This window comes from Actibacterium sp. (assembly GCF_055134745.1).
Map to the genome: position 1 here is coordinate 1 of NZ_JBSRVX010000047.1, position 52,532 is coordinate 52,532.

General features: G+C 61.1%; 48 protein-coding genes, 2 tRNA genes and 1 pseudogene. 28 read left to right on the forward strand and 23 right to left on the reverse strand.

The genetic code is table 11. From position 1 onward, the window contains the following. A partial coding sequence (locus tag ACTCHC_RS09845) for an FAD-dependent oxidoreductase (RefSeq protein ID WP_463022317.1) occupies positions 1–548 on the forward strand: 548 nt, incomplete at its 5' end. A gap of 67 nt (positions 549–615) precedes the next feature. Here ACTCHC_RS09845 and ACTCHC_RS09850 read toward each other — a convergent pair. Both ACTCHC_RS09850 and ACTCHC_RS09855 read right to left on the reverse strand, forming a co-directional pair. After that, positions 616–1,266 carry a GntR family transcriptional regulator gene (locus tag ACTCHC_RS09850; RefSeq protein WP_463022318.1) on the reverse strand — a complete coding sequence of 217 codons (651 nt, stop codon included), beginning with the start codon at positions 1,264–1,266 and terminating at the stop codon, positions 616–618. 31 nt (positions 1,267–1,297) lie between these two features. Then, the gene (locus tag ACTCHC_RS09855; RefSeq protein WP_463022319.1) at positions 1,298–1,999 is read right to left on the reverse strand and encodes a M48 family metallopeptidase; all 702 of its coding nucleotides are present in this window, start codon (positions 1,997–1,999) and stop codon (positions 1,298–1,300) included. A gap of 154 nt (positions 2,000–2,153) precedes the next feature. Between ACTCHC_RS09855 and ACTCHC_RS09860 the strand changes: the two genes are divergently transcribed. Further along, positions 2,154–2,480, forward strand: a complete 327-nt coding sequence (locus ACTCHC_RS09860) for a TIGR02300 family protein (protein ID WP_463022320.1) — start codon at positions 2,154–2,156, stop codon at positions 2,478–2,480. 86 nt (positions 2,481–2,566) lie between these two features. Continuing rightward, positions 2,567–2,642: transfer RNA gene (locus tag ACTCHC_RS09865), tRNA-Ala, on the forward strand. A gap of 142 nt (positions 2,643–2,784) precedes the next feature. Here ACTCHC_RS09865 and ACTCHC_RS09870 read toward each other — a convergent pair. The 6 genes from ACTCHC_RS09870 to ACTCHC_RS09895 all read right to left on the reverse strand — a co-directional run bounded on the left by ACTCHC_RS09870 (position 2,785) and on the right by ACTCHC_RS09895 (position 8,101). Then, complete coding sequence (locus tag ACTCHC_RS09870) at positions 2,785–3,351, reverse strand: PqiC family protein (protein WP_463022321.1); 567 nt, start codon at positions 3,349–3,351, stop codon at positions 2,785–2,787. Beyond that, positions 3,352–5,436, reverse strand: coding sequence for an MlaD family protein (locus ACTCHC_RS09875; protein ID WP_463022322.1), 2,085 nt, complete (start codon positions 5,434–5,436; stop codon positions 3,352–3,354). Further along, entirely contained in the window at positions 5,417–6,034 is a 618-nt protein-coding gene (locus tag ACTCHC_RS09880) for a paraquat-inducible protein A (protein WP_463022360.1), read from the reverse strand. The genes ACTCHC_RS09875 and ACTCHC_RS09880 overlap by 20 nt, the downstream gene beginning before the upstream one ends. A gap of 11 nt (positions 6,035–6,045) precedes the next feature. Beyond that, positions 6,046–6,531 (reverse strand): paraquat-inducible protein A, encoded by a 486-nt coding sequence (locus tag ACTCHC_RS09885; RefSeq protein ID WP_463022323.1) that lies wholly within the window; start codon positions 6,529–6,531, stop codon positions 6,046–6,048. A gap of 354 nt (positions 6,532–6,885) precedes the next feature. Then, positions 6,886–7,521: a ChrR family anti-sigma-E factor gene (locus ACTCHC_RS09890; protein ID WP_463022324.1), complete on the reverse strand. Its 636-nt coding sequence runs from the start codon at positions 7,519–7,521 to the stop codon at positions 6,886–6,888. A gap of 1 nt (position 7,522) precedes the next feature. Then, the gene (locus ACTCHC_RS09895; RefSeq protein WP_463022361.1) at positions 7,523–8,101 is read right to left on the reverse strand and encodes a sigma-70 family RNA polymerase sigma factor; all 579 of its coding nucleotides are present in this window, start codon (positions 8,099–8,101) and stop codon (positions 7,523–7,525) included. A gap of 147 nt (positions 8,102–8,248) precedes the next feature. Between ACTCHC_RS09895 and ACTCHC_RS09900 the strand changes: the two genes are divergently transcribed. The 5 genes from ACTCHC_RS09900 to ACTCHC_RS09920 all read left to right on the forward strand — a co-directional run bounded on the left by ACTCHC_RS09900 (position 8,249) and on the right by ACTCHC_RS09920 (position 12,642). After that, positions 8,249–9,529 (forward strand): NAD(P)/FAD-dependent oxidoreductase, encoded by a 1,281-nt coding sequence (locus ACTCHC_RS09900; protein ID WP_463022325.1) that lies wholly within the window; start codon positions 8,249–8,251, stop codon positions 9,527–9,529. After that, positions 9,526–10,281 (forward strand): DUF1365 domain-containing protein, encoded by a 756-nt coding sequence (locus ACTCHC_RS09905; RefSeq protein WP_463022326.1) that lies wholly within the window; start codon positions 9,526–9,528, stop codon positions 10,279–10,281. Before ACTCHC_RS09900 ends, ACTCHC_RS09905 begins: the two co-directional genes overlap by 4 nt. Further along, entirely contained in the window at positions 10,281–11,438 is a 1,158-nt protein-coding gene (locus ACTCHC_RS09910; protein ID WP_463022327.1) for a class I SAM-dependent methyltransferase, read from the forward strand. Before ACTCHC_RS09905 ends, ACTCHC_RS09910 begins: the two co-directional genes overlap by 1 nt. Further along, on the forward strand, positions 11,431–12,168 hold the full coding sequence (locus ACTCHC_RS09915; RefSeq protein ID WP_463022328.1) for an SDR family NAD(P)-dependent oxidoreductase: 738 nt from the start codon (positions 11,431–11,433) through the stop codon (positions 12,166–12,168). Before ACTCHC_RS09910 ends, ACTCHC_RS09915 begins: the two co-directional genes overlap by 8 nt. 75 nt (positions 12,169–12,243) lie before the next feature. Next, positions 12,244–12,642, forward strand: a complete 399-nt coding sequence (locus ACTCHC_RS09920; RefSeq protein ID WP_463022329.1) for a DUF2177 family protein — start codon at positions 12,244–12,246, stop codon at positions 12,640–12,642. Here ACTCHC_RS09920 and gltX read toward each other — a convergent pair. Next, entirely contained in the window at positions 12,639–13,964 is a 1,326-nt protein-coding gene (gene gltX / locus ACTCHC_RS09925; protein ID WP_463022330.1) for a glutamate--tRNA ligase, read from the reverse strand. The genes ACTCHC_RS09920 and gltX overlap by 4 nt on opposite strands. Positions 13,965–14,103: 139 nt before the next feature. Here gltX and ACTCHC_RS09930 point away from each other — a divergent pair, with 139 nt between their 5' ends. Both ACTCHC_RS09930 and ACTCHC_RS09935 read left to right on the forward strand, forming a co-directional pair. Next, positions 14,104–15,039, forward strand: a complete 936-nt coding sequence (locus ACTCHC_RS09930; protein WP_463022331.1) for an MBL fold metallo-hydrolase — start codon at positions 14,104–14,106, stop codon at positions 15,037–15,039. 145 nt (positions 15,040–15,184) lie between these two features. After that, positions 15,185–16,144 carry a 1-phosphofructokinase family hexose kinase gene (locus ACTCHC_RS09935; RefSeq protein WP_463022332.1) on the forward strand — a complete coding sequence of 320 codons (960 nt, stop codon included), beginning with the start codon at positions 15,185–15,187 and terminating at the stop codon, positions 16,142–16,144. A gap of 4 nt (positions 16,145–16,148) precedes the next feature. Here ACTCHC_RS09935 and ACTCHC_RS09940 read toward each other — a convergent pair whose 3' ends face one another. After that, entirely contained in the window at positions 16,149–17,807 is a 1,659-nt protein-coding gene (locus ACTCHC_RS09940; protein WP_463022333.1) for an NAD+ synthase, read from the reverse strand. Between the two features lie 182 nt (positions 17,808–17,989). On the opposite strand from ACTCHC_RS09940, the gene ACTCHC_RS09945 reads away from it, so the two are divergent. From ACTCHC_RS09945 to ACTCHC_RS09955, 3 genes are all read left to right on the forward strand, one after another. Next, complete coding sequence (locus ACTCHC_RS09945; protein ID WP_463022362.1) at positions 17,990–19,417, forward strand: MORN repeat-containing protein; 1,428 nt, start codon at positions 17,990–17,992, stop codon at positions 19,415–19,417. Between the two features lie 235 nt (positions 19,418–19,652). Further along, on the forward strand, positions 19,653–20,915 hold the full coding sequence (locus ACTCHC_RS09950; RefSeq protein WP_463022334.1) for a CaiB/BaiF CoA transferase family protein: 1,263 nt from the start codon (positions 19,653–19,655) through the stop codon (positions 20,913–20,915). Positions 20,916–20,925: 10 nt separating this feature from the next. Further along, positions 20,926–22,071 (forward strand): CaiB/BaiF CoA transferase family protein, encoded by a 1,146-nt coding sequence (locus tag ACTCHC_RS09955; protein ID WP_463022335.1) that lies wholly within the window; start codon positions 20,926–20,928, stop codon positions 22,069–22,071. Between the two features lie 36 nt (positions 22,072–22,107). Here the strand turns inward: ACTCHC_RS09955 and ACTCHC_RS09960 are convergent, their stop codons facing one another. Beyond that, complete coding sequence (locus ACTCHC_RS09960; protein WP_463022336.1) at positions 22,108–23,379, reverse strand: NAD(P)/FAD-dependent oxidoreductase; 1,272 nt, start codon at positions 23,377–23,379, stop codon at positions 22,108–22,110. A gap of 418 nt (positions 23,380–23,797) precedes the next feature. Here ACTCHC_RS09960 and ACTCHC_RS09965 point away from each other — a divergent pair, with 418 nt between their 5' ends. From ACTCHC_RS09965 to rodA, 6 genes are all read left to right on the forward strand, one after another. Next, positions 23,798–25,357 carry a 2-isopropylmalate synthase gene (locus ACTCHC_RS09965; protein WP_463022337.1) on the forward strand — a complete coding sequence of 520 codons (1,560 nt, stop codon included), beginning with the start codon at positions 23,798–23,800 and terminating at the stop codon, positions 25,355–25,357. Between the two features lie 147 nt (positions 25,358–25,504). Then, positions 25,505–26,542: a rod shape-determining protein gene (locus ACTCHC_RS09970; RefSeq protein ID WP_463022338.1), complete on the forward strand. Its 1,038-nt coding sequence runs from the start codon at positions 25,505–25,507 to the stop codon at positions 26,540–26,542. A 40-nt stretch (positions 26,543–26,582) separates the two neighbouring features. Next, positions 26,583–27,491: a rod shape-determining protein MreC gene (mreC, locus tag ACTCHC_RS09975; protein ID WP_463022339.1), complete on the forward strand. Its 909-nt coding sequence runs from the start codon at positions 26,583–26,585 to the stop codon at positions 27,489–27,491. Further along, a complete protein-coding gene (locus ACTCHC_RS09980) occupies positions 27,488–28,027 on the forward strand; it encodes a rod shape-determining protein MreD (RefSeq protein ID WP_463022340.1) in 540 nt (179 codons plus the stop codon). The genes mreC and ACTCHC_RS09980 overlap by 4 nt, the downstream gene beginning before the upstream one ends. Then, positions 28,024–29,967 (forward strand): penicillin-binding protein 2, encoded by a 1,944-nt coding sequence (mrdA, locus tag ACTCHC_RS09985; protein ID WP_463022341.1) that lies wholly within the window; start codon positions 28,024–28,026, stop codon positions 29,965–29,967. Before ACTCHC_RS09980 ends, mrdA begins: the two co-directional genes overlap by 4 nt. Beyond that, positions 29,964–31,109, forward strand: coding sequence for a rod shape-determining protein RodA (gene rodA / locus ACTCHC_RS09990; protein WP_463022342.1), 1,146 nt, complete (start codon positions 29,964–29,966; stop codon positions 31,107–31,109). Before mrdA ends, rodA begins: the two co-directional genes overlap by 4 nt. 4 nt (positions 31,110–31,113) lie before the next feature. Here rodA and ACTCHC_RS09995 read toward each other — a convergent pair whose 3' ends face one another. Next, positions 31,114–31,905 (reverse strand): SseB family protein, encoded by a 792-nt coding sequence (locus tag ACTCHC_RS09995; protein WP_463022343.1) that lies wholly within the window; start codon positions 31,903–31,905, stop codon positions 31,114–31,116. Then, positions 31,898–32,494 (reverse strand): uracil-DNA glycosylase family protein, encoded by a 597-nt coding sequence (locus ACTCHC_RS10000; protein ID WP_463022344.1) that lies wholly within the window; start codon positions 32,492–32,494, stop codon positions 31,898–31,900. Before ACTCHC_RS10000 ends, ACTCHC_RS09995 begins: the two co-directional genes overlap by 8 nt. Before the next feature lie 302 nt (positions 32,495–32,796). Here ACTCHC_RS10000 and ACTCHC_RS10005 point away from each other — a divergent pair, with 302 nt between their 5' ends. The 6 genes from ACTCHC_RS10005 to ACTCHC_RS10030 all read left to right on the forward strand — a co-directional run bounded on the left by ACTCHC_RS10005 (position 32,797) and on the right by ACTCHC_RS10030 (position 39,048). Continuing rightward, positions 32,797–34,113 carry a Na+/H+ antiporter NhaA gene (locus tag ACTCHC_RS10005; protein ID WP_463022345.1) on the forward strand — a complete coding sequence of 439 codons (1,317 nt, stop codon included), beginning with the start codon at positions 32,797–32,799 and terminating at the stop codon, positions 34,111–34,113. Between the two features lie 154 nt (positions 34,114–34,267). Then, complete coding sequence (locus ACTCHC_RS10010; protein ID WP_463022346.1) at positions 34,268–34,927, forward strand: ABC transporter ATP-binding protein; 660 nt, start codon at positions 34,268–34,270, stop codon at positions 34,925–34,927. Continuing rightward, positions 34,905–36,527, forward strand: a complete 1,623-nt coding sequence (locus tag ACTCHC_RS10015) for a capsule biosynthesis protein (protein ID WP_463022347.1) — start codon at positions 34,905–34,907, stop codon at positions 36,525–36,527. The genes ACTCHC_RS10010 and ACTCHC_RS10015 overlap by 23 nt, the downstream gene beginning before the upstream one ends. Further along, complete coding sequence (gene kdsA / locus ACTCHC_RS10020; RefSeq protein WP_463022348.1) at positions 36,527–37,360, forward strand: 3-deoxy-8-phosphooctulonate synthase; 834 nt, start codon at positions 36,527–36,529, stop codon at positions 37,358–37,360. Before ACTCHC_RS10015 ends, kdsA begins: the two co-directional genes overlap by 1 nt. A 21-nt stretch (positions 37,361–37,381) precedes the next feature. Next, the gene (locus ACTCHC_RS10025; protein ID WP_463022349.1) at positions 37,382–38,878 is read left to right on the forward strand and encodes a phosphomannomutase/phosphoglucomutase; all 1,497 of its coding nucleotides are present in this window, start codon (positions 37,382–37,384) and stop codon (positions 38,876–38,878) included. Positions 38,879–38,973: 95 nt separating this feature from the next. Next, positions 38,974–39,048 (forward strand) — tRNA-Gln (locus ACTCHC_RS10030). A 316-nt stretch (positions 39,049–39,364) separates the two neighbouring features. Here ACTCHC_RS10030 and ACTCHC_RS10035 read toward each other — a convergent pair. The 5 genes and pseudogenes from ACTCHC_RS10035 to ACTCHC_RS10055 all read right to left on the reverse strand — a co-directional run. After that, positions 39,365–39,496 (reverse strand): annotated as a pseudogene (locus ACTCHC_RS10035) (IS3 family transposase); the annotation flags it as partial. 371 nt (positions 39,497–39,867) lie between these two features. Next, entirely contained in the window at positions 39,868–40,836 is a 969-nt protein-coding gene (locus ACTCHC_RS10040) for an SDR family NAD(P)-dependent oxidoreductase (RefSeq protein ID WP_463022350.1), read from the reverse strand. Continuing rightward, positions 40,745–41,911 (reverse strand): acetyl-CoA C-acetyltransferase, encoded by a 1,167-nt coding sequence (locus tag ACTCHC_RS10045; protein ID WP_463022351.1) that lies wholly within the window; start codon positions 41,909–41,911, stop codon positions 40,745–40,747. The genes ACTCHC_RS10040 and ACTCHC_RS10045 overlap by 92 nt, the downstream gene beginning before the upstream one ends. 186 nt (positions 41,912–42,097) lie before the next feature. Beyond that, positions 42,098–42,688: a TetR/AcrR family transcriptional regulator gene (locus tag ACTCHC_RS10050; RefSeq protein ID WP_463022352.1), complete on the reverse strand. Its 591-nt coding sequence runs from the start codon at positions 42,686–42,688 to the stop codon at positions 42,098–42,100. 477 nt (positions 42,689–43,165) lie between these two features. Further along, positions 43,166–44,170 (reverse strand): TRAP transporter substrate-binding protein, encoded by a 1,005-nt coding sequence (locus ACTCHC_RS10055; protein WP_463022363.1) that lies wholly within the window; start codon positions 44,168–44,170, stop codon positions 43,166–43,168. A gap of 533 nt (positions 44,171–44,703) precedes the next feature. Between ACTCHC_RS10055 and ACTCHC_RS10060 the strand changes: the two genes are divergently transcribed. Both ACTCHC_RS10060 and ACTCHC_RS10065 read left to right on the forward strand, forming a co-directional pair. Beyond that, a complete protein-coding gene (locus ACTCHC_RS10060; RefSeq protein ID WP_463022353.1) occupies positions 44,704–45,195 on the forward strand; it encodes a TRAP transporter small permease in 492 nt (163 codons plus the stop codon). Between the two features lie 2 nt (positions 45,196–45,197). Beyond that, on the forward strand, positions 45,198–46,493 hold the full coding sequence (locus tag ACTCHC_RS10065) for a TRAP transporter large permease (protein ID WP_463022364.1): 1,296 nt from the start codon (positions 45,198–45,200) through the stop codon (positions 46,491–46,493). Between the two features lie 98 nt (positions 46,494–46,591). Here the strand turns inward: ACTCHC_RS10065 and ACTCHC_RS10070 are convergent, their stop codons facing one another. The 5 genes from ACTCHC_RS10070 to ACTCHC_RS10090 form a co-directional block, all read right to left on the reverse strand. Beyond that, entirely contained in the window at positions 46,592–47,404 is an 813-nt protein-coding gene (locus ACTCHC_RS10070) for an SDR family oxidoreductase (RefSeq protein WP_463022354.1), read from the reverse strand. Continuing rightward, on the reverse strand, positions 47,404–48,930 hold the full coding sequence (locus ACTCHC_RS10075; RefSeq protein ID WP_463022355.1) for a class I adenylate-forming enzyme family protein: 1,527 nt from the start codon (positions 48,928–48,930) through the stop codon (positions 47,404–47,406). Before ACTCHC_RS10075 ends, ACTCHC_RS10070 begins: the two co-directional genes overlap by 1 nt. Before the next feature lie 104 nt (positions 48,931–49,034). Beyond that, positions 49,035–50,207, reverse strand: coding sequence for an acyl-CoA dehydrogenase family protein (locus ACTCHC_RS10080; RefSeq protein ID WP_463022356.1), 1,173 nt, complete (start codon positions 50,205–50,207; stop codon positions 49,035–49,037). A 35-nt stretch (positions 50,208–50,242) separates the two neighbouring features. After that, on the reverse strand, positions 50,243–51,013 hold the full coding sequence (locus ACTCHC_RS10085) for an aspartate/glutamate racemase family protein (protein ID WP_463022357.1): 771 nt from the start codon (positions 51,011–51,013) through the stop codon (positions 50,243–50,245). Positions 51,014–51,057: 44 nt separating this feature from the next. Beyond that, positions 51,058–51,834: an enoyl-CoA hydratase/isomerase family protein gene (locus tag ACTCHC_RS10090; protein WP_463022358.1), complete on the reverse strand. Its 777-nt coding sequence runs from the start codon at positions 51,832–51,834 to the stop codon at positions 51,058–51,060. A gap of 199 nt (positions 51,835–52,033) precedes the next feature. Here ACTCHC_RS10090 and ACTCHC_RS10095 point away from each other — a divergent pair. Beyond that, positions 52,034–52,532, forward strand: a 499-nt coding sequence (locus ACTCHC_RS10095; protein ID WP_463022359.1) for an SDR family NAD(P)-dependent oxidoreductase, incomplete at its 3' end; no start/stop codon positions are given.

Here is a 52,532-nt window from a genome sequence, read left to right on the forward strand (position 1 = left end):
TGGGGGTCGAAATGCACCCGCGCGGCCAGATCAAGACCGATGACCACTGGGCCACGAACATCCCCGGCCTATATGCCATCGGCGATGCCATCCAGGGCCCGATGCTGGCCCACAAGGCCGAAGACGAAGGCATGGCCGTCGCCGAGGTTCTGGCCGGCAAATCCGGTCATGTGAATTACGGCGTCATCCCCGGCGTGGTCTATACCCACCCCGAGGTCGCCAGCGTCGGCATGACCGAAGAACAACTCAAGGACTCCGGTCGCGCCTACAAGGCCGGCAAATTTTCCTTCATGGCCAATGCGCGCGCCAAGGCGGTCTTCGCTGGCGACGGTTTCGTGAAACTGCTGGCCGACAAGGAAACCGACCGCATCCTGGGCTGCCATATCATCGGGCCGGGCGCGGGCGATCTTATCCATGAGATTTGCGTGGCAATGGAATTCGGTGCCTCGGCCCAGGACATCGCGCTGACCTGCCACGCGCATCCCACCTTCTCCGAAGCCGTGCGTGAAGCCGCCCTTGCCTGTGGTGACGGCGCCATCCACGCCTGACCCGCCTCAGGGCTTCTTTTTCGCTAAAATATCCTCGGGGGTCCGGGGGCAGACAGCCCCCGGCCTTCTAGACCGCCAGCAACCGCAACCCCTGCGTCACATCCGTGCGCACCGACAGGCGCAGCCCCGGCTCATCCCCCGCGCGCAGCGCCGCCAGGATCGACACATGGTGGCGCGGGGGTTCGGTCCGCCCCAGCCGCCCGTACAGCGCCCGCATGGTCGGCCCCAGCTGCAGCCAAACCGTTTCGGCCATCGCCAGCATCGCGGGCGCCTGGGCACGCAGATACAGCGTGCGGTGAAATTCCAGATTGGCGCGGATATAGCCCACGGCATCCTGGCGCGACACCACCTCGGCCACGGTGCCGTTGATCGTGTGCAGCCGGTCGATCAGGGCCAGATGCGCCCTGGGCAGCGCGCGCGCCGCCAGTTCCGGTTCCAGCAGGGCCCGCAGCGCCGCCAGTTCCTCGATCCGCTCGTTGCTCAGCTCCGGCGTCGTCACCCGGCCCGACGATGACACGGTCAGCGCCCCTTCGGCGGCCAGTCGGCGCACCGCCTCGCGCGCGGGCGTCATCGACACGCCGAATTGTTTGCCAATACCCCGCAGGGTCAGCGCGGCCCCCGGCATCAGTTCGCCGTGCATGATCCGCGTGCGCAGGACGCGATACAAACGGTCATGGGCGGCCGTGCCGGCATCAGTGGGGCGGATCGGGCTTTGCATGGCCAGACTGTGATCACAAAAACCCGCCGCGTCAATCGCGGAAATTGATCCGGTGCAGCCCGGCCCCGTTGGCCCGCAGCCAGGCCCGCTGACGCGCATGATCCGGATACAGGCGCGACACCACTGCCCAGAAGGCTGGCGAATGATTCATCTGCTCCAGATGCGCGACCTCATGCGCCGCGACATAGTCGAGCACCGCTGCAGGCGCCATGATCAGCCGCCACGAATACATCAGATCGCCCTGCGCCGAACACGACCCCCAGCGCGAGCGTGTATCGCGCAGCGTCAGGCGGCCATAGGGCCGCCCCAGGCTGGCGGCATGACGGTCAGAGGCTGCCGCCAGACGGTCGCGCGCGGCATGCTTCAGAAAACCCACAACCCGCGCGGCGATCCGATCGCCTGCACGGGGCACCAGCAGCCCGCCATCGCCCAGCCGCGGCGACCGCACCGGTGCCTCGATCAGCGGCAACAGGCGGCCTTCGAAGGGAACTGTCCCGCCCGGACGCACCAGATGCGGATCGGGCTGGGTCTGCAGATGCGCACGAATCCAGTCTTCCCGGTCGCGCAGGAAGGCCAGCCCTTCGCGTTGCGGGGCCCCGACCGGCAAGGTCAGCGTCACACGCCCGTCCAGTTGCGATATCCGCAAGGAATACCGCCGCGCCCGCGCCGAGCGGCGCAGGGTCACGTGAATCACGGGTTCCCCCGGCAAAACGGCTGATGTTGGATCCTGCATCTTCATCGCCGCCACATTATCAAGTCGGGCGTGCGCGCATAGCCGCAAAATCCATGCTTTGCACGAATGCGGGGAAAAGGGCTTTGACACCCCTGTGCACTTGTGGCAGTTGGCTTCGACTCTGACCTGACACCTACGATTGAAGGGGGTTTTCATGCCCAAGGAAGAATGGGGCGTAAAGCGAATCTGTCCAAGTTGCGCAGTCCGCTTTTATGACCTTCAGCGCGATCCGATGATCTGCCCGTCCTGCGGGCACAGCGTCAGCATCGCAAGCCTGACCAGCGGAAAAGGCCGGACCCTGGTGGCCGACAAGTCGGATGCCAAAAGCGCGCCGGTGGATGATGACGATGATGTTGTCATCGACGATGATGATACGCTGGACGATGACGACGATCTGGATGTCGTTCTGGATGATGACGATGATGACGACGTCTCATTGGACGATCTCACAGATGTCGCTGCGGATGACGACGAACTGTAATTGCTGGCGGCGCGTTTTTTGCCTTGATCTTGGAAACGCGCTTCCATAGATACACGCGGGCAGGCGGCAGCGCCTGCCGCAAATTCGGGGCCATAGCTCAGTTGGGAGAGCGCTTGCATGGCATGCAAGAGGTCAGGGGTTCGACTCCCCTTGGCTCCACCATTACTCCTATTTATGATGAAGACTGTTCAACACCCTGAATAACAGGGTGTTTTTGATGTTCCTGCAGCCACGTCCATGATTGCATGGTAATTTGCCAACGGTGAATTCAAACAAGCCGCTGCGCATCAGATCACGCGCAGGGTTAGTTCAACCCCTTGCGCGCTATCTGATCGGCCAGTGTCAGGGTCGCGCGCGCGCGGGCGGCGGCAATCGCTGTGGGATGGGCGGGCTGAGCGATCGGAACGGCGATCTTGAAGATCTCGGACCGCTCGACCCCGCTTTCCGTTCCGGTCACAAAATACTGACCGGAAATGTTAAAGGATCCATCCTGGCGGGCGACCATTTCGGTCAGCAGGATATCGATCTGGGCTTGTGGAAAGGTCGCAAAGGGCCAAGGCCCCGGCGCAACGCGGGCTCCGGTCAATTCGGCAAGATACCCGACCAGTTCCAGTTTAAGGCTGCGGGCGGGGTCATCGGCCCATTGTGTCGTGGCAGAGCTTTTCAGCGCCCTGTCCGGACCCTCCTGAAATATTTCGGAAGACGCGGCATAGGTGGGCAGCGACACCTCGCGCAATTCGATGCTGCGATATCTGACCGCGATGCGATCCGACACCGGCGCCGAGGGGACAGCGTAATAGGAAACCGGACCGCTGCAGGCAGACAACAACAGCACAAGCAGGCCATTACGTATAAAAGCGGAATATTTCATTCAACGTCCTAACAACAAAGAGTTGGGCCTGCGTTCAATCGCTCGCGCCAGTGACGACACCGCATCGGCAGCCGCCTGAATATCGCGCAGCGCCTGTATCGCGTTCTGGTTCAAAGGCGAGCGACCGTCATAGGTTTTGACCGTCGCGCTGGCCTGATCCAGCAAGGCAGTCAGACGATCCACCAGCGCGGGCAGGTCTTCGGTGGATACAGCCAGACTGTCGGCTGCCTTTCGGGCCGAGGCAAGGGTTTCGTTGGCATTCTCAATCAGCCCACCCTGGCGCATCGTTGCCAGGGTCGTGCGGATTTCGTCCAGCGCGCCGGTCAACGCGGCGGGCAGTTCTTCTGCCCCTTCAGCGCCCGCTACGGCATTGGCGCTGTCCAGCAAGGCCGTCAGTTCCGTTGTCAGGTCGTTCAGCGGCATGTCGTTTATTTTGGCCACCACGGCATCCAGATGTTCGATCAGTTGCGGCACCCCCTTGATCGACGCGTCGATCCCGTCGGCCGTCGTCCGGGCGGCGTCAACGGCGGCGACCAGTTTCTGCACCGCCTGGGCCTCTTGCAACTGGGCAACCATCGCATCGATCCGGGCCAGGGTCTCGCTCAGCTGGACGGGAACATTCTGCGTTGCATCAGAACCGACCAACCCCCGGATATCACCGATCAGACCACGCACATCCTGAGGGGTTTTGCGCATGTCCTCGCTGGCGATCAACGATCTTGCCGCCTCGAGAAAATCAATTGCGCTGGTCATCAGATCCTCGACAGGCAAGTTGTTGATCCGGTTGAACATCCCTTCCGCAGTCGCGGTGACATCCGAAATTTCGCTGTCCGTGCTGGGCAGGACCGGGAATGGATCGCCCGAAAGATCAAGCGTTGCGGGCAAGGCCGCGGGAACGGTCAACAGTTCCACCTTCAATCCACCGGTCAGGATGCTGTTGGTGGCCAAACGCGCCCGCAGGCCGCCGTCAACCTGCGCGGCCAGAAATTCCAGCGCCGCCTGTGGCGAAGGTTCGCCCGGCAGGCCAAGGCGGGCCGGTTGCAACGACAAGGTTGTATTCAGCCGCACCCGTGTATCGCCGAACCGGCTTTTGTCCACGATGCCGGTCAGATTGCTGACCTCGCCGATTTTCAAGCCGCCCAGTTCCACCGGGGCACCGACGGCCAAGCCGGGAACATTGTCATCAAAGATGACGCTCAGTTGTAGCGGATCGACATCGCTTTGGGTAAAGATATTGGCCCGTGCGGCGGCCTCGTCGGGAAAAATTTCGAACACGGCCCCATCTGCAACGGCCACGCCGCCAGACACGGCCGTGTCAAAGGTGATGCCCCCACCTATCAACGTGGCCAGGGACGAGAAATCAACAGCCGCCCCCGAGGGGCCAAGCGTAAAACTGAACCCTGACGCATCCCAGAAACGGGTCGTGCTTGTAATCAGGCGGTCATAGGGATGAAAGATCACCGCATCGACAGTTGCAAAACTTCCGTCACGCGAAATGTCTGCCTTGCCCACCAGCCCCACCTCGACGCCACGATAGATGATCGGAACATCGCCGCTCAGACTGGTATTGGCGGCCGTGCGCAGTGTAATGCGCAGCCCGTCCTGACCGGGCTGTATCAGTGGCGGCATTGGCAGTCCCTGGAACCGGGTCATCGCCGGGGCGTCCTTGTCGCCCCAGAAGCCTTCAATGAACACCCCGCTTAAAACGGTATCCAGCCCCGAAACGCCGCGGGTGGTTACGCGCGGGCGCACGATCCAGAATTTCGATCCTTCGGTGACATAGGGGGCCACATCCTTGTCGACCCGCACGGATACAAGAACTTTCTGCAACCCTGCGGTAAAAGCTACCTTTTCGACCAGACCCACGGTGACATTGCGATATCGCAATTCGGTCTGGCGCGACGCTATCCCGGCCCCATCCTCGAACTCGATCTCGATCAGCGGGCCGCGATCGGCATAGCTGTGCCAGGCCACGCCCAGGGCAATGATCAGCGCGCCAAGCGGGATCAGCCAGACGATCGACGCCCGCTCCAGCAGCGATCTGCGTGCTGTTTCGATCTGAAGGTCAGGTGGGGTGTCGGTCATCAGGCGAAGCTTTCTGTGGATTGGGTGCGATATCCCAGATCAGCCTGGAATCGAAATTTTGCGCCGACAGCATCATGAAGACGACCGAAAGCGCGAAAAACAGACTGGCCGGGCCGGGATTGATCGAGGCCAGTGTCTTTAGTTGCACCAGCGATGACAGGATCGCAACGACGAACACGTCGATCATCGACCAGCGCCCGATATATTCGACGACCCAGTAAAGATCGTGGCGACGGCGGTTTGAAATGCTGTCGGTGCGGCGCACGCTGACAGCAAGAAAGGCGATCGCCAGGAATTTCGCGACCGGGATCAAAACACTGGCAGTCAATATAACGACAGCAATTCCGAACGAGCCGTGCATAAGCAACTCGACCGCGCCGCCGACGATGGTGTTTTCCTGCGTTGTAAACAGCGTGCGCGTGCGCAGCATCGGAAATATATTGGCAGGCACATAGCATATCAGCGCGACCGTCCACCACGCCCAGACCCTTTGAAGGCTTCGGGGATCGCGCGACACCAGATGTTTGCGGCACCGCCCGCAGATAGCAGTCTGCACCGGCCACACCGCCCCACAGCGATGACAGCCAACCAGACCCATCTGCCGGGCGCTCAGGATTTTCTCTGGGGGTCCAGCGAGTTCCAAATCGTCCACCTACACATCATGTTGTCTTGCACCACGATCAGCACCACCAGAATCGCAAACATCCAGAATGCCGCGCCCAGTTCTACTTGTGCCAGTGCTGAAATCTTGATCAACGCCACCGCACATCCCAATGCGAACACTTCCGCCATGGACCAGGGACGCAGATCTTCGGACAGACCAAAAGCCCGGACCGCGCCAGGGGCCGCAGGGCGATCGAACACGATCGGGACCAGCACATAAAGCACCAGCAAGACACGGGCCAGCGGGATGAAAACAATAAGGGCTACGCTCGCCAGCGACAGGATTACGAGCGGCCCGCCATGAAATGCAAGTGCCGCATCAAGAAGGGAAACCGCGTTTTTCGCGCCACTGGCATCAATGGTCAGAAAGGGAAACAAGGCGGCGCTGATGATAAGTATGGTTGTGGCAGCGGCCAGCGCTATGATTTGCATACCGGCCCGCGCACGCGGGGCAATCAGCACGGTCTTGCAGCGACTGCAGACCGCGCGCTGCCCATGGGCAGGCTTTGCCATGCGATAAACGGCATCGCAATGCGGGCAGTTAATGAGATCACACAATACTTGCTTCATTTTTTCGACATAGGTTTCCGTATCTGCTTCGTATCATCAATTCTGCAGAAAGCGCGAGCCCGTGGCTTGCCTGTGCGATCGACAGCAGCCAACCTGATGCCCACTGTCACAAGCTAGCTCTTTTCAGCTATTTGCCCACCCCCTGATATGGGCCGTTCAGCGACGAAAACCGTTTATGGTTCTTATATTTGCGTCCGGCAAGCTGCGCGGGCGGGCTCAGATACGAAACAGCGGCTGCAACAGGCGCGGAACCAGTGAATTGAAACGCAGTGGCGCATCTGTCGCCGCCAGACAAATGCAGGGCGCCCCCGGATCGGCCACCGGCGTATGTTCCAGCATCTGGTCCGCGACCTCCAGGTCGCCGGTGCCGAACCGGCCGGTATCGTCGCTGAAACTGCCCTGCAGGACCAGGGTCAGTTCCAGCCCGTTATGGCCATGATCGGGAACCGCCTGCCCCGGCGGGATATATAACAGCCGCACAGACCCCTGGGCAGATTCCGACAGGATGCATTGGCGCACCCCCAGCCCCAGTGATTTCCACCGGGGCGGCCCGCCTTTCAGCGCCTGCATGACGGGGCCCGGATACACCCCTGCGCGCCGAAAGACCGGCTCGTTCCTGGCTGGCGCATCAAGCAGGGCCAGCGTTTCGGACTTCAAGCCTGCCGACACATGACAGGCCACGGCACTTTCCAGAACGACACCACCGACGGCCTGATGCGCCTCAAGCGCGGTGCGGCATTCAAGGCAAAGGGAAATATGGGCCGCCGCCACCAGCGCATAGGCCTGCGGCAGGTTGCCCGCGGCATAGGCGATCATGAGGTTTTCGGGTATGTGATGCGTGATTGCGGTCATCCTAGCGCATATCCTTCAACTCGTGGCGCAGACGTTCCAGCCCAAGGCGGATTCGCGATTTGATCGTGCCCAGCGGCAATCCGGTCTGGGCCTGTATTTGCTGATGGCTCAATTCGCCCAGATAGGCCTTTTCCAGCATTTCGCGCTGCGCGGGCTTCAGCCGCGAAAGCGCGTCCTTCAATCGCGCGGCCTCTTGCTCCAGGGCGACGGCCTGGCTTGCATCGGTGTCAGTATCCGCAGCTTCAGCCAGATCTTCGGGCAAGGGCCTGCGTTCCTTGCGCAGCGTGTCGATCTGACAGTTGCGCGCGATCTGATAGATCCATGCCGATACCTGTGCGCGGTGGGGGTCGAACTGATCCGCCTTGCGCCAGACGGTCAGCATGACCTCTTGCACGATCTCTTCGGCCTGCCCCGCCGCAATACCCGATCGCATGACAAAACCCTTGAGCCGGGGCGCGAAATAGTCGAACAGCAACCCGAACGCCTCGCGGTCGCGCTGGTCGCGCACCGACAGCATCCAAGATGTCTGCAACGTGACCTGCGCAGAGACTGAGGTCTTCAGATCGGTGTCCTTTCGCATCCGCGCACGGGGGCACAGGCGGGGTGGGTCGATATCAAGGCTTGCGATCATCATACGACCAATACGCGGGCCCAGAAAAGTCGGATCATTTTTGATCCGCTTTTTATTTCTGTCCGTATTTCCCTCTATTGACCGACCGGAGCCAGAATGTCCCTAGATATCCTTCCCATCCGCCCACAGCGCATCGCGATCATCGGCGGTGGTATTTCCGGTCTGGCGGCGGCTTATCTGCTGGCGCCGCACCACGCCGTGACCCTTTTCGAAGCAGCGCCGCGGCTTGGCGGGCATGCGCGCACCGTGATGGCCGGGCGGCGCGGCGACCAGCCGGTCGATACCGGGTTTATCGTTTTTAACTATGCCAACTATCCGCACCTGACGCGCATGTTCCAAGATCTCGACGTGCCGGTTGCCAAAAGCGATATGAGCTTTGGCGCCTCGATCAATGGCGGGGTGATCGAATACGGGCTGGGCGATCTGCGTGCGCTGACCGCCCAGCGGCGCAATCTGCTGCGGCCCGGGTTTGCCCGCATGATACGTGACATCCTGCGTTTCAATTCCCGCGCCGAGGCGCTGGCCTTGGATGACAACGCCACGATCGGCGAGTTGATGCAGGATTTGCGATTGGGGGACTGGTTCCAGCGCTATTACCTGTTGCCGCTGTGCGGGGCGATCTGGTCGACACCGCCCGCGCAAATTCGCGCCTTTCCGGCCCGCGCCTTGGTGCAGTTCTTCCGCAATCACGCGCTGCTGGACACCGCTGGCCAGCATCAATGGTGGACGGTGGACGGCGGCAGCATCGAATATGTGCGCAGGCTGGAGCATTACCTGCGCGGGCGCGGTGTGGCCATTCGCACCGGCACGCCCGTGCAAAGCGTGACCCGCGATGGCGCGCATTGTGTGGTGCACAGCGGTGCCGGGCCGCTTGCGCCGTTCGATCAGGTTGTCTTTGCCTGCCATTCCGATCAGGCCCTGCGCCTGCTGGCGCAACCCACCCCGCAGGAACATGCCGCGCTGTCGGCGGTTCGTTTTCAGGACAATCAGATGATCCTGCACCGCGACACAAACCAGATGCCACGCCGAAAGGCGGTTTGGTCCAGCTGGGTCTACAAGGCCGACACCACGCGGCCAGAACCCGCCATCGGCGTGACATACTGGATGAACCGGCTGCAAAACATCCCCGCCGATGATCCGCTTTTCGTGTCGCTGAACCCCGCCGACCCGGTGCCCGATCACCTGATCTATGACCAGAAAACATTTCGCCATCCTGTTTTCGACGCGCCCGCCCTGGCCGCGCAGCGCCAGTTGACCGCGATTCAGGGGCACAACAACACCTGGTTCGCCGGGGCCTATACCCGGCACGGGTTTCACGAAGACGGGTTCGCCAGCGCGGTGCGCATCGCGCGCCTCATGGATCGGCAGACCGTATGACATTTGCCCCCGAACATATCGCCGGTGTAACCGCGCATGCGCGGCTGGGTGCGATCCGGCACGGGTTTCGCTATGGCGTGGATTATGTGCTGATCGACCCCGAAGCGATGCAAACAGGCCCGCGCCTGTTTTCACGAAACCGGTTCAACCTGGCATCGGTGCATGATCGTGATCATGGTGGCCCGTTGCGGGCCGGGCGCGGCGCGCCCTGGGCCCGGCAGGTTCTGGCGCAGCGGGGGCTGATCGCCCCGCAGGTGCGGCTGGGATTGCTGACGCAGCCCCGGTTTCTGGGCCATGTCTTCAACCCTGTCAGCTTTTGGCTGGCGATGGAGGGCGATGCGCTGCGGGCCGTGATCGCCGAGGTTTCAACCCCTTTCGGTGACCGGCATTCCTATCTGTGCCACCTGCCGGATTTTGCGCCCATCACCAGGGGCACGCAGATCAGCACGCCGAAATCCCTGCATGTATCGCCTTTTCAGCAGGTCGCGGGGACATATGAATTCACCTTTGACATCCGCGCCGACCGCATCGCCATTCGCATCCTGCACCGCAACGGGGCCGATGGCGTGGTGGCCACGCTGTCGGGCGCGCGTTCCCCGATGACCAATGCGCGGCTTGTCCGGGCCAGCCTGCGCCGCCCGATGGGGGGACTTCGCACGCTTTTTCTGATCTATTGGCAGGCGCTGCGGCTGCGGTTGAAGGGGGCAAAATACCGCACCCGCCCCGCGCGCCCCCAAAACGAGGTGACCTGATGCTGTTCCTGACCAAGCGCGTAAAGCACGACTTTCTGGACACCTGCGCCCAGATCAGCGCCGGCAGCCTGCGCCTGCACACCCCCGAAGGCGAAATTTTCGATTTCGGGCAGGGCAGTCCGGCGGCTGAAATGCAGATCCATGACTGGTCGGTGATCACGGCCATTGCCGCGCGGGGCGATATCGGGCTGGGCGAAACCTATGTGGCGGGCCTGTGGGACAGCCCCTCGATCGCGGATCTGGCGCAGGTGGCGCTGAAGAACCTCGATCAGTTCCGCGGCTATGCCTATGCGGGGGTCTGGAACAACATGAAATTCCGCGTCGTGAACCGGCTGATGCGCGCCAATTCCCCGCAAGGGGCCGCGCGCAACATTCGCGCCCATTACGATGTGGGCAATGAATTTTATCAGCTGTGGCTGGACGAGGGCATGACCTATTCATCAGCCATGTTCACGCCCGGCGACAGCGATCTGCTGCGCGCGCAGAACCGCAAATACGACCGTATCCTTGGCCGGCTGGACGGGGCCGAGCATGTGCTGGAAATCGGCTGCGGTTGGGGTGGGTTTGCGGAACGCGCCGCCGATACGGGCCGCCATGTGACCGGGCTGACCATTTCACCCAGTCAGAAAGGCTATGCCGATGCCCGGCTGGACGGGCGCGCTGAAATCCGGCTGCAAGATTATCGCGACAGCCGCGGGCAATTCGACGCCATCGTGTCGATCGAAATGATCGAGGCCGTGGGGCAGGATTACTGGCCGACCTATTTCGCCACGCTCAAGGCGCGTCTGGCCCAGGGCGGGCGGGCGATGATTCAGGCGATCACCGTGCCCGATGGCTATTTCGATACCTATCGGCGCACATCGGATTACATCCGCCATTATACCTTTCCGGGTGGCATGCTGCTGTCAGATGCCGTGATCCGCGCGCAGGCACGCCGCGCCGGGCTGGCGGTGGTGGATAGCCATGCCTTTGGCGCCGACTATGCCCGCACCTGCGCAATCTGGAACGAACGCCTGAACGAACAGGCCAGCCGGATCATGAGGCTGGGCCATGACGAGGGCTTTTTGCGCAACTGGCGGTTTTACCTGAGCATCTGCGCCGCTTCATTTGCCACCGGTCAGACCGATGTCGTTCAGATGGAGCTGACCCATGCCTGAACCCGAAACGATCTGGATCATCGGCGCATCAGACGGGATCGGTGCCGCCTTGGCGCAGGAATGGGCGGCGCGCGGGGCGAAACTGGTGCTGTCGGCCCGATCCGCAGTTCGGCTGAACGCGCTGGCCGCCAGCCTTGGACCCGGCCATATCGCGCTACCGCTGGATGTCGGTGATCGCGCCAGCCTGGATGCCGCCGCAGGACAAATCGCGGATATCGGACCGATAGACAGGATTGTGCATCTGGCCGCATTGTATGATCCGGGCAAGATCGCCGACCTGGACCCGCAAACCGCCGCCGACATCATCACCGTCAACCTGACGGGCAGCTTTCATGTCGCGCAGATCGCGCCGCCGCTGCTGCGCCAGGGCGGGCAACTGGCGCTGTGCGGATCGGTGGCGGGATATATCGGCCTGCCGCAGGGCCAGATCTATTCGGCCAGCAAGGCCGGCGTGATCAATCTGGTGGAATCCCTGCGCGCCGAACTGGCGGGGCGGATCGACGTGCGGCTGATCAGCCCCGGCTTCGTCGATACCCGCCTGACCCGGCGCAACGATTTCGACATGCCCGCGATGATCAGCCCACAACAGGCCGCGACGGCGATCATCAAGGGGTTGAACGCACGACGTTTCGAGGTGCATTTCCCGCGCCGCCTGACCCTTGGCCTGAAACTGCTGCGCGCCCTGCCCTATTGGGCGTCCCTGCCGCTGACCCGCCGCCTGACGCGATAAGCCAAAGCCGTCCGCGACGGACGGATTGTTCGAAACCCGGCAGCGCCCTGCCGCCCGACCAAAGGAACCGGACCGATGAAAATTCTGATCCTCTACGCCTCGACCGCCGTGATCTTCTTTGCCGCCGATGCCGTTGGCCTGCGCCTGCTGGTCAAGCCGGTTTTTGAGCGCCACATCGCCCATCTTTTCGCCGATCCGTTCCGCGTCATTCCCGCCGCCATCTTCTATCTGGGCTATGTCGCGGGTCTGCTGGGGTTCGTGTCGTTGCCCGCGTTGCGCGCGGGTGATCCGGTCGCGGCCCTGATCGGTGGCGTGGCCCTGGGGCTGTTGGCCTATGGCACCTATGAATTCACCAATTACGCGACGCTGCGCGACTGGTCGTTTCAACAGGTGGCCGTCGACATGATCTGGGGCGGGGTGCTGACCGGATTTTCCGCCTGGGCAGGCGTGATGATCACCCGCGCGACGACCTAGGCCACGCCGCCCGGTTTCTGTTGCAGCAAAGCCATGACATCAGCCATTTCGGGGCCCTTTTCGCGGCCCGTCACCGCCTTGCGCAGCGGCATGAACAGCGATTTCCCCTTGCGGCCGGTTGCCTCTTTCACCGCTGCTGTCCATGTCGCCCATGTTTCGGCCGAATAGGGTGGCGCGGGCAGCAGGGCCAGTGCCTGGGCAATGAAATCGCGATCATCGTCATCGACCAGCGGCGTAGCCCCGTCGCGGAACAGATCCCACCAGCCGGCCATGTCGGCGCGGGTTGTGATATTGTCGCGCACCACGCCCCAGAATTGCGGGGCCAGCGTTTCAGGCACGCCAAGCGCGGCTATATCCGCGGCCACCGCCTGAACCGGCAGCGATTGCAGATAGCGCGCGGTCAGCGGAAACAGGTCGTCGGCATCGAATTTGGTGGGGGCCGATCCGAATTGCGACAGATCGAAGCCTTCGGCGATCTCGGCCAGATCAGCGCGGATTTCGACCGGCTGGCTGGAGCCAAGCCGCGCCATCAGGGATAACAAGGCCATCGGTTCTACGCCTTGCGCACGCAAATCGCGCAACGACAGCGTGCCAAGACGTTTCGACAAGGCCTCGCCCTGCGGGCCGGTCAGCAATGAATGATGCGCAAAGGATGGGGGGGTGCCGCCCAGCGCCTGCATGATCTGGATCTGGGTCGCGGTATTGGTCACGTGGTCCGACCCGCGCACGATATGGGTGACGCCCATCTCGATGTCATCCACGACCGAGGCCAGCGTATAGAGCACCTGCCCGTCACCGCGGATCAGCACCGGGTCGGACACGCTGGCCGCGTCGATCGAGATATCCCCCAATATACCATCGGCCCATTCGATGCGGTGCTGCTCCAGCAGAAACCGCCAATGCCCGGCGCGCTCGGCCCGCAACCGCACCCTTTCGGCATCCGACAGGTTCAGCGCCGCCCGGTCATAGACCGGCGGCTTGCCCATATTCAGCTGTTTCTTGCGCTTGAGGTCCAGTTCGGTCGGGGTTTCGAAACATTCATAAAAGCGGCCCGCCTGGCGCAGGGTCTCGGCGGCCTGTGCATAGCGGTCCAGGCGGTCGGACTGGCGTTCGACCCGATCCCATGTCAGGCCCAGCCATTCCAGATCGGTCTTGATGGCGTCGACATAGTCCTGTTTCGACCGTTCAGGATCGGTATCGTCCAGCCGCAGGATGAACTGCCCGCCCGATTTGCGCGCGATCAGATAGTTGAACAGCGCCGTGCGCAGATTGCCGATATGCAGGTAACCTGTGGGTGACGGGGCAAAGCGGGTAATGGTCATCGTGGCCTCCATTTGCGGCTGCTGTTTCATGAACACGCGGATTTGTCCATATCGTCACCCGCCCGGTGGTCTGTGACATGGACGTTTTACCGGCCCGCGCTATCTGTCGCGCAATAAATTGCAAACAAGGAGGACTGCCATGACATCCGATCTTCGTTTCAGCCGCCGTCAGGCGCTGGCTGCAGGCGCTGCATTGCCGCTGATGGCAGGGTTTGCGCAACCCGCAAGCGCATCTGCCCCCATACAGGGGGGCGGTTTTGCACCCTTTCACCGCTTCATGCTGGGCGGGTTCGAAGTGACGACTCTGCTGGCGGGCACCCGCACGGTGCCCGACCCGCACACGATATTCGGCCTGAACGCCTCGGACGAGGATTTTGCCGAAGCGGCCCGATCGGCCTTTGTCCCCACCGATGCCGCGCAGTTCTTTTTCACCCCCACCCTGGTGAATACCGGCAGCCAGTTGATCCTGTTCGACACCGGGCTGAACGCAGGCGGCATAAATTCGGCGCTGACGGCGGCCGGATATTCCCCCGATCAGGTGGATGTGGTGGTGATCACCCATATGCATGGCGATCATATCGGCGGGCTGACGGGTGAAAACGGTCCCACCTTCGCCAAGGCGCGCTATGTCACCGGGTCGGTCGAATACGACGCCTGGGACAAGACCGGGAACGAGGGGTTCGAGACCAAGGTGCGCCCGCTGGCCGGGAAGATGACCTTCCTGCAGGGCGGCGGCGACGTGGCCACCGGCATTACCGCGGTCGAGGCCTTTGGCCATACGCCCGGCCATATGGGTTATATGCTGGAAAGCGATGGCGCGCAGCTGCTTCTGGGCGCCGATTTCGCCAATCACTTCGTCTGGTCGTTGGGTCATCCCGATTGGGAGGTCAAGTTCGATCAGGACAAGGCCGCCGCCGCCGCGACCCGGCGCGCGTTGCTGGGAATGCTGGCCGCAGACCGGGTGCCGTTCATCGGCTATCACATGCCGTTTCCGGCCGTGGGCTTTGTCGAAGCCAATGGCGAGGGCTTCCGCTATGTTCCGGCAAGCTATCAGTTCATGCTGAACGCTGGCTGACCGGTTTGATCTGAACGAAGGCGATGCGCGGACGCATGGCAGGTGCGCGCCCGTGCCGGGCGCGGCCTGCGGCGCGAGTATTTTTGCCAAGAAGATGGACATCGGCTAAGCATTGGCGAAACGCGGGGCGGGGCCGGATCGGACGATGCAGGATATTCTGACAATCACGTTGAACCCGGCGCTGGATCTGTCCACCGGGACGGATCAGGTGCAGGCGGGGCCAAAGCTGCGTTGTGACGCGCCACTGCGCGATCCTGGCGGGGGTGGCATCAATGTCGCGCGCGCGGTTCATATTCTGGGGGGGCGGGCGCGGGCCTTTGTCGCGCTGGGCGGGGCCACGGGTGTTGCGCTGGCCGGATTGCTGGGTGATGCCGGGATCGAGACAGTGATCTTCGACGCGCCCGGCGAGACGCGGATCAGCCTGGCCGTCAGCGATCGGGCCACGGGCGGGCAATATCGGTTTGTGATGCCGGGGCCGGTCTGGACAGATGCCGATCAGCAGGCGGTGCTGGCCGCGATCATCGCGGCCCTGCCGCCCCGCGCCGGGCTGGTGGTGCTGAGCGGCAGCCTGCCACCGGGGGTGAGCGCCGAATTTCCGGCCCTTCTGGCCGCGCGGCTGAATGACAGCGGCGCGCGACTGGTGGCCGATACATCGGGGCCGGCGCTGCACCGGCTGGCGGGGGTGCAGGGGCCTGCGCCTTTCGTGTTGCGCATGGATGGTGAAGAGGCCGAGGATCTGGCCGGGCACGCCCTGCCCCGCATCGAAGACAGCGCCGCTTTTGCCGCCGATCTGGTGGCCCGGGGTGCCGCGCAGGTGGTGATCGTGGCGCGCGGTGCGGATGGGTCGGTTCTGGCAACGCAGGGGTTGCGCCTGCATGCCGCCGCCGCCGATGTGCCGGTGCGCAGCAAGGTGGGCGCAGGCGACAGTTTCGTGGGGGCCTTCGCCCTGGGTCTGGCGCGGGGTCTTGACCTGGGGGCGGCATTGCAGCGCGGGGTAGCGGCGGCCAGTGCTGCGGTGATGACCGAGGCCACGCAACTGTGCACCCGCGCCGATGCCGAGGCGCTGGTCGCGCAATCCGCCCTGACCCTGTTACCGGGCGAGTGATGGCCTAGCTGTCATCGCGCCAGCGGTTGACGATGGGATAGCGGCGATCCAGCCAGAAGGCGCGGCGTGTCAGGCGCGGGCCCGGCGCGGACTGAAAGCGTTTGTATTCCGAGATATAGATCAGGTGTTCCACCTTTTTGACGGTGGCCCGGTCGAATCCGGCGGCCACCACCTCGGATATCGGTTTTTCATCGTCGATCAGCAGGGTCAGGATCGCATCGAGCACATCATAGGGCGGCAGGCTGTCTTCGTCTTTCTGATCGGCGCGCAATTCGGCGCTGGGCGGCTTGTCGATCACGCGCGGCGGGATGACCACGCCGGCGGGGGCCTTCATCCAGGGGCGGTGGTTGGCATTGCGCCAGCGGCAGGTTTCAAACACGCGGGTTTTATACAGGTCTTTCTGCGGGTTATAGCCGCCCGCCATATCACCGTATATGGTGGCATAGCCTACGGCGACCTCGGATTTGTTGCCCGTGGTCAGCAGCATTTCACCGAATTTGTTGGACATGGCCATCAGCAGAAGCCCGCGCAGGCGCGACTGGATGTTTTCTTCGGCCAGGTCGGGCTTCAGCCCGTCGAACAGCGGCGCCAGCGTTTGCGTGATCGCGGCGCGCCCGGCACTGATCGGGACATAATCGTATCGGCAGCCCAACGCCTTGGCCACCGCTTCGGCGTCATCCAGCGAATGCTGGCTGGTATATTCCGACGGCAGCATGACGCAGCGCACATTTTCCGGCCCCAGCGCATCGGCGGCGATGGCCGCGACCAGCGCACTGTCGATCCCCCCCGACAGGCCCAGCAGAACCTTCCCGAAGCCCGACTTGGCCAGATAATCGCGCAGGGCCAGCACCATCACCCGGTAATCCTGTTCCCAGGCATCGGGATGCAGCGCGCGCGCGCCCGGCACCGCACGCCATCCATCCGGGGTGCGGGTGAAATCGACATGGGTCAGGGCCTCTTCCAGCACGGGCATCTGGACGGCCAGCGCGCCGCCAGGGTTCAGCACGAAGGATCCGCCATCGAACACCTGATCGTCCTGCCCGCCCACCATGTTCAGATAGATCAGCGGCAGGCCGGTTTCGACGACCCGGGCCACCATCAGCCCCATGCGCGTGTCGAACTTGCCCCGGTGATAGGGCGATCCGTTGGGCACCAGCAGAATCTCGGCCCCGGTTTCGGCCTGCGCCTCGCAGACGTCATCATACCAGGCATCTTCGCAGATCGGTGTCCCGATGCGCAGCGGTCCGATATTGTAGGGTCCGTTGATCGGACCGGATGTATAGACCCGCTTTTCGTCGAATACGCCGTAATTGGGCAGATGATGCTTGAAGATACGCGATTCGACCTGACCGCCGCGCAAGATGAAATAGGCGTTGTACAGATGGCCATGCGTGGCATAGGGACAGCCGATGCCGATGGCCGGACCATCGGCGCAATCGCGCGCCAGGGCCTCGACATGGGCGACGGCATCGGCGACGAATCCGGGCCGCATACCCAGATCCTGCGTCTGATAGCCGGTAATGAACATTTCGGGCAGGGCCAGCATATCCGATCCGGCGGCCTTGGCCTGCGCCCAGGCCTTGCGCGCCAGTTCTGCATTTGCGGCCAGCGCGCCAACCGTGGGGTTGAGCTGTCCAAGTGTCAGGCGAAAGGTATCGGCCATGGGCATTCCCTGTTTTCCGAGATGTTTTCTAGCAGAGTTACCGGCGGTTGAAAGCCGATTGATGGCGAAAAGCGTTGTCACCCCGGATGGGCTGAATTAGGGTTCGCGCGCATTCCGAACATGGAATACTGTCAGCGGCACTGGGGGCTTTCGTGCAATATTCACGCGCATATCTTGGCCGGATGATCACTGCGGGGGCCTTTGTGCTGTTGGCCGGAATGGCTGGCGCACAAGAGCAGGGCAAGGTCATCACCAAGCAATATGACGATGGCGGCATCTATGAAGGCACGTTCAAGGACGGCAAGCAGGACGGGCGCGGCACCTATCGCCTGCCCAATGGTTACGAATATAACGGCGAATGGGTGAACGGCGAGATCCGCGGCACCGGCATGGCGCGCTTTCCCAACGGATCGGTCTATGAGGGCAGCTTTGCCGGGGGCAAGCCAGATGGCTTTGGCAAGATCGTTTTCGCGGATGGCGGCACCTATGAAGGCGAATGGCAGGACGGCAAGATTACCGGCACTGGCACGGCGACCTATGCAAACGGTGTCATCTATGAAGGCGGGTTCGAAAACGCGCTGCATCACGGCAAGGGCAAGATGACCAGCCCCAACGGCTATGTCTATGATGGCGACTGGGTGAATGGTGTGAAGAATGGCAAGGGGCGCATCACCTATCCCGACAAGGCGGTCTATGAGGGCGACCTCAAGAACGGCGAACGCGAAGGTCAGGGCACCCTGACCATGCCGGACGGGCTGACCTATATCGGCACCTGGAAGGATGGCCAGATCAACGGATTGGGCAAGCTGACCCAGCCCAATGGCGATGTCTATGACGGGCTGCTGGTCAATGGCGAACGCCATGGCGCGGGCAAGGTGACCTATGCCAATGGCGATGTCTATGAGGGCGCCTTTCTGAATGACAAGCGCCAGGGCAAGGGCACGTTTCGCGGCGCGGATGGCTATTTCTATGAAGGCGACTGGGTGGATGGCCGCATACAGGGGCTGGGCCGCGTGACCTATCCCGACGGGTCGATCTATGAGGGCGAATTTGCAAACGATCTTGCAGATGGCACCGGCAAGATCACCTATCCGGACGGATCGACCTATGAAGGGCAGTGGAAGGCCGGCGTTATCGAAGGGCGCGGCATCGCCACCTATTCCAACGGGCTGGTCTATGAAGGCGAGTTCAAGAACGCCAAGAACCACGGTCAGGGCACGATGACCTATTCGGACGGCTATTCCTATACCGGCGAATGGAAGGACGGTCTGCGTGATGGTCAGGGCAAGGCTACCTATGCCGATGGCACCGTCTATACCGGCGGCTTTGTGGCGGGCCAGCGCGAAGGCGAGGGCGAGATCGTGATGCCTGACGGGTTCACCTATACCGGCGGCTGGAAAAACGGTGAACTGGATGGAACCGGCACCGCCCGCTATCCGGTGCGCGATGCGGCCGGCAAGATAACCGGGTATGACATCTATGAAGGTGCGTTCCGCGATGGCAAGCGCGAAGGTCTGGGCACGATGCGCTATTCGAACGGTCAGCAGGAAACCGGCACCTGGAGCAATGGCGCGCTGACATCGGCAAGCCCGCCGCCCGCCGCCGAATAGTTCAGGTGGCCGTTTGTAACGATAAACTGCGCCAAGGGCCGCAATCTATCTTGATTTTTCAACTTCTTCGCCCTTAGCTTGGCCTGGTCCAGATGTAGGACCAAGGTTCGCAGCCCGTGTGGCAAGGGCCGCCGGACCCCGGAGGAGTTGCAATAGACGTGCCCCGCACGATCGAACGGCGCGCGGCCAGAAAACGGCATGTCCGCCGCGCAGATATATGAAGGTGAGGAACCCCATGAGCTTGACGAAAAACCTGCCCGCGCCCGGCGCGCGCGATCCTGAAACGGCGCATGCGCTGGACGGTGTTCTGGTTGTCGATTTTTCCCAGTTCATATCTGGCCCGGTCTGCAGCATGATCCTGGCGGATTTTGGTGCGGATGTGGTCAAGATCGAAAAGCCCAAGGGCGGCGATGACATGCGCCGGATGATGGCAGCCCACCCTGCCCTAATCGGCGATTCCCCCGGCTTTCTGTGGGCCAACCGCAACAAGCGTGGCGTGGCATTGGACCTGACGACGCCCGAAGGGCAGGCACTCGCGCTGGAACTGACGCTGAAGGCCGATGTCATCGTCGAAAATTTCTCGGCCAAGGTGATGACCCGGTTCGGGCTGGATTATGATACGGTTCGCAAGGGCAATCCCGAAGTCATCTATTGTTCGATCTCGGCCTGCGGGCGCGACGGCACACTGGCCAGCCGCCTGGGGTTCGATCCGATCGCCCAGGCCGAAGGCGGGTTCATGTCGATCAACGGGTTCCCGGACCGGTCGCCGGTTGTTGCCGGGGCGCCGATCATCGACATGACAACCGGCATGAACGCTGCCAACGCGGTTCTGGCCGCCTTGAACGCACGCAACCGCACCGGCGAAGGTCAACTGGTCGAGGTGGCGATGTTCGATCAGACGCTGTTCATGCTGGGCTTTGAAACCACGACCACCCTGCTGACGGCAAAGGATCCTGTAAGAACAGGAAATACCAGCCGCACCGTCGCAACGGTTGGGGAATTGCCGGTCGCCGACGGGGCGCTGTATCTGGCCTGCACCACCAACCGGCTGTATGTAAAAATGGTAACCGAAGTGATGGAACGGCCGGATATTCTGAATGATCCGCGTTTTGAATCCCTGTCGGCCTGCGCGGGCTATCGCGCGGAAATGTTTGAGATTCTGCACGAAATTTTTGGCGGAATGACGCGCGATGCGGTCGTTGCGAAATTCGCGGCGGCAGGCGTTCCCGCCGCACCGATCCGGAACGTTTCCGAAGCAATGTTCAGCCCCGAGGCCCAGGAACGCGGACTGGTCACAGGGCTGGCGCATGGTGTGTATGGCACCGTTCCCAATATCACCCCCCCTTACCGTATGCGTGGAACACCGGTCGCCACTCCCGTGGCCCCGCCCCTGCTGGGCCAGCACAGCGCCGAAGTCTTGCGCGACATATTGGGCATGGATCAGGCCCGGATCGACGCATTGACGGAACAGGGCGTGATCGCCCAGTCAAACCCGTAAGGACCGCGGCATGACCCTGAAAAGCGGACCGCTGGCCGGTGTAAAAGTGATCGAGATGGAAGGGCTGGCCCCCGGCCCCTATGCCGCGATGTTGCTGGCCGATCTGGGGGCCGAGGTGCTGCGGATCGAACGTCCGGGCGCCGCACCCATCGGGGTGACAGGTGAGCATCAGTTGCTGAACCGCAACCGCAGCTGCATCTCGCTGGATCTGAAATCCGAAGAGGGCCGCGCCGTTCTGATGGAGCTGATTTCCCGCGCGGATGCCCTGATCGAGGGCTTCCGGCCCGGCGTGATGGAACGCCTTGGCTTTGGCCCCGATGCCTGTCTGGCCCTCAATGCGCGGCTGGTTTTCGGGCGGATCACCGGCTGGGGGCAGGATGGGCCGCTGGCGATGTCCGCCGGGCATGATATCAACTATATCGCGCTGACAGGGGCGCAACATTCCATCGGCACGCCCGAACAGCCCGTCATTCCACTGAACGTGGTCGGTGATTTTGCCGGGGGTGGCATGTTCCTGGCTTTCGGCATCGTCTGCGCGTTGCTGGAGGCCCGCACATCCGGCAAAGGTCAGGTCGTGGATGCGGCGATGGTGGATGGTGCCGCGTCGCTGATGACCTATATCTTCGCCAATCGCGCCGCCGGATCGTGGAGCGACACGCGCGGGCAGAACGTGCTGGATGGTGGTTGCCCCTGGTATAACAACTACAAGACCAGGGACGGCAAATTCGTCAGCATCGCCGCGGCGGAACCAAAATTCTATGCGGAATTCCTGCGCCTGACGGGCCTGGCCGAAGAAGACCTGCCCGACCAGATGGATTTTGGAAACTGGCCCGCCCTGAGGGCGCGCTTTGCGGCGCTGTTCGCGACCAGGACGCAGGCCGAATGGTGCGAACTGCTGGAAGGCACCGATGCCTGTTTCGCCCCGGTCCTGACCCTGCCAGAGGCGCTGGAGCATCCGCATAACCGCGAACGCGGCACCTTTGTCACGGTGGCGGGCCACCCGCAACCGGCACCCGGCCCGCGCTTCAGCCGCACCCCGGCAGCGATGCCAACCCCGCCAGAACCGGCCGATGCCGATACCGCCGGCACGCTGGCGCGCTGGGGATACGGGGCCGATCAGGTGGCCGCCTTGCAGGCAAGATCGGTATTGCGGTAAACAGAAACGCCCGACGGTCTGGCGGGCGTTTTCGTATCAGGATTTGATCTTGGTGACCTTCATCATCCGCATGATGAATTTTTCATAGAACGGCTCGCTCACACCGCTGCGCACCTTGCGCATGAAGTATTTCTCGAAGGCCAGCTTGGCCCAATGCACCCAGCGGCCCTGCCCGCTCCAGGTGACATTGCGCGGCGGGTTCTGCGGCATGGCCAGAAACGCCGCGCCGCGATCGCCGAAATCGGCCAGGCACAGCGCGTTCAGCGTGGGTTCCGCATTTGGTTCCTGCCCCGCAATCAGTCGCGGAATATTGTGGGCCGTGGCGGTCACCATGCTTTCGATCATGAAGCCGGTCTTGGGCACGCCGGTGGGCACTGGCGTGGCCACGGGCGGCGCGATGGCGATACACACGCCGATGGCAAAGATGTTCGGATAGGTCTTGTTGCGCTGATATTCATCGGTGATGACAAAGCCGCGCGGATTGACCAGCCCGTCGATCCCGCGCAGCGCCGGAATGCCGCGAAAGGCCGGCAGCATCATGGAATATTTGAACGGCAGTTCGTGTTTCTTCTTTTCGGTGCCGTCTTCGTTCACTTCGGTGACATGGGCCTTGCCGTCTTCGAACCGGTCGACCCTGGCGTTGAAAATCCAGTTGATGTCGCGATCGCGCAGGATGGATTCCATCATGCCCTTGGTATCGCCGACCCCGCCCAGCCCCAGATGGCCGACATAGGGTTCGGATGTGACAAAGGTCATCGGCACCTTGTGGCGGATCTTGCGCCGCCGCAGGTCGGTATCCATGATCATCGCATATTCATAGGCCGGACCGAAACACGATGCCCCCTGCACCGCGCCCACCACGATCGGGCCGGGATTGGCGCAGAAGTCTTCCCAGTTCCTGCCCGATACTTCGGCATGTTCGATATGACAGACCGAATTGGTGAACCCGTCAGGGCCAAAGCCCGGAATTTCGTCAAAGGCCAGTTCGGGGCCGGTGGCGATCACCAGATAGTCATATCCCACCTCGCGCCCCGATTTCAGGATCACCTTGTTCTGGGTCGGCTCCAGCTTGGTGGCGGCGTCGCAAATGAAATCGATGTTGCGCCGCTGCATGACCGGGGCCAGATCGACGGTAATTTCATCCTTCTTGCGCCAGCCCACGCCGGCCCAGGGGTTTGACGGGGTAAACTGGAAAAAGGGCTTGTCGGAAATCACGGTCAGGCTGTCACCAGCCCCCAGCGTTTCACGCAATTCATAGGCCTGAATGGTTCCCCCCAGCCCGGCCCCCAAAACGACGACATGTGCCATTGCGGCTCTCCTCTCCTATCACCGGACCAACACGGTCTTTCATGTGTCAGATAAGCGAAGCGGTCATCATATGCAACAATTAGAATATTTCAGGCTACGGGCTGACCGCGCGAGCTTGTTCCAGATATGTGCCAGACCAGAGGCCCCGCCGCGATGATCCAGATCAAGCACTGCCCAACCATGGCGCAGGCATGCCGTGGCAGATTTGTGCTTTCCTTCGCCGACATCATCGCTATATTCGCTGGCATGAAACGGGATCAGCATATCGCCAATGCCAATGGGTGCGCACAACGCGCCCGGCTGTCCTGTGCCCTTCTGCTTCTTAGCTGCCTCTGAGCGTGCCTTCGGCGCGACCGCTCAGAGGTGCCCACGCGTCGGATCAACGCAACGCTAAGACAGTATAAGAAAGACCAGACCCATGACAGATACATCCAAACAGGACCGCGTCCTGATTTTCGACACCACCCTGCGCGATGGTGAACAATCGCCCGGTGCCACGATGGCCCATTCCGAGAAACTGGAAATTGCCGCCCTGCTGGACGAAATGGGCGTCGATATCATCGAGGCCGGATTTCCCATCGCATCCGATGGCGATTTCGAAGCGGTGCGCGATATCGCCCGCAATTCGGTGAATTCGGTGATCTGCGGCCTGTCGCGGGCCGATTTCAACGATATCGACCGCTGCTGGGAGGCCGTGAAACACGCGGGCAAACCGCGCATTCACACCTTTATCGGCACCTCGCCGCTGCATCGTGACATCACCCGGCTGACGCAGGATGAAATGGTTGATCGCATCCATGCCACCGTCACCCATGCGCGCAACCTGTGCGACAATGTGCAATGGTCGCCGATGGACGCCACACGCACCGAACATGATTTCCTGTGCCGTGTGGTGGAAACCGCGATCAAGGCTGGCGCCACGACCATCAACATCCCCGATACGGTCGGCTATACCGCCCCGCGCGAAAGTGCGGCGCTGATCGCGATGCTGCTGGAACGGGTGCCGGGGGCCGACACGATCATCTTTGCCACGCATTGTCACAACGATCTGGGCATGGCCACCGCCAATGCGCTGGCCGCGGTCGAGGCCGGCGCGCGCCAGATCGAATGCACGATCAACGGGTTGGGCGAACGCGCCGGCAATACCGCGCTGGAAGAAGTCGTGATGGCGCTGAAGGTGCGCAATGACATCATGCCCTATCGCACCGGCATCGACACCACCAGGATCATGCAGGCCAGCCGTCTGGTCGCCACCGTATCGGGCTTTCCGGTGCAATATAACAAGGCGATCGTCGGCAAGAACGCCTTTGCGCATGAATCGGGCATCCATCAGGATGGCGTGCTGAAAAATGCCGAAACGTTTGAAATCATGAAGCCCGCCGATATCGGGCTGAACGCCACCAATCTGGTGATGGGTAAGCATTCCGGTCGCGCCGCCCTGCGTGCCAAACTGCACGATCTGGGCTTTGATCTGGGCGATAACCAGTTGAAAGACGTCTTTGTGCGGTTCAAGGCTTTGGCTGACCGCAAGAAAGAGGTCTTTGACGACGATCTGGTGGCGCTGATGCGCGACACCACCTCGGACGAGGCCCATGGACGCATCGTAGTCAAGCATCTGCGCGTGGTCTGCGGCACCGAAGGCCCGCAAACCGCCGATCTGACCCTGACCATCGACGGGGTGGATCATCAGGTGCATGCGACGGGTGACGGGCCGGTCGATGCGACCTTCAACGCCGTCAAGGCGCTGTTTCCGCACCAGGCGCGCCTGCAGCTGTATCAGGTTCATGCCGTCACCGAAGGCACCGATGCCCAGGCCACCGTCAGCGTGCGGATGGAGGAAAACGGCAAGATCGTCACCGGCCAGTCGGCCGATACCGATACGGTCGTCGCCTCGGCCCGGGCCTATGTCAGCGCGCTGAACCGCCTGCTGGTGCGGCGCGAAAAGACCAAGCCCGCCGATAATCTGCGCAGCGCCTGATTGACCGGCCTGGCGGGCAGAGTGGCGCAATTGCGCTGATTTGCCCGCCTGCCCCCCTTTACGCTATACCCGCGCGCCGCCTATAAAGCATTTCGGTCCGATGGTCAGAGTCGGCCCGCAACAAAACGTGGGAACGGGGACGCCGGAATGGCAGCTTTTGGTGGTTTGTTTTCGTCAGACATGGCGATCGACCTGGGGACGGCGAATACCCTGGTTTATGTCAAGGGCAAGGGCATCGTTCTGAACGAACCCTCGGTCGTGGCCTATCACGTCAAGGACGGGCGCAAGCAGGTGCTGGCCGTCGGCGAAGAGGCCAAGCTGATGCTGGGCCGCACGCCGGGCAGCATTCAGGCCATCCGGCCGATGCGCGAAGGCGTGATCGCCGATTTCGACGTGGCCGAAGAGATGATCAAGTATTTCATCCGCAAGGTCCACAAGCGCACCACCTTTACCAAGCCCAAGATCATCGTCTGCGTGCCGCATGGTGCCACACCGGTTGAAAAGCGCGCGATCCGCCAGTCGGTTCTGTCGGCAGGGGCGCGGCGCGCCGGGCTGATCGCTGAACCGATCGCGGCGGCCATTGGCGCGGGAATGCCGATCACCGATCCCACCGGCAACATGGTTGTCGATATCGGCGGCGGCACGACCGAGGTTGCGGTGCTGTCCCTGGGCGATATCGTCTATGCCCGATCTGTGCGCGTGGGCGGCGACCGGATGGACGAGGCCATCATCAGCTATCTGCGCCGCCAGCAGAACCTGCTGATCGGCGAAAGCACGGCCGAGCGGATCAAGACATCCATCGGCACGGCCCGCATGCCCGATGACGGACGCGGCGCATCCATGCAGATCCGCGGACGCGACCTGCTCAATGGCGTGCCCAAGGAAATCGAGATCAATCAGGCCCAGGTCGCCGAAGCCCTGGCCGAACCGGTGCAACAGATCTGCGAGGCGGTGATGATCGCGCTGGAAGCCACCCCGCCCGACCTGGCCGCCGATATCGTGGATCGTGGCGTGATGCTGACGGGTGGCGGCGCGCTGCTGGGCGAACTGGATCTGGCGCTGCGCGAGCAGACCGGGCTGGCCATTTCAGTGGCGGATGAGTCACTCAATTGTGTTGCCCTGGGCACAGGCAAGGCGCTGGAATATGAAAAACAGCTGCGGCATGTGATAGATTACGACAGCTGACCGACGCATGATATGCGCCCGCGCCTGAAGAGAGGCCGCCGTGGCAAGAGAGCGGAAAACCAACGCCGAATATACCCGCCCGATCCGGCGTATCGTGATCGGCACTCTGGTCGTGTGCCTGACGCTTCTGTTCCTGATCTGGCGCATCGACAGCCCGCGCGTCGAACGGTTTCGCGCCGCGTTCATCGACCGCGTCGTGCCGGAATTCGGCTGGGCCATGGCCCCGGTCACCGCGCTGGCCGGCATGGTGAACGATTTCCAGTCCTATGCCCGCATCTATGAACAGAACCAGGAGTTGCGCCGCGAACTGCGCCAGATGAAGGCCTGGAAAGAGGCCGCACTGCAACTGGAACAGGAAAACGCCAAGCTGCGCGATCTGAACAAGGTGCAGCTTGACCCCCGCCTGACCTATATCACCGGCGTGGTTCTGGCCGACAGCGGATCGCCCTTTCGCCAGTCGGTGCTGCTGAATGTCGGCGCGCATGACGGCATTCTCGATGGCTGGGCGACGACGGACGGGCTGGGGCTGGTGGGGCGCATTTCGGGTGTCGGCCAGAACAGCGCGCGCGTGATCCTGCTGACCGATTCCAACAGCCGTCTGCCGGTGACAATTCAGCCATCAGGCCAGCGCGGCATATTGGCCGGCGACAACTCGATGGCCCCGCCGGTCGAGTTTCTGGAAAATCCCGATGCCGTTCGCCCCGGCGACCGGGTCATTTCATCCGGCGATGGCGGCCTGTTTCCACCGGGCCTGCTGGTTGGACAGGTGGCGATGGGCGCGGACAAGCGGTTGCGGGTGCGGCTGGCGGCCGATTACGAACGGCTGGAATTCCTGCGCGTGCTGCGCAGCCATTCCAACGACATCATCACCGATCCCGGCGCCTTGGTTGCACCCTCGCTGATTGGTCCGGTTCCGCAGGCCCTGAATACCCCGCAGGTGCAGCAATGATTGATCCGGCCACCAGCCAGCGCTGGCTGTATCGCCTTTTGTTTGCCGCTGTTGCGGCCGGGCTGATCTTTCTGGGGCTGTTGCCGGTGGAAACCGCCCCCAGGCGGGTGCCCGGCCCCGACATGCTGTTGTGCCTGACCTTTGTCTGGGTTCAGCGCCGCCCCGATTTCGTGCCGCCCCTTGTGCTGGTGGCGGTATTTCTGGCGGCCGATCTGCTGACCCAGCGTCCGCCGGGGCTGTGGACGCTTCTGGTGCTGATCGGGGCAGAGTTCCTGCGCAGCCGTCATCACGGCGCGGCCGACATGCCCCTGGCCACCGAACTGGCTTTCAGTGTGGTCACGATCGTGGCGGTCATATTGGCCAATACGCTGATCCTGACCATATTCGCTGTCGATCATGCCGGGCTGCGGCTGGCGGTCATACAGATGCTGATGACGATCCTGTTCTATCCTGTGGCGATCGTGCTGTCGCGTGTGGCCTTTGGCCTGCGCCGCCCGCCTGCCGGCCAGCCCGAAGCGCGAAGGGTGCTGCGATGAAACATTCGCCAAAGGATGTCGAGGAAAGCGCGCGCCGCATCACCCGGCGAGGATTGATCCTGGGCGGCGCACAGGTGGCATTCATGTCGATGCTGGCACTGCGCATGCGCTATATGCAGGTTGACCAGGCCGATCAGTTCCGCCTGCTGGCCGAAGAGAACCGTATCAACCTGCGGCTTATTCCGCCGACACGTGGCCTGATCTTTGATCGCCAGGGGCATCCGCTGGCGGAAAACGAACAGAACTACCGCATTGTTCTGGTGCGCGAAGATGCGGGCGATGTGGAACAGGCGCTGGCGCGGATCGCCCGGATCGTGCCACTGACCCGGGACGATATCGACCGCGCCATCAAGGAGATCAACCGGCTAAGCCCTTTCGTGCCGGTTACTGTGGCCGACCGGCTCAGCTGGCAGGAAGTGGCGGCACTGGCCGTGAATGCCCCCGCCCTGCCCGGCGTTACCCCCGAGGTTGGCCTGTCGCGTCACTATCCTGCCGGCGAAGATTTCGCGCATGTGATCGGCTATGTCGGCCCGGTCAGCGATTACGATCTGTCCAAGCTGGAAAACCCCGACCCGGTGCTGCAAATCCCGCGCTTTCAGATCGGCAAGAACGGGGTCGAGGCCCGGATGGAAGACCAGCTTCGCGGTACTGCCGGCACAAAACGGATCGAGGTAAACGCCGTGGGCCGCGTTATCCGTGAACTGGACCGCGCGCCCGGGCGCACCGGCTCTGACCTGCAACTAACCGTCGATCGTGGCTTGCAGAATTTCATGCAGGCGCGGATGGCGGGCGAAAGTGCGGCCTCGGTCGTGATCGACCTGCAACAGGGCGATATTCTGGGCATCGCATCGGCCCCGTCATTCGATCCCAACAAGTTCGTGCGCGGCATTTCGGTCGCCGATTACCGTGAACTGACGGAAAACCCCTATCGCCCGCTGGCCAACAAGTCGGTTCAGGGGGCCTATCCGCCCGGATCGACGTTCAAGGTCATCACCGGGCTTGCCGCGCTTGAAGACGGGATTGTGACCCCCGAAGAAACCGTCTGGTGCCCCGGCTACCTTGAAACCAGCGGACGGCGGTTTCACTGCTGGAAACATGGCGGGCACGGTCATGTGAACCTCAATGCCAGCCTGGAACAATCCTGTGACGTCTATTATTACGACATTGCCCGCCGGGTTGGCATCGACAAGATCGCCGCCATGGCGCGCCGCCTTGGGCTGGGGCAGCGTTATGATCTGCCTATGTCCGCGATCATCGAAGGCCTGGTGCCCGACAAGGACTGGAAGCGCGCGGCGCGCGGGGCAGAATGGCAGATCGGTGACACGCTGAATGCGGCCATCGGGCAGGGTTTCGTTCTGACCTCGCCCCTGCAACTGGCGGTAATGACCGCCCGCCTGGCCACCGGGCGCGCCATCATGCCACGGCTGATCAAGTCGGTGGATGGTGTGGAAACCCCCAGCAGCCCGGGCGAGGATCTGGGCCTGCTGCCCCAGCATCTGGCGAAGGTCTGGCAGGGCATGTATGACGTTTCGAACAGCCGACGCGGCACCGCCTATCGCACCCGGATCGAGGATGAGGCCCTGAAAATGGCCGGCAAGACCGGCACCAGCCAGGTGCGCAACATTACCGCCGCCGAACGGGCGCGCGGCGTGACCAGCAACGCCGATCTGCCCTGGAACCGGCGCGACCATGCGCTGTTCATCGCCTTCGCCCCCTATGAGGCGCCGCGCATCGCCGTTTCAGTTGTGGTGGAACACGGCTCTGGCGGCTCGACGGCGGCAGCGCCGATCGCCCGCGATATCGTGCTGCGCGCCCTGCATGGCACACTGCCGCCGCTGGCGTCTTACCCATCCGACCAAAGGCCGGCCATCCAGCGCCTGTTTGACGCCATGCCGCTGCAGCCGCCCGGCAACCAGCCGACGGGGCGCAGCCGGGCATGAGTTATCTGGAATACAACCTCAAGACCGTTCCATCCGGCCTGCGCAAGGTTCTGTATCTGAACTGGGCGCTGGTGTTGTTGCTGGCCGCGGTCGCCTGTGTGGGCTTCCTGATGCTGTATTCGGTGGCCGGCGGGTCGTTCAGCCCCTGGGCCGCACCGCAGATCAAACGGTTCGCGCTTGGGGTGAGCGTGATGTTTGTGGTCGGATTCGTGCCGATCTGGTTCTGGCGCAATACCGCGGCGCTGGCCTTCGGCATGTCGCTGGTCTTGCTGCTGTTCGTCGATTTCTTCGGCACCGTCGGAATGGGCGCGCAGCGCTGGATCGACCTGGGCTTCATGCGGCTGCAACCCTCTGAATTGACGAAGATCACACTGGTGATGGTTCTGGCCGCCTATTACGACTGGCTGGACATCAGAAAGGTGTCGCGCCCGCTTTATGTGGTGATCCCGGTGGTGATCATTCTGCTGCCCACCGCGCTGGTGATGGGCCAGCCCGATCTGGGCACCGCATTGTTGCTGGTGTTTGGCGGAGCGGCGGTGATGTTCGCTGCGGGGGTGCATTGGGTCTATTTTGCTGCGGTGGCCGCGATAGGTGGCGGTCTGATCGCGGCGGTCTTTGCTTCGCGCGGCACGCCGTGGCAGTTGCTGCGCGATTATCAATACCGCCGGATCGACACCTTCCTTGACCCGTCGACAGATCCGCTGGGTGCGGGCTATCACATCACCCAGTCGAAGATCGCGCTGGGATCGGGGGGCTGGGCCGGGCGCGGCTTCATGCAGGGCACCCAAAGCAGGCTGAATTTCCTGCCCGAAAAGCATACCGATTTCATCTTCACGACGCTGGCCGAAGAATTCGGCTTTGTCGGGGCGTTTTCGTTGCTGGTCCTGTATGCGCTGATCATCGCCTTTTGCGTGGCGTCGGCCTTGAAAAACAAGGACCGGTTTTCATCGCTGCTGACGCTGGGCATCGCCGCCACGTTCTTTTTGTTCTTTGCCCTGAACATGTCGATGGTGATGGGGCTGGCGCCCGTGGTGGGGGTGCCGCTGCCGCTGGTTTCTTACGGCGGATCGGCGATGTTGGTGTTGCTGGCGGCCTTTGGACTGGTGCAAAGCGCCCATATCCACCGCCCGCGAGGACGCTAGCCGCCTAGCGCAGGCGCGGAGGTTTGTCCGGGTCCATGCCCGGGGCGGCCGGGGCCGCGCGCGTGGCAGTTGCAGATTGTGGCAGATCGAACCGCAATCCGACCTTCGCCAGACGTGCCGCCATGGGATCACTGGCCGCGAAGAAGGCGACATCCAGAACGCCCGCCTCGACCCCGCTGAAAATCAGCGCCTCGGACACCGCGCGCGCCAGCGCCGGCTGTGCGCCCGGCACGGCATCGACAAAGGCCAGAACATGGCTGCGCCCGGCCCCCTGATAGGCAACCCCGGCCAGATAGGCCAGTTGCGCAAGCCCGCCGACGCCTGCCAGTTTTGCATCCAGCGCCATCAGCAGATTGTCGGGCAATCCGCCGGGCGATGTCAGTTCCTGCGGGCGGGCCTCGACCTCGGCAGGGGCATGGGTCAGCGTTTGCGCCAGCCATGCCACGGCCTGTTCGGGTATCAGGATCGACGATGGCGCCACCCCCGGGTTGACGCCCAGCCCGATGCCCTGCCCGGCCAGCATCCCCACGATCAGCCGCCCGGACATGGCCGCATAGGGGGCGGCGGCGCCAACGCAGTCGGCCAGCCGGTCTTCGCGGTCGAAGACCAGAACGAACCGGCCGCCTTCCAGATCGAACATGCGCGGGGCGATCTGGTCGTCTTCGGGGTCGCGGTCCAGCAGGATGAACAATTCGCAATCGGCCAGCCGTTCGTAAAACCGCAGCCGCGCGGCATCATCCTGCGGCGCGGCCTGCATCGCGGCATGGGCGCGGTCCAGCGGGGTTGGGTCAGTCATTCAGCACCTCTTGCACGCGGGCCCGCAATGCGGGCAGCAGATCGCGCGCAAACCACGGGTTCCTTTTCAGCCAAGCCGTATTGCGCCACGAAGGATGGGGCAAGGGAAAGACGCGCGGAGCATGCGCGCGCCAGCCGACCACTGTTTCTGTCACGGCCGCCGCTTTCAGGTAATAGCGTTGCGCATAGCCCCCCACCAGCAAGGTCAGCGGCGCATCCCCCAGCGCCGGTGTGATCCGCGGATGCCATGTCTTGGAACAGATGGGCGGGGGAGGCAGGTCGGCCCCCCTGGCATCATAGCCCGGAAAGCAGAACGCCATCGGCAGCACCGAAACGCGGTCGCGGTCATAGAACTGGTCAGGCGTCACGCCCATCCAGTCGCGCAGCCGATCACCCGAGGCATCCTTAAACGGCCGGCCCGCCTCATGCACCCGTATCCCCGGCGCCTGACCGGCAATAACGATCCGCGCGCCGGGCCGGAACCAGATCACTGGTCGCGGGCTGTGGGCGCTGGCCGTGGCGGCAAAGCGGGACGCGCACAGGCGACAGCCGGCAAGATCGGCCTGCAAGGATGTCAGGTCATCAGACATGCATCCGATTTAGGGCCGATCCACGCCAAGTGAAAGCCCCCCGGGCGCTGCGCAGCTTGATCTGCATCCACGCGCAAAGCAGGGGCTGGCGTCCATGGCAGACGCATCGTCCGAACACCCGCTGCGGGCACGAGGGGGACTTGGGACAAGTGCAGGATATTCTGGAAAAAAACCGTTCTTTTCCCTGATCTGTTCAGCTTGTCCGGGCCTGATCCGGAATGTGATCAACCGATCCTGACCTGAATGGTTGCCCCCGCGCGATTCATGTCTTAATCATCCCGGCACGGCAGGAGGGGGTCAGCATGTACCGCGTCTGGAATTTCATCAACAACTATTCTTTGCTGCTTGTCGCCGGTGCCCTGATCGCACTGATCTGGGCAAATTTCGACACACATGCCTATCACCATTTCGTCGAGTATCCGTTGTGGTTCAACGACTGGATCGGCGGGGATTTCACCCGCTGGGCCAATAATTACGGTGAAGGGTTCGAGAAATTCGAAGTCGGTGACGTGACCAAGGTGCTGAGCGTGCATTACCTGGTCAATGATATCCTGATGGCCTTCTTCTTTGCCATCGCCGCCAAGGAAGTCTGGGAAGCGGTGATCCTGAAAGAAGGATCATTGCGCGGCAAAAAGGCCGCAACGCCGCTGATCGCCACGCTGGGCGGAATGCTGGGACCGATCGCCATTTATGTGGGGCTGGCGGCATTGATGGGATCGGCCACCTTCGATGCCATCAGCCGCGGCTGGGCGATCCCGTCCGCGACCGATATCGCCTTTGCCTATCTGGTGGGGCGCGTGGTTTTCGGGGCCGGGCATCCGGCAGTGCGGTTCCTGCTGCTGCTGGCCATCGCCGACGATGCGGCGGGGCTGATCATTCTGGCGATCTTCTATCCATCGGGCGATCTGGCGCCAGCCTGGCTGTTGGTGTCTCTGGGATCGGCCGTCGGGGTTTTCGTGCTGTTCAACTGGCTGCCCCGGATGATGGACCGCGGCGATCAATTGCGGCCCATGTCAAGCTGGGTGCGCAAATATCTGTCGTTCTGGCCCTATCTTCTGGCAGGCTGCGCCAGCTGGTTCGGCTTTCAGGAGGCTGGCCTTCACCCCGCCCTTGGGCTTTTGCCGATCGTGCCGACCATTCCGCATGCCGACCGCGCCTTCGGCATCTTCAGCGAGGCCGAGCAATACCTGACCGATCTGCTGAACCAGATCGAGCATATGCTCAAGCATCCGGTCGAGGTCGTGCTGTTCTTCTTCGGGCTTTTGAACGCAGGCGTCGAATTCTCGTCGATCGGCACGCCAACCTGGCTGGTGCTGGCGGGCCTGATGATCGGCAAGCCGCTGGGTGTGACCATATTCGGCTGGATCGCGGCGCGACCGCTGGGGCTGGGCTTGCCCTCCGGGATGCGGGCGCTTGATCTTGTTGTCGTGGGCTGCGTGGCTGCGATCGGGTTTACCGTTTCGCTGTTCATCGCGTCGGTTGCCTTTGACGGCAACGTGGTTCTGAACGGCATCCATGTTCAGGACGCCGCCAAGATGGGCGCCTTGTTCAGCTTTGCCGCCGCCGCCGTATCAATCGTGGTGGGCAAGCTTTTGCGCGTGGAAAAACAGCACGGGTGACAAATCGCCCGGTCATCAGATGGCGCAACGACAATGCATATTGGCAGAGTTGCGCCACTTGGACATAATACCGCCTAATTGCCCCGGTATTGTTTCAAGAACGATAACCGTAGCGATAATAAAATGGCACGTTGTATGGTGCCGGGGCGTATAGATGATCGAGTTCGACCAGGTCAGTAAATCATTCTGGACGGGGCAGCGGCGCAAGGTGATCCTGGACAGGGTTTCGTTCCGGGTTGAACTGGGCAAGTCGCTGGGCATTCTGGCCCCGAACGGCACCGGCAAGACGACATTGATCAACATGATGGCCGGGCTGGAAAAGCCCGACGAAGGCCGCATCACCCGCACCAGCCGCATCTCGTTCCCGCTGGGGTTCATGGGCGGCGTCATCAACCGGCACAGTGGCACGGAAAACGCCCGCTATATCGCGCGGCTATACGGGCTTGATCCCGACTATGTCGAAGCCTTCGCGCGCTGGCTGTGCGACATCAAGGAATATTTCGACATGCCGCTGGGCACCTATAGTTCCGGCATGAAGGCCAGGTTCAGCTTTGCCCTGATGCTGGCACTGGATTTTGATATCTATCTTATCGACGAAGGCATGCCGGGCACGACAGATGTGGAATTCAACCGTCGTGCCGGTGGTATCCTGCGTGAACGTCTGGAAAAGACAACCGTGGTAATCGTGTCTCATCAGCCCGATATCCTGGAACGGTTCTGCCGATCGGCCGCCGTTCTGAAAGACGGGCAGATGCATATGTTCGACACTCTGGAGGAGGCGAAAGAGCTGTATGACTACCAAACCCAGAGCTAAGAAATTCCGGATTCGGCGAAATGCACCACTTGGCAATGGCCGGGTGCGCCCCGATGCCGCAAAACCGCACCTGCGCGCGGTCGACGGGTTTGAAGATGTGCCCTTCGTGCAAAACGAACCCGACATGATGGATGAGAACATCCAGCGCCCCGCCGCAAACCGCGCTGCCGCGACACAGAACGAAGGAACCGATATCGGCACGATACGCCAGGAAGGCCTGACCGGCCGCCAGTTGCGCATGGCGCGCCGGGCCGCCCAGCGGCATGGCCTGCCCGCCACATCCGATTACGATGCCGTGCGGCTGTTGCGCGAACGCGGCATCGACCCGTTCGAGACCCCCAGCATGTTGGAAGTTGTCAGCAACCAGCCCGTTGCCAATGACACGCCCAAGCTGCCGCAAACCATGCCGGCCGGGCGCAACCTGCCGTCCAATGATGTCACCCCGCCGGAATCGGCTGCCGACCAGATATTGCGCATTCAGCATGACATTGCCCGCCGTCGGCGGCGCAAGCTGGGCCTGCTGATTTCCCGGCTGGCGGCTTTCGTTCTGCTGCCCACCTTCATGGCCGGATTTTACTATTACAAAATAGCCACACCGATGTATGCCACGAAATCCGAATTCATCATCCAGCAGGCCGAAAGCCAGGTGGGTGGCGGGCTGGGCAGCATGTTTGCCGGGACCGGCCTGGCCGTCCAGCAGGATTCGACCACCGTGCAAAGCTATCTTCAGTCGCGCGACGCCATGCGGCGGCTGGACGAAGACCTTGGGTTCAAGGCGCATTTCAGTCAGGACTGGATCGACCCGATTCAACGGTTGAAGCCCGACAGCACCAGCGAAGCCGCCTACAAGATTTATCAGCGCGTGGTCAAGATCGGCTATGACCCCACCGAGGGTATCCTGAAGATGGAGGTCATCGCCGCCGATCCGGCCACATCCGAGGCCTTTTCCCAGGCGCTGATCTCTTATGCCGAGGCCCGCGTGGATGGCCTGACGCATCGCCTGCGCGAGGATCAGATGTCAGGCGCGCGCGAAAGTTTCCGCGACGCCGAGCAGAAGGTGAATGACGCCCAGTCCCGTGTTCTGGAATTGCAGGAAAAACTGGGGGTTCTGGACCCCGCCAGCGAGACGACCGCGCTGATGTCGCAGATCACCGGGTTTGAAATGCAGCTTCGGGAAAAGCGCCTGCAACTGCAACAATTGCTGGACAACGACCGGCCGAACCAGGCGCGCGTCGATGGCGTGCGAGGCGATATACAGCGGCTGGAGGCCCTGGTGGCCGAGCTGCGGTCCTCGATGACCGAAAGCACGGTCGGCACCGATTCACTGGCCCGCGTCTCGGCCGAATTGCGTATCGCCGAGGCCGATCTGATGAACCGCCAGTTGCTGCTGCAACAGGCGCTGGTCCAGCTTGAAACCGCCCGTATCGAGGCAAACCGCCAGGTGCGCTATCTGTCGATCGGCGTCACGCCTGTCGGCCCGGATGAGGCCTCCTATCCGCGGTCGTTCGAAAACACATTGCTGGCCTTGCTGATCTTCAGCGGGATATACCTGATGGTGTCGATGACGGCATCCATCCTTCGCGAACAGGTATCAGCATAATGAAAGACGTGACTATCGGCGGGCTGACCGTCGGCAACAACCGCCCCCTGACGGTCATCGCGGGCCCGTGTCAGCTGGAAAGTCTGGACCACGCGCTGATGATCGCACAAACGATGCAGGATATCTGCGCGCGTTCGGGGGCCGGATTCATCTTCAAGGCCAGTTTCGACAAGGCCAACCGCACGTCCCTGTCGGGCATTCGCGGGCTGGGGATGCAGGAAGGGCTGCGTGTGCTGGCCGAGGTCAAGGCCCGCCTGGGCGTGCCGGTGCTGACCGATATCCACGATATCGGCCAATGCGCGCCGGTGGCCGCCGTGGTCGATGTGCTGCAGATCCCGGCCTTTTTGTGCCGCCAGACCGATCTGCTGCTGGCCGCCGGGCAGACCGGGGCTGCGATCAATATCAAGAAGGGCCAGTTTCTGGCGCCCTGGGACATGGATAATGTCGCGGCCAAGGTCGCCGCGACCGGCAATGAAAAGATCCTGCTGACCGAACGCGGCACGTCCTTTGGCTATAACACGCTGGTGGCCGATATGCGCGGCCTGCCCCGGATGATGCAGACCGGCTATCCTGTCATCATGGACGCCACCCATTCGGTGCAGCAACCCGGCGGTCAGGGCGGATCATCGGGCGGGCAGCGCGAATTTGCGCCCGTTATGGCGCGCGCCGCCGTGTCGCTGGGCATTGCGGGCGTGTTCATAGAAACGCATGAAAACCCCGATATGTCGCCCTCTGACGGGCCGAACATGATTCCGCTGGACCAGATGGGCGCGCTGATCGACAGCCTGATGGCGTTTGACCGGCTGGCCAAATCCGACCCGATAAGACTGTGACCCGAACAAGAGAGTGACCGCGTGACCAAGCCCCTGCCCGACGTTGCCCAGAACACCTGGGAATTCCTGCGCGACCCGATGATCGCCCCCACAGGCTTTCGCGAATATGACGCGCGCTGGAAATATCCCGACCAGATCAACCTGCCGGGCATGACGGCGCTGGGCCTCGGCCTTGGCACCCAGATGCAGCGGCGCGGCATTAGGCCTGAGATTGCCGTGGGCAACGATTACCGCGACTATTCGCTGTCGATCAAGAACGCGCTGATGCTGGGGCTAATCCAGGCCGGGATCACCGTGCGCGATATCGGCCCCTGCCTGTCGCCCATGGCCTATTTCAGCCAGTTTCATCTGGACTGCCCCGCCGTGGCGATGGTGACGGCCAGCCACAATCCCAATGGCTGGACCGGCGTCAAGATGGGCTTTGAACGCCCGCTGACCCATGGCCCGGACGAGATGGCAGAGCTGCGCGACATCGTGCTGAACGGTCTGGGTCACGCCATGGGTGGCGGTCGGTACGAACGTGTCGATGGCGTGATGGACGCCTATATCGACGATCTGTGCGGTGATTTCCGCATGTCGCGCCCGCTGAAGGTTGTCTGCGCCACCGGCAATGGCACCGCGTCGGCCTTTGCGCCGCGCATTCTGGAACGGATCGGCGTCGAAGTTGTGCACAGCCATACCCGGCTGGATTACACCTTTCCGAACTACAACCCGAACCCCGAAGACATGCATATGCTGCATGACATGGCCGACAGCTTGCGCGCCAGCGGCGCCGATCTGGCGCTGGGGTTTGATGGTGATGGCGACCGCTGCGGCGTCGTCGATGACGAGGGCGAAGAGATTTTCGCCGACAAGGTCGGCGTGATCCTGGCGCGCGATCTGTCGGGCATCTATCCGAATGCCACCTTCGTCGCCGATGTGAAATCGACGGGCCTGTTCGCATCCGATCCGGTGCTGCGCGCCAATGGCGTGACCGCTGATTACTGGAAGACCGGCCACAGCCACATGAAACGCCGCGTCAAGGACCTGGGCGCGCTGGCCGGGTTCGAGAAATCCGGCCACTATTTTCTGGCCGAACCGATCGGGCGTGGCTATGACTGCGGCATGCGCGTCGCGGTGGAAATCTGCAAGCTGATGGACCGCAACCCCGGCAAGTCGATGTCCGACCTGCGCCGCGCCCTGCCGCTGACCTGGGCCATGCCGACCCTGTCGCCCTTCTGCCCCGATACCGAAAAATACGCGGTGCTGGAGCGGATCGTGGCCCGGTTGCAGGCCAAGGCCGCATCGGGCGGCACCATCGCCGGGCGCAAGATCGTGCAGGTGGTCACCGTGAACGGCGCCCGCGTCATTCTGGACAACGGATCCTGGGGGCTGGTGCGGGCATCTTCCAACACGCCCAATCTGGTCGTGGTCTGCGAAAGTGCGACCAGCGAGGCCGAGTTGCGCGCGATCTTTGCCGAGATCGACGCCGTGATCCGCACCGAACCCAGCGTCGGCGATTACGACCAGTCCTTCTGAACCACAGGCGGCACATAATCCCGCCCGCCAAACACAAAATGCGCCATTTCAGGGCTTGCAGTGGCGCGCCCTACATCGTAATTACGCCCCCACGTTGGGGCGTGGCCAAGTGGTAAGGCATCGGTTTTTGGTACCGTGTACCGTAGGTTCGAATCCTACCGCCCCAGCCAAGCACTTCCTAGATATCAGCTAGCGGGAAGGTGTCCCGGTATTGTGGCGCGTTTTGCGATGCTTGCCATAAGGGGGTTCGGACGGAGACGCCGCCTTGAGCAGGAATCTGGCCGATTTCAGGCTGTAGTCTCAGTTTGCCTTTCCGGCGGTACGAGTTTGGAGGATAGGGGAACCTCCGGCTTACAGCTTTGCGAACTGGGTGCGCTGGTCTGATCTCGCTGCGGGCACGCCTGACTTGATAAGATAGTCGGACGTCAGGCCATCCGGCTGTTCGCCCTTTGCGATCGCATCGAGGATTGAGGTGCCCCTAGTTTCCTAGACACCTGCCTCATTCAGTTTCCGCTGTCTGATCTCGAAGTCAACGGGCGACAGCATGCCGTTGTTCGTGTGCTTGCGTTTCGGGTTGTAGAACAGTGCTATGTATTCGAACACGTCCCTTCTTGCGTCTGAGGTGCCCCGCGGACCCGCTCCGCAGATGATCACTGGATCTTCTAGCCTGAGGCGGTCGAGCCGAGCGATGTTCTGCCGTTCCGTGGTCTTGAGGTGTATGGTCGGCCGCGCCAATGGAAAGATGTACCTCTTCCGGAAAAGCTGGGCTTGATCGAGGAGACACTACAACGAGGACAGACCCCACAGCGCGACTGGATACAACGTCCCGCTTGCGTCACCAGCCGTCATCGTGACAGAGCCGGAAAAATCCAGCCTCCGGCGGTCCAAGATTGAGGAGCAGTACCATTAACCAACGGATTCTCCCAAAGGCGGGAAGGAAGTCGGGTCTCAGGTCAAAACCTCTATAAACCAGGGACACCTCAACCAGTTCAACGTGGCATCTGGTAACCACCTGAAACGCTCAGCACCTGACCTGTCAGGATCCGGGCCGCGCCGGACGCGAAAAACACGGTGGCGTCGGCGATATCATTCGCGCTCGGCAGCACCCGCATCGGAACCTGGGCTTCCAGCACGCCGATCTCTTTTTCGCTATAGCCGATGCCGTTGTTCCAGAAGCTGCCCGCGCCCATATCGCCGGCCTGCGGGATGACCAGCCCGGGACACACGACGTTCGAACGAATATTATAGCGCCCATATTCGATGGCGATCGAACGCGAGAAATTCATTACCCCTGCTTTGACCGCCCCATATTCAGACGTATGCGTCATTCCAAACCCGGTATCGCTGGCGACGGATACGATAGCGCCCTGTCGACGCGCGACCATCGCGGGCAGAACCGCGCGTGTCATGGTGAAAACCGGAAGCAGATTCAGCCGATAGGCCTTGTCCCAGCGCGCCGGATCAATGTCCAAAAAGTAGCCCATCTTCCCAGACCATCCGACATTGTTGACCAGGACATCGACCGGACCGACAGAGTTCACGATATCAGCGATTGTAATTGCCACGGCTTCGGCGTCGGTCACATCAACAACGGCACATGTGGCCCGCCCGCCCGCATCCTGAATATCCTGCACGGTTTTTTCAGACTGTGCGCGATCAAGATCGAGGATCACGACATTCGCCCCCTCGGCGGCGAATTTCAAAGCGATCGCACGCCCGATATTCGAGGCAGCCCCGGTTACCAGAACGGTCTTGTCAGCAAGTTGTAAGTCCATTTTCGCTTTGGCTCCGGGGTTCAAGAGAAAGGCAAGATCTGCCTGATCGTGTTGCAACGGATCAGGATCAGACGCTGGGACGGCCTGTGGGCTAGAGCCGCTCAAATATCGTGATATTGGCCATGCCGCCGCTTTCGCACATGGTCTGCAGGCCATAACGCTTGCCGTGAAGGCCCAGCGCATTGATCAGCGTCGTGGCAATTCGCGCCCCTGACGCCCCCAGCGGATGGCCCAACGCTATGGCGCCCCCATGAACGTTCAATCGTTCCGGATCGACCCCGGTTGACTTCAGCCAAGCAAGCGGCACCGACGCGAAGGCCTCGTTCACTTCGAAAAAATCGATGTCATCGACGGACATGCCGATTTTTTTCAGTGTGTTCAGTGTCGCCGGGATCGGGGTTTCAAGCATGATCACCGGGTCCGAAGCATGGACCGACATATGGTGAATACGGGCAATGGGGTTGATGCCCAACCGCTTAAGACCACGTTCGTTGACGACAAGAACCGCGGCGGCACCGTCGCAGATCTGACTGGCATTGGCGGCGGAAATCCGACCGCCTTCCGTCAGCAACTTCACGCCCCCGATGCTTTCCAGTGACGTATCGGCGCGCACGCCCTCGTCGATCTGATGCACCGCCTGCCCGCCATCCTTGAGCGTGACCGGAACCGGGGCAATTTCGCCCTCAAACGCGCCTTGGGCGGCAAAGGCCTTGCGGTGGCTTGCAAGGGCAAACTGATCAAGCTCGCCCTTGGATATCTGATATTTCTCGGCCATCATCTCGGCCCCGACAAATTGGCTGGGTTCTGCCCCGCCGAACCGTTTCTGGAACCGTTCGCCGCGATAATGGCCCATCCCGTTTTGTTCGGGCAAATAGGATGCAAGAAACATGGGCACCCGCGACATGCTTTCCACACCACCGGCAATGACCATATCCATGGCGCCCGACTGGACTGCCTGGGCCGCAAAATGGATGGCCTGTTGCGACGACCCGCACTGACGGTCGACAGTGACGCCAGGCACGCTTTCGGGCAGTCGTGACGACAGCACCGCAGTGCGGGCAATATTCTGGGATTGCTGCCCGACCTGCTGAACGCATCCAAAGATCACATCCTCGATCTGCGCCGGATCTACATTTGCACGATCAAGCAGCGCGTCGATGATAAAACCGCCCAAGTCGGCAGGATGCCAACCACTAAGCCGCCCGTTGCGCCGCCCCCCGGCCGTACGCACAGCCGATACGATATAGGCATCCATCATGACCACCCTTTCAACACCCATTGATTGAGCGTCAAGATATATGGCCGCGAAATAAAATACAAACGGTTGTTAGTTGTCCCTTAGTGGATATTTATCCAAATATCCACTAATAATCATAAATAATATGAGCTTTAGCAAACGAACGATTGTTATTCAGATGATGAGGGCGCGAAACCCAGACCTGGCTCAGCGGGCATCAAGCAACCGAAGCACGGCATCCTGATACTGAGCGGTCAATTCGTCGACCTCCAGTCGGCCATCTGCCTGATACCAATTGGCGATGCTTGACAGCATATTAATGATCATGATGGCCGACAGCCGCGGATCAGAGGTGCGGAACAGCCCCCTTGCAACCCCATCCGTCACAATAGCCAACAACAAAATCTCAAATTCCTTCCGGATTTTGCCGATCTCATGATACTCTGGCTTGGGCAGACTGCGCAGCTCTGATTGGGTCATCATGGCTTCTTTTTTCCGTTCTGCATGCCAGGCAACCATAACGGAAACAAATTTTTCCAGCTTCTTCTTCGGGTCTTGCTCATCAATGATCGCGTCTGAGATATTATCCAGGAGTTCCTGCAAAATATCACGCATGATAATCGTCAGAAATTCGTTCTTGTTCTTGAAATGATTGTACAAAGAACCCGCCTGCATCCCCGATTCCGCAGCAAGCGCGCGCAAGGTCATGCCGTGAAAGCCGTGCTTGTAAAGCAGCCTTATTCCAGAACGTCGAATAAGTGGCCAGGATTTGTCACGACTCGATCCTTCGGTTCGCATTCGCAGTTCCTTTCTAGATAGTCGCCGGGTTGCATGTTACCCTGCGAGATATTCCTTGGTGATATCGCCGATTCATCAAAACCTGGCAGGCTGAACAGATCTGCGCGTTCAGACGGCGAACGGCCACCTCTTGCCCCACCCCATGAACCGCTGCAATTCGCCCCCAATTGGTGCGCGTTGACAGGGTGCGCCATAGAGAATACCTATATTTCTTATTCCCGATCAGGCTTGCGGCTGCCTGCAGGCAACGATTGGCCGGTCGGACATCAGTTCCATTAAACTATTGTTAGTTATATATTCAGGCAACGCAAAACGTCTACGTTTTCCGCCATCGCCACAAAGCCCCGACATCTTGCCACCATTGATAGGTTGCGTGCAGGCCTTGCCCCACATAAGGCCGGCAGCGCAACCCGGCCACCAAATGCAAAGGCGCCACCGGAATACCGATAGCGCCTTGTCGTGTATACTGTCCGATATTTATTTGCCCGCGGCGCGGTCCGCTTCGATGTCGGCCACGATTTTCTCGTAGTCCGCCACGACCTCTTCGGCATTCGCCAGGCCCAGTTTTTTATATTTTTCGATTGCGGCCTGCTTGGTCGACGCCAAAGCCGCCTTGATCGCGGCCGTCAGTTCAGGGCTGGCATGGGAAATGGCGTTCCCTTTCGCGGCCATCTCGTCCAGCCCCTCTTTTTCCGAAACGAGCAAGGATTTCCCAAGATTTTTCGCAAAATACTCGCCCGAGATCGAGTCGATGGCATCGCGGTCTTTCTGGCTGATACCTTCCCACGCGGACTTGTTGATCGCCAACACCAGGGACGAATTGTACAGCGCACCCGGAATGATGGTCAGGTTCGACGTGACATCGGCCAAGTGAAAGCTCTTTGCCTGCTCGATCCCGGCAAGGGAGCCATCCAATGTACCCGCAGCAAGCAGTTCATATGATTCTGAAACGCTTTTTTGTACGGGGACTGCGCCCAGCGCCTCGATCGTCGCCAGCGTTCCGACCAGCGGGCTGCGCAACTTCAGGCCCTTGAAATCCTCGATCGTGGTGATCGGTCGTTTGGTAAAGACCTGTCCGGGCGACGTCACAAAGGCGGCGGCGACGTGCACGCCCTCGAACATGTTCAGCGGCGCCAGCCACTTGCTGTAAAGCCGGGAAAACGCCTGCGCTCCGACATCGGACCGGTCGGTAATGAATGGCCCCTCGCCGATCGTTACCAGATCAAAGCGCCCGGGCGTATAGCCCGGAACGACCAACGCCACCTCAGCCAGGCCATCGCGCACAACGTCGAATTGCGCCGGTGCCGTCCCGACCGTTTTTGGCGCAGTGACGATCTTGACCCGCCCTTCAGTCACCCTTTCGACATCGCTGGCCCAAGCAAAGACGCCATCATCGTTCAGACGATGCCCCGCAGGCAACCAGCTTGAATAGGTCCACGTAACTTGCGCGCTGGCGGCATGCGCCGTCGCACATACTGCCATGGCCAAGGCGGCTGCGGCCACCCTATTGAATTTCGAACGTATCATGAGACTCCTCCCAGTCCTGGATATAGACTAACGTACGTTCGTTATTTATTAAGTTTCTATGCCTGTCAAGATCGATGACCGCCATCCACTCGCGGTGACTGGCGCAACTAAAAACAGGCGGGGAAGCGATCCAATTCAAATATTTTGCAAAGTATTACCCTCAAAAAGCGCCCAAGACTCCATGATCGCACTGATGAAAACACTATTGCGACACCTAATTTCCTAGCGTATTAACTAACGACCGTTAGCGCGCATGCGGTGCTGCAGGCAATACGCATGACGGGCTGCGGCATGCGGCGCTGGCATGGTCGTGACCGGCCATCCGGACACACACGCGGACATGCGGGCGAGGACCGCAAACTAGAGGGAGGCTTAAGACAATGTTGGCATGCGTCCAAAACACCTGGAAATTTCGCGAAATCCGTCGACAACCGGCTGAACCGGTACGGGACACCAATGCGCAGCAATCGCGGCGGAGTGCTTGAATCATGACCCACCGTCTTACCGCTTTTGCAACATATCTGGCCAGCGCGCTGCTGCTTATCCTGATGGTCGCGATGTTTTTCGATACAATCGCCCGCAACATTTTCAACAGCCCGATCAAGGGCGGCGGAGAGCTTGTCGGCATTCTGCAGGTCGGCATGATCTTCGTCGGGCTTGCGCTGGTCGCTGTGCGCGACGAACACATCTGTGTCGATATCTTCGACTCGGTCATCGGACCGCGCCTGCGGATCGTGCAGCACGCGCTGTCCTGCCTGCTGGGCGCCGGAGTCTTTGGTGTGCTGTCTTATGAATCTGTCATTTTGGGCGGGCGCTCATTCTCTTATGGCGACAACACCGGCGCATTGAAATTTCCTGTCGGAATTTTGTTGTGGTTCATTGCGGCCATGTCTGCGCTCACGGCTCTCATTTTCCTGATCAAGATGTTCGTGAAAAACGGGAGCAACCAATATTCCATTGACAACCTGAATGAGGTTTGACCGTGCTTCTGGCATCAATAGGCTTTCTATGCGCTTTCGCACTGATATTCTTTCGCGTTCCGATCGCGATCGCACTTACCGTCGTTGGCGCGGTCGGGTTCAGCTATATCACCTCGATGCAGGCCACGCTGACGATGATCGGGATCACGGCCAAAGATACAACATTCAGCGAAAGCCTGGCTGTTATTCCACTTTTCCTTCTGATGGGAAATTTCATCGCCGAATCCGGGGTGGCCAAGGATATCTATGCTGCGGCCCAAAGGCGGTTTCGGCGCACCAAAGGCGGATTGGCCATGGCAACAATCCTGGCCAGTGCCGGGTTTGCCGCGGTCTGCGGATCCAGCGTGGCCACGGTGGTGACGATCGGCCAGATCTCCATCCCGTCAATGCGGCGGTATGGATATCCCGATGAGCTGAGCGCGGCCTCGGTCGCGGCGGGCGGAACACTGGGCATCCTTATTCCGCCGTCGATTGTCATGGTGATTTATGGCATTTCAACGGAAACCAACATCGGCATGCTGTTTGCGGCCGGGCTGATCCCAGGCGTGATCGGAACAATTGGTTACCTGCTGGCGGTGCGCTGGTCTGTTCTTCGGGCAGGCGGGATGGAGGGCATCTTGTCCGACACTGACGACGAGGTAAGCCGCACGACATCCGTCAGCGTCTGGTTCGTGTTGGGATTGTTCCTGCTTGTTCTGGGCGGGATCTACAGCGGGCTGTTCACCCCGACCGAAGCATCGGCAGTCGGCGCGGTTGGCGCACTGGCCTTTGCGGTGGGCAGCGGCCGCGTCGAAATAAAGGATATATTTGTCGTTCTGGGGAAATCGGTTTCGACTTCGGCGGTGCTGTTCGCGCTGCTGATTGGCGCGACAATATTTTCAGAATTCATCAACCGGACCGGCGCGCACAGCATGTTGATGGAATTCATTACCAAGGGCGGATTGCCAGGCTGGGCGGTCATCGCGGTGATGGTGCTGACCTATCTTGTTCTGGGATGCGTGTTGGAAAGCATTTCGATGATGCTTTTGACGATCCCATTGTTTTTCCCGGTCATCAGCTCACTTGGTTATGATCCCGTCTGGTTCGGCATCCTGATCGTGATCCTGGTCGAAGTCGGGCTTATTACGCCGCCGATCGGGATCAACCTGTTCGTGGTCAAATCAATCGCGCCTGACATTCCTGCGGGGAAAATCCTGCGCGGTATCGTGCCCTTCATTGTTGCAGATGCAGGTCGTGTGGCGCTGATCGTGCTGTTCCCGGCGATTACCCTGTGGCTGCCGCACCTGTTTTTCAAATAACAGGGCGGCGATCAGCCCTGCGGTAAAAACTTTGCCCCGGTCCATGAAAGGGCCGGGGCAATTATTTTCAGCGCGTTGGTCAAATGTGGCGTGGGGGGTTATTCTTCCCACATACTGCCAATTGCGTCACTGGCCATGCCACCATCCACCGGCAAAATTGCCCCCGTGGTATAGGCCCCGCCCAGACCGCACAGATAAATCAAGGCCCCGGCAATATCGGTAAGCTGCCCAAAGCGGTGCATCGGCACCGCGTTAAGGGCGGCGCGGCGGGCATCTTCGCGCGATAAGGCAAACGCGCTCATCCGTGTTTCGAACGGGCCGGGCGCGATGGCATTGATATTCACGTTGCGCGCAGCAAATTCGTTCGACAATATCCGCGTCAGATGGTGAACCGCCGCTTTGGACGCCGCATAGGAATAGGCGTTCTGGCCCAGCGGTATGGTGCCGACCGTTGATCCCATATTGACGATCCGCGCCGGATCCCCTGCCCTGCCACTGTCCAGCAGCATCGGCATCAGAACCCGGGTAAGATCGAAAAGCCCCACCAGGTTAACCGAAAGCACCTTGTCCCACGCGGCCCGGTCGAACTGTTCAAACGGCGCGCCCCAGGTCGCACCCGCATTGTTCACAAGAATATCCAACCGGTCGGTCCGCTGCCGCAGCTCTGCCGCCAGGGCTTCGATATCCTCGGTGCTGCCAACGGTGCCGCCAAACCCTTCGCACGGGCCGAATTCGGACAAATCGCGGGCCACGGCGATACAATTATCGGCCTTGCGTGACACGACCAGAACCCGCGCCCCCGCGACAAGAAGCGCTTGGGCACACATGCGCCCAAGACCTGCCGAACCGCCAGTGACAAGTGCGGTTTTGCCTTTCAGCGAAAACAACTGTTCCAGAGAAAGCATCGACATCAGGCCTGTTTGGCCGTGCCGAACATGTCGCGCAAGGTGCGCTTCAGAACCTTGCCGGACGGGTTGCGTGGAAGTTCGCTCAGCATTTCGATCCGTTTGGGAACCTGATAGCCACCCAGATGCTGTTTTGCGAATGCCAGAATTTCGGCGCTGTCGATCACCTTGCCGGGCCGCGGCACGACCGCGACGGTCAGCGCTTCCCCCCAGTATTCATCCGGGATGCCAAAGGCGGCGACCTCGGCCACATCGGGATGCGCGGCAAAGACTTCCTCGATATCGCTGGGATAGATATTGGCACCGCCACTGATCACCAGATCTTTCTTGCGGTCAGCAATATAGATGTATCCACGCGCATCGCGCCGCGCCAGATCACCCGAATGCAGCCAGCCGTCAACGATTGCTTCTGCGGTCTTTTGCTCTTCAGCCCAATAGCCCTTCATGACGGTCGGACCGTGAACCAGAATTTCACCGACCTCGCCAGGGCCGCAGTCGGTTCCGTCCTCGTGTACGATACGCAGATCGACACCCTGAACACCTTTGCCGATCGACCCTTCGGCCTCCAGATGTTCGGCGCGGCCAAGGCCCGAGCAATGCGACGTCGCCTCGGTCAGGCCGTAAGCCTGAACAAGGATATGGCCGAACACGCCAAGGGCCTCGTGCAGTCGCGCACCGGTGATCGGGGCCGCGCCATAGACGATGGTTTTGAGCGAGCTGAACTTGTACCGGTCCCGGTTCGGCACATCCAGCAATTCGTACAACATGGTCGGAGCCATGAAGACATATGTGATCTGTTCGTCGGTAATCGTGCGGGCAATCTTTTCCGCGCTGAAGCGCCGGTTCAGATACACGGTCGCCCCGCGCGCCAGATGGATCAGCGCGTGCACGATCGTCTGGTGATAAAGCGGGGACACTTGCAGCAGCCTGTCCGTTTGCGCGACATCGGCATAGGCCGCCATGATATTGGCCAGATCGACGGTGAAATTGCGATGGGTCAGACAGGCGCCTTTGGGCAGGGAAGTCGTGCCGCTGGTGTATACGATGGCCGCGATATCATCGCGACCAATGTTCGGGGCAGTGGGCGGCGCGGCCGCTGCGGCGCTCCAGTTGTCGAAGCTTTCGATACCGGGGCCTGGCTTGCCTATCGTCACGACCCGGACCAGTGCGGGCATGTTCGCCTGCGCCAGCGCGATCGTCTCGGCAAACTCACCGGCAGTGATAAGCAGCCTTACCCCGGCATTCTTCATCAGATTGACGTGTTCAGCAGGATTTAGCCGCCAGTTGAGCGGGACATACACCGCCCCGATCGACGTGATCGCAAAATAGGAAACAAGGTATTCCGGCTCGTTTCCCATCAGAACCGAAACGCGGTCGCCTGCGGCAATACCATCGCGCCTGAGCGCGGCAGCCGTGCGCGCGACAAGGTCGACAAACTGGTCATATCGCATCTCGCCCTCGTCCCATTTCAGGGCGATCCGGCCAGGGTCGATATTTGGATTGTTAAAGACGATATCGCCCAAGAATTCCATTTTTTCCTCCTCAGTTCCCGCTCTTCCCCCTACAAGCCCAAGCGCCCGGAACGCCGGGGCATCCCAAACACTTGAACCTGCCGTGGGAACATCCTTCGGCGCGCCTATCGGGCGCCGTAGGCCTTCATGGTTTCCTTGTGGATGATAAGCTTCATGACCTCGCTTGTGCCGGCACCGATTTCGTGATGCTTTGCGTCGCGATACAGCCGGGCGACCTGGTACTCTTCCATCAACCCGTTGCCGCCAAGGATCTGAACCGCCTCGCGGGACGCCATGACAGCCATGTCCGAAGAATAAAGCTTGAGCATCGCAGCCTCGCTGCTCACTTTTTCGCCGCGTTCGACCGCGCGCACCAGATGGTAATACATGGTGCGCGAAATCTCGATACCCGCAGCGATGCGCGCAATCTTGTCCTGAATCATCTGGTAATCGGCGATGGGTTTGCCAAAGACCTTGCGATCCGCCGCATAGGGGGCGGCAATATCCAGACAGGCCTGGGCGATACCGGTATTGCTGCCGCCCTCGAACACTCGTTCAACGTCAAGACCGTCCAGCATGATATAAAAACCTTCCTCGGCCGCGCCAAGGATCTGACTTTCATGCACACGCACATCTTCGAAAAACACCTCGGCCGTGGCCGAGCTGTGAAAGCACAGCTTGTCGAAGGCCGGCCCGACCGAAAGCCCGGGCGTGCCTTTGTCGACAATGAAACATGTACCACCGCGTGCGCGCCGGTTTTCACCACTGGTGCGGGTGAAAACCAGAAAGAAATCGGCCAAAGGCGCGTTCGTGATAAACGTCTTGCTGCCATTGATGACCCAGTGATCACCGTCCTTCTTTGCCGTGGTCCGCGGGCTGAGCGCGTCAGAACCGCCCGAGGGTTCAGTCAGGCAGATAGACGCACAGGATTCACCGCTGATGGCCGGGCGCAGATACTTTTCCTTCTGCGCGCTGGTGCCGTATTTGGCCAGATGCTTGGCCACCAACCCGATGGTCACAAAGATAGACGCATCAAGACCCGCATTCACCCGCGCCGTTTCTTCGTGAACGATGGCCCGTGTCATCAAGGCGGCACCCGAACCGCCATATTCCTCGGGCAGGAAGGTGCCAAGCAGATCCATTTCGCCCATGCGACGAAACAGCGACATCGGTATTAGCCCGTCCTTTTCCATTTGCGGGACCAACGGTTCAACCTCTTGCTTCATAAAGCGCTGAACCGTTTCCCGAAACTGGAGTTCCTCTTCGGTGAGGAATGATTTTGCGGCAAGAGAGTCCATATTTATTACTACTCCGATATTTGACAGTCAGCCGATCAGACCAAAAACAAGCCTTTGACGCGGGTCGCGTCTTCGGGGCCGAAATACTCGGTCAGACCGACGCGGCTGGTGACAGGCAATCCGGTGCGCTGGCTCATCTGCACCCGCAGTTCCAGCGTCTTCAGGCCGATCGACAGGCTGTCGAAGATCGGCACCCCCAGATCCTTGATCTGGTTCAGCCCGGCGACCGAGGCGATGCAGCTGAGGCCCGCACTGGCGATGACAATCGAATTGGCACCATTTTCCACCAATTTGCGCGATTGGCGCACGATCTCATCGGCGACGAATTCCGGCTCGGCAAAGCCGCGGGTAAAGGCCTCCATCGACGAAATTTCGATGCCCGCGACACCGGCACAGCGGCTTTGCAGCCCGTTGGACGCCACCAGCCCTTCGGTATATTCAAGCCACGGCCGGTCAATCACCGTCACCACGCCAAACTTTGCGCCATATTCGCAGGCCATATGCATGGTTGCCGCAAAGGGCCCGACAACCGGAACCTTTGACAACGACCGCCCCTGGATCACGCCCGGATCACCGCAGCACGCGACCATGACACCATCAAAACCATCATGGCTGGCCTCGGCAAAACGATGCACCACGTCGAGAGAGTTGATATAATAGGGATACGAAAAAATCGTATCCGACGCCCGCTTAAGCCGCGCAAAGCGATGGGTGATTTCGGTCGACGGGTCTTTGATCTTGTTAAAGATCCCATCAATCAGTTTCGTATAGGGTTCCGACCCTTTTTCGGCATTAATGTGGATCATACACAGCTTCATATTTTGTCTCCTGTCATGACGGGTGGGGCGGGTCAGCGCCCTTTGAAATTGGCACGACGACGTTCAAGAAAGGCGTTCAGCCCTTCTTTATGGTCCTCGGAATCGAACAATGCGGCGAACAGATCGACCTCGCGTCGATGGCCTTCATCCAGAGAATGATCGGCACCAAAGATCATGGATTTTTTCGCGGCAGCCACCGCCAGCGGCCCCATGCCGTTGATGGTTTCAGCCAGCGCCAGCGCCGCCTTCAGCGATTCACCTTCTGGCACGACCTGATCGACCAGACCGATCTGGGCGGCATAGGCGGCCGTCATTTTTTCGCCTGTGAAAAGCAGCCGCTTGGCCGTGCCCGGCGCGACAAGCTTGCCCAGCATGCGGGTTCCCCCGGCACCGGGGATCAACCCCAGCCGCACTTCGGTCAACCCGATCTTGGCTTGCTCTTCGGCGATGGCGATATCGCAGGCCATCATCAGCTCCAGCCCGCCCCCCAGGGCATGGCCGTTCAGCGCCGCAATGACCGGCACGCGCAAACGATATAATGCGTGCTGCATCGCCTGCGCGGTCAGCGCCATCTTGGCGGCCCCGTGGCGATCAAGTGTGGTGAACAGCTTGATGTCGCCGCCCGCGACAAAGCACCTGCCGGTGCCGGTCAGCACGAATGAACGCACGGAATGGTCGTCTTCCACATCGCAGGTAACGGCAAGAATTTCATCCGCCACGTCCGGATGCAGCGCATTCACCGGCGGATTGTCGATACGAACGATTTCGGTATCCCCGATCCGCTCGCGAATGATGTGTTTATATTTCATACCGCCCCCTGAAATGATTCAGCACGCCATCGTTGGGCTATGTATGCACAGCCACATCTAACAAACAACCGTTTTTACAATGTTGCAGTTTATGGTGAAAATCATTGATGAACCGCCAGCATTCCCCTATTTAACAAATGAACGTTTGTTGGCCTATACGCGCGAGCAAACCACAATCTTGCAGTCAGGAACAAGAAAATTGGGATCAGAACAGCGCATAACGATCGTAACCGGCGGCGGCGGCGGGCTGGGTCTTGCCGTATGTCGCGGCCTGGCCATGACCGGCGACAAGATCATCTGCCTTGATATCGGTGATGCCGCCGTGCGTGCCGCAAAAACCCTTGGGGATGACGGGTACGATGTTGAACCGGCGCATTGTGACGTTGCCGATTCGGCCGCGGCCCAAGACCTGCGTGACGATCTGCTTTCACGCCATGGGCGCATCGATGTTCTGGTGAACCTGGCGGGCGTTGCGCGTAACGACAAACTGGTTGACGTGAAAGACGATGACTTTGACCTGACCCTGTTAAGTCACGCGCGCGGCACCATGAACATGATGCGCACCTTTGCCCCCCATATGCGCGAGCGGAAATTCGGACGCATCATCAATACCAGCTCGGTCGCCGCGCTGGGTTCGATCGCCGGGACCAGCTATTGCGCGGCCAAGGGAGCCATCGAGGCGATGACCCGCACGGCGG

Coding starts and splice junctions, on each gene's coding strand:
- ACTCHC_RS10015 (WP_463022347.1), top strand. CDS start 34,905: ATGACTACCAAACCCAGAGCTAAGAAATTCCGGATTCGGCGAAATGCA.
- ACTCHC_RS10040 (WP_463022350.1), bottom strand. CDS start 40,836: ATGCGCTGGGCCTTCACGGCAAGCGTTATGGCCTGCAGACCATGTGCG.
- ACTCHC_RS09945 (WP_463022362.1), top strand. CDS start 17,990: ATGATCACTGCGGGGGCCTTTGTGCTGTTGGCCGGAATGGCTGGCGCA.
- ACTCHC_RS09855 (WP_463022319.1), bottom strand. CDS start 1,999: ATGCAGGATCCAACATCAGCCGTTTTGCCGGGGGAACCCGTGATTCAC.
- ACTCHC_RS09910 (WP_463022327.1), top strand. CDS start 10,281: ATGCTGTTCCTGACCAAGCGCGTAAAGCACGACTTTCTGGACACCTGC.
- ACTCHC_RS10070 (WP_463022354.1), bottom strand. CDS start 47,404: ATGTCGATGCTTTCTCTGGAACAGTTGTTTTCGCTGAAAGGCAAAACC.
- ACTCHC_RS09940 (WP_463022333.1), bottom strand. CDS start 17,807: ATGGCCGATACCTTTCGCCTGACACTTGGACAGCTCAACCCCACGGTT.
- ACTCHC_RS10000 (WP_463022344.1), bottom strand. CDS start 32,494: ATGTCTGATGACCTGACATCCTTGCAGGCCGATCTTGCCGGCTGTCGC.
- ACTCHC_RS09935 (WP_463022332.1), top strand. CDS start 15,185: ATGCAGGATATTCTGACAATCACGTTGAACCCGGCGCTGGATCTGTCC.
- ACTCHC_RS10085 (WP_463022357.1), bottom strand. CDS start 51,013: ATGATCCACATTAATGCCGAAAAAGGGTCGGAACCCTATACGAAACTG.
- ACTCHC_RS10055 (WP_463022363.1), bottom strand. CDS start 44,170: ATGGCAGTATGTGCGACGGCGCATGCCGCCAGCGCGCAAGTTACGTGG.
- rodA (WP_463022342.1), top strand. CDS start 29,964: ATGAGTTATCTGGAATACAACCTCAAGACCGTTCCATCCGGCCTGCGC.
- ACTCHC_RS09900 (WP_463022325.1), top strand. CDS start 8,249: ATGTCCCTAGATATCCTTCCCATCCGCCCACAGCGCATCGCGATCATC.
- ACTCHC_RS09965 (WP_463022337.1), top strand. CDS start 23,798: ATGACAGATACATCCAAACAGGACCGCGTCCTGATTTTCGACACCACC.
- ACTCHC_RS10075 (WP_463022355.1), bottom strand. CDS start 48,930: ATGGAATTCTTGGGCGATATCGTCTTTAACAATCCAAATATCGACCCT.
- ACTCHC_RS10005 (WP_463022345.1), top strand. CDS start 32,797: ATGTACCGCGTCTGGAATTTCATCAACAACTATTCTTTGCTGCTTGTC.
- ACTCHC_RS09875 (WP_463022322.1), bottom strand. CDS start 5,436: ATGACCGACACCCCACCTGACCTTCAGATCGAAACAGCACGCAGATCG.
- ACTCHC_RS09880 (WP_463022360.1), bottom strand. CDS start 6,034: ATGGGTCTGGTTGGCTGTCATCGCTGTGGGGCGGTGTGGCCGGTGCAG.
- ACTCHC_RS09905 (WP_463022326.1), top strand. CDS start 9,526: ATGACATTTGCCCCCGAACATATCGCCGGTGTAACCGCGCATGCGCGG.
- ACTCHC_RS09950 (WP_463022334.1), top strand. CDS start 19,653: ATGAGCTTGACGAAAAACCTGCCCGCGCCCGGCGCGCGCGATCCTGAA.
- ACTCHC_RS09970 (WP_463022338.1), top strand. CDS start 25,505: ATGGCAGCTTTTGGTGGTTTGTTTTCGTCAGACATGGCGATCGACCTG.
- ACTCHC_RS09890 (WP_463022324.1), bottom strand. CDS start 7,521: ATGACCGCAATCACGCATCACATACCCGAAAACCTCATGATCGCCTAT.
- ACTCHC_RS09960 (WP_463022336.1), bottom strand. CDS start 23,379: ATGGCACATGTCGTCGTTTTGGGGGCCGGGCTGGGGGGAACCATTCAG.
- ACTCHC_RS09920 (WP_463022329.1), top strand. CDS start 12,244: ATGAAAATTCTGATCCTCTACGCCTCGACCGCCGTGATCTTCTTTGCC.
- ACTCHC_RS10060 (WP_463022353.1), top strand. CDS start 44,704: ATGACCCACCGTCTTACCGCTTTTGCAACATATCTGGCCAGCGCGCTG.
- ACTCHC_RS09930 (WP_463022331.1), top strand. CDS start 14,104: ATGACATCCGATCTTCGTTTCAGCCGCCGTCAGGCGCTGGCTGCAGGC.
- ACTCHC_RS09980 (WP_463022340.1), top strand. CDS start 27,488: ATGATTGATCCGGCCACCAGCCAGCGCTGGCTGTATCGCCTTTTGTTT.
- ACTCHC_RS09915 (WP_463022328.1), top strand. CDS start 11,431: ATGCCTGAACCCGAAACGATCTGGATCATCGGCGCATCAGACGGGATC.
- ACTCHC_RS09870 (WP_463022321.1), bottom strand. CDS start 3,351: ATGAAATATTCCGCTTTTATACGTAATGGCCTGCTTGTGCTGTTGTTG.
- ACTCHC_RS09885 (WP_463022323.1), bottom strand. CDS start 6,531: ATGCAAATCATAGCGCTGGCCGCTGCCACAACCATACTTATCATCAGC.
- ACTCHC_RS10090 (WP_463022358.1), bottom strand. CDS start 51,834: ATGAAATATAAACACATCATTCGCGAGCGGATCGGGGATACCGAAATC.
- ACTCHC_RS10010 (WP_463022346.1), top strand. CDS start 34,268: ATGATCGAGTTCGACCAGGTCAGTAAATCATTCTGGACGGGGCAGCGG.
- ACTCHC_RS10045 (WP_463022351.1), bottom strand. CDS start 41,911: ATGATGGATGCCTATATCGTATCGGCTGTGCGTACGGCCGGGGGGCGG.
- ACTCHC_RS09860 (WP_463022320.1), top strand. CDS start 2,154: ATGCCCAAGGAAGAATGGGGCGTAAAGCGAATCTGTCCAAGTTGCGCA.
- ACTCHC_RS10050 (WP_463022352.1), bottom strand. CDS start 42,688: ATGCGAACCGAAGGATCGAGTCGTGACAAATCCTGGCCACTTATTCGA.
- ACTCHC_RS09995 (WP_463022343.1), bottom strand. CDS start 31,905: ATGACTGACCCAACCCCGCTGGACCGCGCCCATGCCGCGATGCAGGCC.
- ACTCHC_RS09955 (WP_463022335.1), top strand. CDS start 20,926: ATGACCCTGAAAAGCGGACCGCTGGCCGGTGTAAAAGTGATCGAGATG.
- kdsA (WP_463022348.1), top strand. CDS start 36,527: ATGAAAGACGTGACTATCGGCGGGCTGACCGTCGGCAACAACCGCCCC.
- ACTCHC_RS09850 (WP_463022318.1), bottom strand. CDS start 1,266: ATGCAAAGCCCGATCCGCCCCACTGATGCCGGCACGGCCGCCCATGAC.
- ACTCHC_RS10080 (WP_463022356.1), bottom strand. CDS start 50,207: ATGGACTCTCTTGCCGCAAAATCATTCCTCACCGAAGAGGAACTCCAG.
- gltX (WP_463022330.1), bottom strand. CDS start 13,964: ATGACCATTACCCGCTTTGCCCCGTCACCCACAGGTTACCTGCATATC.
- ACTCHC_RS09895 (WP_463022361.1), bottom strand. CDS start 8,101: ATGCGAAAGGACACCGATCTGAAGACCTCAGTCTCTGCGCAGGTCACG.
- mrdA (WP_463022341.1), top strand. CDS start 28,024: ATGAAACATTCGCCAAAGGATGTCGAGGAAAGCGCGCGCCGCATCACC.